Origin of the sequence: Halomonas sp. IOP_31 (genome assembly GCF_021151495.1) — a bacterium.
GTDB classification, from domain to species: domain Bacteria; phylum Pseudomonadota; class Gammaproteobacteria; order Pseudomonadales; family Halomonadaceae; genus Modicisalibacter; species Modicisalibacter zincidurans.
In genome coordinates, this window is record NZ_JAIRBP010000020.1 from 1 (window position 1) to 55,001 (window position 55,001).

The following is a 55,001-nucleotide window of genomic DNA, read 5'->3' on the forward strand; positions in this document are numbered from 1 at the left end:
CTGCGTCAGCCAGGCACGCAGCAGTGACAACAACCGACCATCGCTGAGCCGTTCCTCAACACGGCTCATGAGGCGGTCATGCGGGATGCTGTCGAAGTAACCCTGCAGGTCGGCGTCGACCACCCAGGTCATGCCGGCCTTGAGGCCATCATCGACGGCCCGCAAGGCGTCCTTGCAGCCTCTTCCTGGTCGGAAGCCATAGCTCATCGGCAGGAACTCGTGCTCGAGAATCGGTTCGATGACACGCTTGAGCGCCGCCTGAACGATGCGGTCCTTGACGGTAGGGATACCCAACGGGCGTGTCTTGCCGTCGCTTTAGCCGCCACCCCAGCGCGACGGGTGCGTTTCAGGCTTCGCTGTCTCCCAGCAAGCTCGCCACCTGACCCGGCCGAATCGAGTTCGTCATCCTACGGACCGCCAGTTCGCCTCCGGTTGCTCTCCACCCCGCCTCGCGGCGACGCAGTTACCTTCGACTACGGGGCCATGGCTTACCCCGACTCGGACTTCCACCGAGTTGTGTGCACGCCTTCACGGGCGCACTGGGAGGGAACTTGTTCCCGATTGGCGCCGCCAGGCGCCCGGCATGGCTCCCACGAAACCCGGCTCGGATGGCCAAGGGAGCCTGGCTGATGGCTATCGTGGGAGGGAACTTGTTCCCGATTGGCGCCGCCAGGCGCCCAGCATGGCTCCGGCAGTCTAGCGGGTGATCCGGCGCGCCCGAAACGACCGCCCCTTGATCCGCCCGTTGGCGAGCTGATCGAGCGCGGCCCGGGCGATATCGCGCTCGACGGCGACGAAGGCGCTGCGCTCGGTGACCTGGATCTTGCCGACCTGGTCACCGGCGATACCGCCCTCGCCGGTCAATGCGCCAAGGATATCCCCCGGGCGCACCTTGTCCTTCTTGCCGGCGCCGAGCTGCAGCGTCGCCATGCCCGGCGTGAACGGCTGCGGATTGCCGCGCAATGCCGGCAGCGGCTCGCAGGTCAGCGCCTCGCCGAGAAACTCGCCGAGCTTGTCGAGCCGGTAGAGTTCATTGTCGGCGACCAGGGTGCAGGCCACGCCGCGTCCGCCGGCCCGGCCGGTGCGGCCGATGCGGTGGATGTGGACCTCGAGCTCGCGGGCGATCTGATGATTGAACACCGCATCCAGCGCGTCGATGTCCAGCCCGCGTGCCGCCACGTCGGTGGCGACCAGGATCGACACGCTCTTGTTGGCGAACATCACCAGGATGCGATCGCGGTCGGGCTGCTCCAGGTCGCCGTTGAGCGCCAGCGCGGAAAAGCCCGTCGCGTTCAGGGCATCGGCGACCTGCTGGGTCTCGCGCTTGGTGTTGCAGAACACCACGCTGGATTCCGGACGATGGCTGAGCAACAGCCGCTGCAGCGCCGGCACGCGCGCTTCCTCGTCGGCGATCCGGTAGAAGTGCTGGCGGATAGTGGTATCGTCGTGGGTCGAGGCGACCTTGACATTCAGCGGCTCGCTCATCAGGCGCGCGGCGATCGGCCGGATGCCCTCGCCATAGGTGGCGCTGAACAGCAGCGTCTGGCGCGAGGCCGGCGCCTGGCCGACGATCGCCTCGATCGCCGCCTGAAAGCCCATGTCGAGCATGCGGTCGGCTTCGTCCAGCACCAGTGTGGTCAGCGCGTCGAGCGTCAGCGAGCCCTTGCGCAGGTGCTCCTCGATCCGCCCCGGCGTGCCCACCACCACATGCGCGCCGTGCTCCAGCGAATCGCGCTGCGGCTTGAACGGCGCCCCGCCGCACAGCGTCAGCACCTTGACGTTGCTGAGCCCGCGCGCCAACCGGCGCAGCTCGCCGGCGACCTGGTCGGCCAGCTCGCGAGTCGGGCACAAGACCAGGCCCTGCACGTGGAATGCCTTGATCTCGAGCCTTGACAGCAGCCCCAGACCGAACGCCGCGGTCTTGCCCGAGCCGGTCTGGCCCTGACCGATCACGTCGCGCCCGGCGAGAATCGCCGGCAGGCTCTCGGCCTGGATCGGCGTCATGGCGTGATAGCCCAGCGACTCCAGGGTGGCGAGCAGTTCGGGCGCCAGCGGCAGGGTGGCGAAAGCGGATTGAGGGGGCAGATCGGACACGGGCAAATCCTGTAACGTGGCGGCAGAACGGGCGGCGGGTGCGCGAGGCGTCGACGGATGGAGGCTTTGCAATGGCGACCGGCGCGAGAATAGCAGAATCGCCGCGCGGCTGTCCGGTTATCGGCCGGGGTGAACGAGGACGCCGCTCTACCACGAAAGAAAGCCTGCCACAGTGCGGCGATGTTGCGTAAAATCCAGGCGTCGATGACAACCTGACAGGACACAGACATGGGTAGGGCCTTCCAGAACCGCAAGGAATCCATGGCCAAGACGGCCGACGCCAAGACCAAGGTGTACAGCAAGTACGGCCGCGAAATTTACGTCTGCGCCAAGTCCGGCGGCACCGACCCGTCCGGCAACCTGGCGTTGCGCGGGCTGATCGATCGCGCCAAGAAGGACCAGGTCCCCTCGCACGTGATCGACAAGGCGCTCGACAAGGCCAAGGGCAGCGGCGGCGAGGATTTCTCGCCGGCGCGCTACGAAGGCTTCGGGCCCGGCAACTGCATGGTGATCGTCGAGTGCCTCACCGATAACCCCAACCGCACCTTCGGCGACGTGCGCGTGTGCTTCAACAAGACCAGGGGCAAGATCGGCACCCCCGGCAGCGTCAGCCACATGTTCGATCACAGCGCGATCCTCGCTTACCCCGGCGAGGACGAGGAGGCGGCGCTCGAGGCGCTGATGGAAGCCGATGTCGAGGTCACCGACATCGAGAACGAAAACGGCCGGATCACCGTGTTCGCCCCGCACACCGACTACGCCAAGGCCAAGCAGGCGCTGACCGACGCCTTCGGCGAACTCGACTTCGAGATCGACGAGATCCAGTTCCTGCCGCAGACCACCACCCCGGTCGAGGGCGAGGACGTCGCGCTGTTCGAGAAGATGCTCGACATGCTCAACGATCTGGACGACGTGCAGAACGTCTACCACAACGCCGAAGTGACCGAGCCGGCGTAAGCTCTCTCGGCCGGGTCCATTCTCTCCCGGCAACCCGCTCCTTTCAGTGCTGAAAGAGCCCGGCTCATGCGAGCCGGGCTCTTTGCTTACCACCGCCTGGCCATCGCTCGTGCCGGCTCTCTTGGCCAACTCCATGCGCGCTGACTAACCTGAGCATGAAGTCCGCCTAACGGATTTCGCCGAGCAAGAGGTGGCGTCGCCGGAACGGCCCCTATGTCATGACAGGAGGTTGAACGATGCCCGCCAAATCCGAAGCCCAGCAAATGGCCGCCGGAGCCGCACTGGCCGCCAAGCGTGGCAAGAAGAAAGCCAGTGAACTGGAAGGTGCCGCGAAGTCGATGTACGACTCCATGGATGAAGACGAGTTGGAGAAGATGGCTTCGGCCAAGCAGAAGGACAAGCCGAAACACAATTCGAAGTCCTGATCGCGCAAAGCCAGCGACGCCGCCGGGCGACCCTGGTGGCGTTTGTCACTGGACGAGCGGTTTTCGCAGGATCGGGCATGAACCCGACAGAATCGAGCCAACCGCCAGCCGCCCAGCGAACCATACTCAGAGGCGTTGTCCCCGTCTGGTCTCAGACGGATATTTCAGCCCTCCCGCACAGGAGCCACTGCATGCGTTACAGACAATTCGGCAATACCGGTTTGTTCGTCTCCGAGCTCTGCCTCGGCACCATGACCTTCGGCGGCGAAGGCGAACTGTGGAGCCAGATCGGCGACCTGCAACAGGCTGATGCCGACAAGCTGATCGGCCGCGCCTTCGACGCCGGCATCAACTTCATCGACACCGCCGACGTCTATTCGCAGGGCCAATCGGAGGTGATCACCGGCCAGGCCTTGAAGAATCTCAACATCGCTCGCGACGAGGTGGTCGTGGCCACCAAGGTGTTCGGCGAGACCGGGCCTGGCGTGAATGCCCGCGGCCTGACGCGCTATCACATCATGGAGGGCGTGAAAGCCAGCCTGAAACGGCTGCAGCTCGACCACATCGACCTTTATCAGGTCCACGGCTTCGACCCGGCCACGCCGATCGAGGAGACCGTTCGGGCGCTCAACACGCTGGTCGAGCATGGTCATGTGCGCTACATCGGCGTCTCCAACTGGGCAGCCTGGCAGATCATGAAGGCGTTGGGCATCGCCGAGCGCCATGGTCTGGCGCGCTTCGAATCGCTGCAGGCGTACTACACGCTGGCCGGACGCGACCTGGAGCGCGAAATCGTGCCGCTGCTGCAGAGCGAGAATCTCGGCCTGATGGTCTGGAGCCCGCTCGCCGGCGGCTTGCTGAGCGGCAAGTACGGTCGCGACAAGCAGGCCGAAGCCGGCAGCCGCCGGACCACCTTCGACTTCCCGCCGGTCGCTGTCGAGCGCGCCTACGACTGTATCGAGGTGATGCAACGCATCGCCGGAGCGAAGGGCGTCTCCGTCGCCCAGATCGCGCTCGCCTGGCTGCTTCATCAACGCGCGGTGACCAGCGTGATCGTCGGCGCCAAGCGCATCGACCAGCTCGACGACAACATCGCCGCCGCCGAGGTTGGGCTGAGCGATGAGGAACTCGCCGAACTGCACGGCGTCAGCGCATTGCCCCCCGAGTACCCCGGCTGGATGTTCGAACGCCAGGGCGAATACCGGCGCCAGCAGATCGCTCAGTCGCACCAGCGCTGAACGAGGCACACCACCGACGCCCGGCTTGGCCATGCGCCGGACGCGGGTCTTGACGCGGCGCCAAGCGTCCGCTCGGGCCGGGCCAGCCGCCGGGCGGATTGACTTCACGCGTGCGGCAACGGCCGGATGACACGGCATGGATTGCCCGCGGCCACGACATTGGCCGGCAGGTCGCGCGTGACCACGCTGCCCGCGCCCACGACGGTGTTTTCGCCGATGCTCACGCCCGGGCATACGATGGCCCCGCCGCCCAGCCAGACGCCGTCGGCGATGGCCACCGGCAAGGCATATTCCAGGCCGGCGCGCCGCTGTATCGGCTCCAGCGGGTGCGTCGCGGTATAGATATGTACACCCGGTGCGAGTTGAACCTCATCGCCGAGGGTGATCCGATTGCAGTCGAGCAGCACGCAGTCGTAGTTCACGAAGCAGCGTTTGCCGAGGATAATATTGAAGCCATAGTCGCAGCGCAGGGCGGGCCGTACCACCGAACCCACGCCGAACCCGCCGAACAAGGCCGAGAGCAGCGCCTGACGCTTTCCAGCCGCATCGGCGGGCGTGGCATTGAACGTGGCCAATAGCGCCTGGGCGTCCAGATGCGCCGCCTGCAAGTGCGGATCCTCGGCATTGTAGAGCTCACCCGCCAGCATCCTCGCCCGCTGGTCATTCCGCATCGTCATTGCCCCGCTCCGTTGGCCCTGGTCTGGAAAGGCACTTTAGCGCAATTGACGGTGGCTGGGTGAAAGACCCAACTTACCCCTGTATCCAAAATGCAACACTACAACTCGTTGAAATCTATAATTTCATATAATTTACGCTTATTTATGTCTCTTTTTGGAGACGCTTATCCGATGCTTTGTGCAACAACTCCCTTCACTTTGTCTAACGGCCTCGCCAATAAATATTTATCTTGCTGTATTTGATATAAAATTATGCAAGTTGGCATCAATCTCGCATTGCAAGGACATGGCTGAAGAGGCAGCTTGCAAAGCGCCTTTTCAGTAACAGGAGGTCCTTGATCTCGCTAAGGATTGGCGGGCCAGGGAAGGAACCCGGCAAGGACGCCTCCTTTTTACCGCTGGACGCCGAGCATCATGGCGACCAGCCAGCAAGACCCTTCAGTTCCCTGCGTACCTTGGGCCGCCCTGCGGCCCATTTTTTTGTGCCTGCGTTTTACGCGCGTCCTGATGGTCCGGGCTCGTACGCTTCTCGTCCGGGCGCTGGCACGCCGGAGTCTTGCTATTCTTTTACTCACCGAAGCGGTGCTGTACCGTGAGGTAAAATGAGAGTCCCGTTCCCACTGAATGAGAAAAACAAGCCATGGACGAGCATCAGCAGCCAGCGAGCAATTCCCAACAATCCTTGCGCCGCCAGTTCGTCCTGTTCGCCAGCAACTTCTTCAAACACCCGAAGATGCTGGGCTCGATCATCCCCAGCTCACCCTTTCTGGTGAGACGCATGCTGGGTCACGTCGACTGGGAACGCACTCGAGTGCTGGTCGAATACGGCCCTGGCATCGGCACCTTCACGAGGGAAATCCTGCGCCAGATGCACCCTGATGCAGTGCTGCTGGTGATCGAAACCAACAAGGATTTTGTCGAGTACATCAACAGCGCCTACGCGGACCCGCGGATGCAGGTCGTGCACGGTTCGGCAGCCGATATTCAGCGGGTGCTGGGTGAACGCGGTCTCGGTGCGGTCGACTACGTGATCGCCGGCATCCCTTTCAGTACGCTGCCCGCCGCCATGCGGGAAAGCATCCTCGATGCGACGCGCCAGGTGATCTCGCCGGATGGCACCTTCCTGCTCTACCAGTTCTCGCCCAATATCCTGCCCGCGCTACGCAAGACCTTCTCCAAGGTGACGCGAGAGTTCGAACCGATGAACTTCCTGCCCGCGCATTTCTATCGCTGCAGCCCGTAGCGTGCAGGGCCGTTGGTCAGCGGACGGAGCTGAACTGACCCGCCACAGCGTGTTACCCATGGCGTCGGCAACCAACGTCCGCCCGGCCGTCGATGGCCGCAATCCCTGGCATCCACCAACAAGCGCGCTAAACCAGGCCATGGCGGCATCCTCGTGTGCTATTCATCGGACCGAAACCTCGACCATGCGGCAAACTACCTGGCAAGCTCATATCAGCAACATGGCGAACCGACGTGAGCCCTGGCTACTGCGCTGAAACTCGGTATGATCAGGGTGCATCATTTTTTCATGCGGAGCGGACACCACGAGCAATCATTCTTACCAAGCCAGCACCGGAGGTTCTCATGAAGGTATACAGACCTGAATGGCAGTGCACGTTTAACGTAAACGACGGCGCGGAAGAATCGGCCAACTTAAAAGAGCGCCTCGCCTGGTTCATTCGAGCGCTTGCCGACAAGCTGGACGGTGGCGGTAGAACGCTCAAGATCGACTGCAGCATCTCTCCGCAGGTGAGCCGCCAGGATATCGACACCTGCCTGGGCAAGGGCTTCGAAGTCGCCCAAGGGTTGCTCACCCAGCTCGCCCATCAGGCCGCCTGCGAAGACGTCATGCGTCACGCCAAGGCGGACCTGTTCAAGGAAGACTATCAGCGCCAACGGTAATCCTAAGCATAGCGTAGCAAGTGCACCCCACCCGGCTTGGCCGGCTGGGGTGTTTCGTTTGGGCCGGACTCGAGACACCCGCGAGTGACTACTGATCGCACCCGCGACGCGTTACCAGCGCCGCGAATAGCCGAACCATCGTTTAGGATCGCATCGGTCTTTGCAATGGCGGTGCGAATTCAAGATCCTGCTCATGGAGTCGTTAATACCATTGACTGAGCAAGTGTCATGCGTGACGTTGCTCGGTAGCACCTCGGCCCAGTTGGATGCTAGAGAGCCCAGCCCGGCTTGCGCAACGTCGCCGCGAAGGCGGAGGAGAACAAGAGATGGATAGAGCCACTCTGGATAGAGTTCATATGTCGATCGAACTGCCCAACGACGCCGCCATGTCGCCCCCTCCGCTCGGCGACGCCGCGAACGGCGCTTGCGCCTCCGAAACGGCCCTGGCCGGCCGACTGGCGCGCGCCAAGGCCAACCTCGACCGCCTGGAGCGTGACGTCGCCTCGAAGGATCACAGCGCGCTGGCGGCGGCGCGGGTCGAATTTACCCTGGCTTCACGAGCGCTGGCCGATGAACTCATCTCACGAGGGCTGCACGCCTCTCTCCACGGCGCCTGAAGCGATTGCCGGCGCCGGCAAAGCTGGTTACTATCCCAACGCCAACCGGCCCCTCATCGCATCGATGGACGCAAGACTCGCTAGCCGAGCACAATGAGGCAAGACCATGGGAAGTCAATCCCGTCCGTTTCTCCGCTGCTGCCTGGCAGCCCTGATCCTGGCCGGCTCGGTCGGGAATACCCAGGCCAGCGACGCCGCCGGCAAGACCCAACGAGGCGTCGCATCCTACTACAGCGACAGCCTGCAGGGCGCCAGCACCGCCAGCGGCGAACCATTCGACCAGCAGGCGCTGACCGCGGCGCATCCCGACCTGCCCTTCGGCACCAGGGTACGGGTGTCGCGGGCCGATACCGGTCAGAGCGTCGAAGTGCTGATCAACGACCGTGGTCCCTTCGTCAAGGGCCGGATCATCGATCTTTCCAAACGCGCCGCCAAGAAGCTCGGCATGCTCAAGCGGGGCACCGCGCCGGTGCTGGTCACTCAGATCAACTGACGCCGAACAGCCCTACCGCGACCAGCACAGCACCTTACAGGCCTTAACCTGCAGCCGTTCCAGTGTTCGTGGCCGAGCGAAGCTTTCGTGACCGACGAAACACAGCGCCCGGCACCAGAGATGATGCCGGGCGTCGTGATCGTATCGAGCGTGCGTCGGTTCAGCCTTGCGCCTCGCGCTTGTCCTGCGTTCTCAGCTCGAAGTCGCTGGCATCGTGGCGCTCGTGGAGCTGGGTCTCAAGCTCGCCGAAGGTACGGTTGACCATGCGCCCGCGCTGCACCGCCGGGCGGGCGTCGATCTCCTTCGCCCACCGCATCACGTGCGCGTATTCCTGCACCTGCAGGAACTCCGCCGCGTCGTAGAGCCGCCCCAGCACCAGCTGGCCGTACCACGCCCAGTTGGCGATATCGGCGATGGTGTACTCGTCACCGGCCAGATAGCGAGTCTCGGCCAGGCGCCGGTCGAGCACGTCGAGCTGACGCTTGGTCTCCATCGCGTAGCGGTCGATGGGGTACTCGAGCTTCTCCGGGGCATAGGCATAGAAATGGCCAAAGCCACCGCCCAGGAACGGCGCGCTGCCCATCTGCCAGAACAGCCAGTTGAGGGCTTCGGTGCGCGCGGCATGCGCCTTGGGCAGCAAGGCATCGAACGTCTCGGCGAGATACAGCAGGATCGAGCCTGACTCGAACACCCGGGTGGGCTCCGGCGTGCTGTAGTCCATCAAGGCGGGGATCTTGGAGTTCGGGTTGACCGCGACGAAGCCGCTGCCGAACTGATCGCCCTCGCCGATATCGATCAACCAGGCATCGTATTCGGCGCCTTCGTGGCCGAGCGCCAACAGCTCCTCGAACATCACCCCCGCCTTGACGCCGTTGGGCGTGGCCAGCGAATAGAGCTGGAACGGGTGTTTGCCGACCGGCAACGCCTTGTCGTGGGTCGGCCCGGCGACCGGCCGGTTGACGCTGGCGAACTTGCCGCCGCTCTCCTTCTCCCAGGTCCAGACCTGCGGCGGGTTATATGCGTTTTCCTGACTCATGGAAACTCCTTGCTGATGGCATTTCGGCAGACCGGCCCAGGCGACTGCCCGACGCCGACGGCCGGCTTGATGACCACCAAGGTAGCCTAGTAATTATTAACATTCGACCACAATCCGACGAATTCAATCGCTATACACGCCCGCCGCGCCGGACTGCGCGAATTCCCAGCACTGATGGATATCCTCGGCCAGCGTGCGCCCCTCGGAGAGCGGCGGCAGATCGTCGAGAGCGAAGAACTCGGCGGCGTCGGTCTCGTTGTTGGCGACGAATTCGCCACCCCGGTGGTCGCACAGGTAGAACAGCTTGTAGATGTGATCCGGCGACACCGGCGTGTAGGAGTGCAGGCTACGATCCTTGAGCATCGCCAGGCGCGGGTTGGCGGCGCGATGGCCTGATTCCTCGACGATCTCGCGCAGCACGCAGGATGATGGCCCCTCGTTGACATCCGCCCAGCCGCCCGGTAGCGCCCAGCGGCCATCCTTGATCTCGCGCACCAGCAGTACCCGGCCGTTCTCGAACATCGCGCCGCGCACATCCACCTTGGGCGTGGCGTAACCGGCATCGGGAATGATGAAATTCTCGACCCGCTCGATGGAAACGTCGGCGAGCACCGCGAACATCTGGTTGGTCAACGTCTCGAGCTGTCGATAGCGCTCGAGCTCGTACTTGTTGGTGGTGTAGGTCTGGCCCGTCTGGGCGATCGAGCGCAGCTGTTTGGCGAAGGCGATCCAGTCGTGTGCCATGCGATTCCTTTCCTTTCCGATAAATGAGCCATGACGGCGGCTGCACAGCGGCCTGCATATCAGTATTCTGAACCCCTAATCATTCGATGACAGGGACACAGGCGATGACCGAACGCACGATCGATTGCTGGCTTACCGACATGGATGGCGTACTGATCCGCGAGGACCACGCTCTGCCCGGCGCGGCCGAACTCATCGAGCAGTGGCGTGCGGCGGGCACGCCGTTTCTGGTGCTCACCAACAACTCCATCTACACGCCGCGCGATCTCAGCGCCCGGCTGGCGCGGGTCGGCCTCGACGTGCCCCAAGATCGCCTGTGGACCTCGGCGCTGGCAACCGCCGCCTTTCTGCGCGACCAGGCCCCCGGCGGCTCGGCGTTCGTGATCGGCGAGGCCGGGCTGACCACGGCGATCCACGAGGCCGGCTTCGTGATGACCGACGTCGCCCCGGACTTCGTGGTGCTCGGCGAGACCCGCACCTACTCCTTCGAGGCGATCACCCGAGCGATCCGGCTGATCAATGACGGCGCGCGCTTCATCGCCACCAACCCCGACGTCACCGGACCCAGCCCCGAAGGGCCGCTGCCCGCCACCGGCTCGGTGGCGGCGCTGATCACCGCCGCCACCAAGCGCGAGCCCTACTACGTCGGCAAGCCCAATCCGATGATGTTCCGCTCGGCGATGAACAAGCTCGGCACGCACTCGGAACACACCGGGATGATCGGCGACCGCATGGACACCGACGTGATCGCCGGCATCGAGGCCGGCCTGCACACGGTACTGGTGCTGACCGGCATCTCCACCCAGGCGGACATCCAGAACTACCCCTTCCGCCCGCGGGAGATTCTCGACTCGGTGGCGGACCTGCTGGCCTAGTTCAGGAAAACGCCGCAACCCTCAGGCGAGATGGCGGCGAAACCAGTCGATCGTCCGCGCCCAGGCCAGCTCGGCCGCCTGCTCGTCGTAGCGCGGCGTCGAGTCGTTGTGAAAGCCAGCATGGACACCGCGGCCACGCTGCCCACGAACTGGCCGGCACGGTCGAGAAAGTCGCGCCGGGTAATCCGGCCGTGGACGTAGTAGTCGTAGAGTTCGAGCAGTTCGGGAGGGAAGTCCTTCGCGGCAAGACGGCTCATCGGCTCATCTCCGGTCACGCCCGGGCAATGCGCGCCAGGCCCTGAGACCAATTTGGCACACCCGGGTCAACCGCGCACTGCACCGTCTGGCGTCCTTTCAGTCACCGGCATGCGACGGCGATGTTTCCGCGCCCGCCGTATCGATGCGCTCGCCCTCGCTGCGGCCGATGATCGACGTGCCGACCAGGTCGCCGGTGACGTTGAGCGCCGTGCAGCCCATGCCGACCAGCGCGTCGATCGCGGTGAGCAGCGCCACCGCCTCGATCGGCAACCCCACCTGGGTAAATACCGTGGCGATCATCACGATGCCCGCGCCGGGCACCCCGGCGGTGCCCACCGAGATCAGTGTTCCCACCACCACGATTTGCAGCATGCTCGTCCAGTCCAGCGGCGCGCCCACCACGTTGGCGGCGAACACTGCCGAGATGGCGATGCGGATCGCCGCGCCATCCATGTTCAGCGTCGCGCCCAGTGGCAGGCTGAAACCGTAGAGGCTGCGCGGCAATCCCAGGCGCTGCGCGGCGTCGAGGGTCAGCGGCAGCGTGCCAGAACTGCTCTGGGTGGCGAAGGCGGTCGCCATGGGCGTGCGCGCCTCGCGGAAGAAAGCCAGCAGTGGCACGCCGAAAAGCCGCATCAGGCCGATATACACCAGCAGGTGCACGCCCAGAGCCACGTACAGCACCGCCACCATGTCACCGAGCGACAGCAGGGTGTCGACGCCCTGGTTGGCCACGGTACCGGCGACGATCGCGAACACGCCGACCGGCACGTAGTGCAGGATGCCGCCCATCACCTTCAGAGTCACTGCATTGAGCGCCTCGAACATGCCATAGAGCCGCTCGCCCAGCGCGCCCTGCGACTCGGACCGGCGCAGTCGCGCCAGGGCCAGGCCGAACACCAGAGCGGTGAAGAGGATGCCCAGCAGGTCCTGCCCGGCGAAGGCGGCAACGATGTTGTCCGGCACGATGCCCAGCACCACCTGCAGGATACCGGGGTTGTCGGGTACCGACATCGAGGCCTCGCTATCCAGCGTCATGCCCTCTCCCGGCGAGAACAGCGTGGCGACCAGCAGGCCCACGCCGATGGCCAGCGCCGATGTCGCCAGATAGAAAAGGAAGACCTTGCGGCCGAGCCGCCCCAGGCTGCCGGCCTTGCCCTGGTTGACGCCCACGATCAGGGTGAACAGCACGATGGGCAGGATGATGAACTTCAACAACCGCATCAGCAGATCGCCGAGCGGTGACAGCACCTCGGCGACGCCCGGCCCGCCGACCAGGCCGACCACCACGCCAAGCACCAGGGCGATGGTCACCCGCATGATCAGCGAGCTGTCGCGATAGCCCCGCCACAGGGGAGTCACAAGCGATGTCATGTCAGGCCTCCGCCAGCTAGGGGACGCGGCCGACCGACGATGGCCGGTCTGCCGAGCATGGCTTTCGAGGCTTCCGCCCCGGCGCATTGGTCACGGCAATATAGGTCGTTAACTATTAGATTTCAAAGACGTTCCCGGTCATCTTCGGCCAGGACGAGTTGTTGCGCCGGTGACTATTTGACAGCAGGCCGCCTTTCAACAAAAATGCGAATCAGTCTCATTGTTGATGGCTATGGTGCCCCATGAACGCAGAACGCTCCCAGCTGTATTACACCTGTGTCTTTCTGCATGTCTCCTTTCAGGCCATCCAGGCCTCGGTAGCGGCCTCGTCGAGGGCGGACGACACGCCATGCTGGCTGGATGCGCAGATGCTGCAAATGCTCTCCGGTGAACTGCGCCGCTGCCGCCAGGAGGCCACTCCCTTCACGGGGGTAAGCCAAGCGCTGGATACCGCCATCTATCACTGCGGTCTGCTGATGGCGCAATGCCCCGCTTCGGTCAATCACCGGCTCTGCCAGCATCATCTCGAGGCGATCATGTCGCCGCTCAAGCTCGCCACGGCCCGGCTGTCAGGCAAAACCAACCGGGGCACGACCGACCAGTCCTCCTCTGCCGGTCAAAAGCTGCGTAGCTGGCTGGGTTTGTAACCCCCGGATCAGGGCTGGCTGACAAAGCGCGGCTCACATGGCGCTGTCGCTGCCCGAGAAGACAAGCAACCTGGCGAACCTTCGTTCCCGGACGAGACGCTCACAGTCAGGTTATGGAGCTACTATGTCCTGAAGGCTCTACACCATCCGCTGTCCGCCCGAACGACGAACCAGGAGTCACTCCATGCCCGACCGCATCCTCGTGTTCTACGGATCCTATCGTTCCGACCGCACCGGCATCCGCCTGGCCGACTATGCCGTACGCACCCTGCAGGCGCGCGGCTGTGATGCCGAACTGGTCGACGCCCAGCAGGTCGAGCTGCCGATGCTGGATCGCATGTACAAGGAGTATCCGCAGGGCGAGGCGCCGGAAGCGATGGAAAGCCTGGCTGGCAAGATTCGCCAAGCAGACGGCTTCGTCTTCGTCACCGGCGAATACAACTGGGGCATGCAACCCGGGCTCAAGAACCTCACCGATCACTTCCTGGAGGAGTGGTTCTGGCGCCCGGCCGGCATTGTCAGCTACTCGGCCGGACGTCTCGGCGGCGCACGCGCCGGCCTGCTGTGGCACGGCACATTGGCCGAGATGGGCATGGTGGTCATTTCCAGCCAGGTCACCGTCGGCCCGATCACCCGGACGCTGGACGCCGACGGCAACCCCACCGGCGATGCCGGCCAGTCACTGGAGAAAGCCTTCGGCCGTTTCGCCGACGACCTGGGCTGGTGGGTGGAAGCGGCGAGGACCCAGAAAGCGCGCAAGGCACCGCCGTTTTAAAGCTGAGCCTCGATCGCCAGCTTATCGACAATCGACCATACCCGAGCGATCCTTGCGTTCTCGAAAATGTAGAAAACATTCTCGGTGAAGCGCACTTTCCTGCCGTTCACCGGCAGCCCGAGCCCCCCCCATGGGCGTGCAATGAAAGCCCAAACGGCTCGCGACATTCTGCGAGTCGGCGATCAGCAACTGAATCTCGAAATGCAGATCGGGGATGGCGTCGAAATCCCTCTCCAGCATCTCGCGATAACCCGAGAGCCCGAGCCGCCGGCCATTGTGGTGTACGTCGTCAGCGACGAACGCGCCCAGATTCGCCCACTCCTGCTCATTGAGGCAGGCGATGTAGTCCCGGTAGATGTTGGAAAGCATTTCTTCGGCCATGCCGATACCCCTTTCATGGAAGCGGAGATTTCATTCCACGTTATGGCACGCTTCTCCGTTCCGCCAGCCAATCTGTTAGTCTGGAAACGAATGCCAACCATCGCTGACGAACGCTTGCCCCGGGCATGGCGATCGCCGGCATCGACGTGCCCGATCGCAGAGACGCGACCGGCGTCCGAGACAAGGAGTCATGCTGCCTCCCATGATCGTCATTCACCGCGACACCCGGCCGGCGAGCTGCCTTCGTTCCCATGACGGCGCCCCCGCCAACCGCGGGTCTCGCCACGCATGAGCGACACCCGCCTCTTCCGCTCGCTGCGTATCTACAACTATCGGGTCTGGGCCGCCGGCGCGCTGGTCTCCAACGTCGGCACCTGGATGCAGCGTGTCGCTCAGGACTGGCTGGTACTCACCGTACTCACCGATCACAACGCCAGTGCCGTGGGCATCACCATGGCCCTGCAGTTCGGGCCGCAACTGCTGCTGCTGCCGCTGACCGGCTATGCGGCCGACCATGTCGATCGCCGCCGCCTGATCATGCTCACCCAGGCCCTGCTCGGCCTCCTGGCGCTGGGGCTCGGGCTGGTGACCGTCAGCGGCGTGGTCACGCTGTGGCAGGTCTACGCCTTCGCCCTGGGCCTGGGCTGCGTCAGCGCCTTCGATGCGCCGGCGCGACAGACCTTCGTCAACGACCTGGTCGGCGAGCAGTACCTCTCCAACGCGGTGGCGCTCAACTCGACCTCGTTCAACGCCGCCCGCATGGTCGGCCCCGCCGTGGCCGGGCTGCTGATCGCCGCCGTCGGCACCGGCTGGGTGTTCCTGATCAACGCGGTCTCCTTCGCCACCGTACTCGGGTCGCTGTGCCTGTTGCGCGTCCAGGAACTGCATGCCGCCGCGCGCCCGCCGCGCAAGGCCGGCGACCTGACCGAGGGCTTCCGCTACGTCTGGCGGCGCCGGGACCTGATGGCAATGCTGCTGATGCTATTCCTGATCGGCACTTTCGGCTTCAACTTCCCGATCTACATCTCGACCATGTCGGTCAGCGTCTTTCACGGCGACGCGGGCCAATACGGGCTTTTGACCTCCTGCCTGGCGGTCGGCTCGGTGATCGGCGCGCTGCTGGCCGCCCGCCGCGAGCGCCCGCGGGTGCGCCTGCTGTGCCTCACCACCCTGAGCTTCGGCATTTTTTGCGCAGCGGCGGCGTTCGCCCCCAACGAATACCTGTTCGCCGCGGCGCTGGCGGTCATCGGTCTTTCCGCACTGACCTTCATGACCGCTGCCACCGCGCTCATGCAACTCTCCACGGAACCCTCGATGCGCGGTCGGATCATGGCCCTGCGCATCGCCGTCACCATGGGCGGCACGCCCATCGGCGCCCCCATCGTCGGCTGGATAGCCGATCAGGCCGGCCCGCGTTGGGCCATGGCGGTGGGTGCCGCTGCCGGCATCGTGGCCGCGACGATCGGGGGATGGCTGGTGTTGCAGGCGCGTCGGGCGCGCGACCGTAGCGAATGACGTGATGGTGGTCTTAATACCCCTAAACGCCAGCGGCGTGGTCTGGCGGGCGCGGGTCACGTTCTCCTGGGCGGCAATCCCCTCTTTTCCAGCGTCAGGGTCTCATCGGCGCGCCCCCAGCCTCCATCGGCGACCTCCTCCACCAGCACCATGGTGTAGGGGCGCACCGCCTCGCCGAAATACTCGACGAACAGGTCGGTGGTGCGGTGGACGATCTCTTCCTTGCGGGCGTGATCCAGGATGCCCTCGGGAAACTTGTAGTTGGCAAATGGCATTGTTTCTATCCTCGAAAAGATCGGTTTCAGACCATGCCGCCGTTGACGCGCAGGATCTGGCCATTGACCCAGCCGCCCTGCGGCCCGGCCAGAAACGCCACGGCATCGGCGATTTCATCGGGCTGACCCAGACGCTCGAACGGCGCCAGGTTGGCGATCGACTGGACCTGCTCCTCGCTCTTGCCGGTGAAGAACAGCTCGGTGGCCACCGGCCCCGGCGCCACGCCATTGACCGCGATCTTCCGGCCACGCAGCTCGTTGGCCAGCACCTTCACCAGCCCCTCGACGCCGGCCTTGCTGGCGATATAGGCGCCGTACCCGGGGAACGATTTCCCCAGCACCGAGGAAGAGAGCGCGATGATGCGGCCGCCCTCCTCGAGCACTTCGGCGGCTTTCGCCATCACCAGCCAGCTGCCGCGCAGGTTAGTCAAAAGCGTCTTGTCGAGAAGCCCGACATTGTCGGTAGTGATCCTTGCCATCTGCAGGATGCCGGCATTGTTGACCACCACGTCGAGCCGCCCGAACGTCTCCAGCGCCTGCGCGAACAAGCGCTCCACCGCATCCGGGTCGGCGATGTCGGCCTGAACCGCCAGCGCCCGGCCGCCATTGGCCTCGATATCGGCCACGGCCTGCTCGGCGAGGGAAGCGCTGCCTGCATAGTTGACCACCACGGCAAAGCCGTCGGCGGCGAGCTTTTGTGCGATGGCGCGGCCGATACCGCGAGAGGCGCCGGTCACCAGGGCGACTTTCTGCGTAGCGTGGGTCATGATTCGATGTCTCCGTAGCACGGATTGAAAGCGGGAATGAACAGCACTTACCAACGTGCGCCATGAGAGTATTGGCGTTTCTCCAGTGCGTCCGACATCGGAAGGCGCGGCGTACCATGAGCGTTGTGTGCAGCTTTTGGCGGAACTCGAGGACGCCGAAGCGATCCTGCAACCGGTGGCGAGCAATCCCGCCGGTGTATTGCGCGTCGAACTCCACGGCATTCACGCCAGCCGGATCGTGCTGCCGCGCATCGATGACTTCCACGCTCGCTACCCTCGCCTGGAACTGGTCGTCACCAGCGGCGACCGGCTCGTCGACCTGATCGCCGAAGGGGTCGACTGCGCGGTGCGAGGCGGCACGCCGCACGCTTCGGCACCAGCCGCCAGGCCACCTCGACGAAGCGCGTCACTCCCGCCTCGCGGAAATTGAGCGACGACTGAAACGCGTCCTGGCACGGCCGCTCCGCGCTTGCCCTTTACCAGCCTCGCGGCAGATTGAGCGTGACCAGCGAAACACCCACGATCGTCACTGCCGCGCCGACGATCTGGCTGGGCGTGATGGGCGTACCCAGCAGCCAGTAGCCCAGGAGCATGGTCGCCACCGGCAGCAGATTGAGCGAGGTCGCGGTGCGGCTCGGCCCGACCAGCAGCAAGGCGCGGTTGTAGCAGACCAGTGCAATCAGCGAGGGGCCGATTCCCAGATACAGCACCGTTGCCAACGAGGCGCCATCGAGGTGCCACATGGTATCCAGCAACCAGTTTTCCAGCAGCGCCAGCGGGGCGAGACACGCCACCGCGATACCGGTCATCGGCACCAGCGAGGCATAGAAGGGAATCCGCCCCAGCCATTGGCGAACCGCCAGCATGTAGAGCACCCAGGAAGCCACGGCGCCGCCCACGAACGCATCGCCCACCTGAAGACGATACAGGATACCCAGCGGCTCGCCGTCCGTGATCACCCAGGCCGCGCCAAACGCCGACATGGCGATGCCCGCCCATTTCACGCCGCCCAGCCGCTCGCGGAAGAACAGCGCCATGACCAGCGCCGTCACGGCCGGGATCATGCTCTCCAGCACCGCCACGTTGGTGGGCTCGCTCGTCTGCAATGCGGAGTAGAGGGTGGCGTTGAACAGCGCCATCCCGGTGATCGCCATCGCCGTCAACGCCTTGGCCTGCCGACGCAGCGCCTCGCGCTGCTGCCATGCCGCACGACCGAAGAGCGCCGACACGGCGATGAAGGCCACCAGCATTCGCGCCAGGGCCAGCGTCAGCGGCGGCAGGCTCGCCGTGGCCAGCTTGCCCACCAGCAGGTTGCCGGCGAACAGCAGGACGACGACACATAGATAAAGGATGGCGCGAGCGGTCACGAGAGCTACCTCAACCAACGACGCTGGTTACGGTAGAGGCTCTTCACGGGCGGGGCAACCGGCCAGCCCTCTTAGCAAATCGTCTTCACCGATAATCGCCGATTGAATTCGGTAGGGTTCTGCGGCTAAAGTTCAACAGTCAACTTTTAAAATACCATAAAGGTAACTGAGAGCATGAACGACGCACGATCAGCCACACAGCTCTCCGCCAATGGCCCGCTTGGTCTCTCCGCACGATCCGGCGCCTGGAAGTTCGCCGCAGTGGTACTGGGCAGCTTGCTGCTGACGCTCTCTTCCTATGTGTCCGTGCCGATGATTCCGGTGCCGGTCACCCTGCAGACCTTCGCCGTGATGCTGATCGGCGCGCTCTATGGCTGGCGGCTCGGGGCATTGACGGTGATGACGTGGCTCGGCCAGGCGGCAGTGGGGCTGCCGGTACTCGCCGGTGGCAACGGCGGCTGGGTGGCCTTCGTCGGGCCGACCGCCGGTTACCTGGTTGCGTTCCCGCTGTGCGCCGCGCTGGCCGGATGGCTGGCGCAGCGCGGCTGGAACGGTCGTCGCCCGTGGCTAGCCTTCGTCAACATGCTGCTCGGCAACCTGGCCTGCCTGATCATCGGCGCGGCATGGCTGGCGGCGCTGATCGGACCGCAGCAGGCTATCGCGCTGGGCGTAACACCGTTTCTCGTCGGCGGCGTGCTCAAGTCGGCGCTGGGCGCAGTGACGCTCAAGCTGCTCGAGCGGGAGCAAGACCGCAACCGGCTACGCGGTGACGCGTGACGATCCGACTGCGCGCGCATCACCTGCTCTGCCTGCAGACCTACGTCGGCAAGGGCTATAGCGCCGCATTCGTCGCCAACTACGACGCCATCGCCGAACGGCTCTCCCGAGGCGAGTCCGTTCGGCTGGTGACCGGCCCGGACGCCATCTGCGCGCCGTTGCTGTCGCCCGGGGCCGCGGCCGGGGCCACTCATTGCCACCGGCAAAGCGTGGCCCGGCGCGACGCCACCGCGCTGGAAGATCTCGGCTCGTTGCTCGGCAGATCGCTGCGCCCCGGCGACACGCTGACGCTCGAGCCGGCACTGCTGCAAGGGCTGCGCGCCGCCTTCCGCGACGGCACCACGCGGCGTGCCTGCATCGATTGCCAGTGGAGCGAACTCTGCAGTCGGGTCGCCAACGACGATTATGCCGGCACGCGGGTCAACGTCGACGTTATCGCGTCGCGATGACCGAACCCGCCGCTGATGCTCACTTCACCACCGAGATGACCAATAGAGTTACCCCAGGCATGCACGCGATCGAACATGCGATCGGTGACGGGCGCGTGCATCGACTGGCACCAGATCACGGGTAGCCAGCCAGACCGACATGACCGGTTGCGAGCGTATCCAGGATCTTTACCTCTAAAAAACAGAACACCGTCAACCTTTCATTAGAACGCGCCCGCCTTCGATACTCGAAGCGACGGTAATGGTTCTGCCTACCTCCGGCCCGAGCCGTCGTTGCCGCAATTACAACAACAGGACACTCGCATGAAACTCTCTATGCTCCTCGACTGGCGCTTGCATGGCATCGTGGTTGTCGCAGCCCTGCTCTCCGAAGCCATCGGCATCATCAAGATCCCTCTCGGTCCCGGAACCTTACTGCTATTGCCGCTATTCTATGCCTTCATCATCGGGCTCTTGCTTAACCCTCATCTTTTTTCGGTCACATCCCGCCTGGTGCCGGTAAAACTGAGTGAAGCGGCCGCTCCCATCATTCTGTTATCGATCATGCCGTTCATTGCCCGCTTCGGATCCACGATCGGGCCGGCTATCGATCAAATCATCAACGCCGGGCCGGCCCTGATTCTTCAGGAATTAGGCAATCTGGGCACGATGCTGCTGGCCATGCCGTTTGCGGTGATCGTGCTGAAAATGGGACGCGAAGCCATCGGCGCCACCTATTCCATTGCGCGTGAACCCAATATCGCCATCATCTCCGACAAATACGGCCTGAAGGGGCCGGAAGGCATCGGCGTCATGGGTGTCTACGTCGTGGGAACCATGTTCGGCACGCTATGGTTCGCGCTAATGGCAGGTTATCTGACGACGCTGGATATCTTCGATCCGCGCGCCCTGGCGATGGCTTGTGGTGTGGGCAGTGGCAGCATGGTGGCGGCCTGCTCGGGAGCCATAGTCGGCGCCTTGCCGGAGCTGCGTGATGAGCTGTTGGCTTTCGCGGGCGCCAGCAACCTGCTGACCTATGCCACTGGCCTGTATATCTCGCTGTTCATTGCCTTGCCGTTGGCCGAACGCATCTACAAGTGGTGCGCAGGATCCCGAGTGGCACACTCCGTCGGTGCCAAGGCCACGATGGAGCCGAACTTCGCCACCACGGTCAGTGACGAGGAACGCCCCGAGCATCACCTTGGTCAGACCGCAATCGTCATGGCGGTGGTCTGTGTGGTCGCCTGGATCAGCAATATCATCAACGGCGGTTCATTGTTGGCGGCGCTGCCGGGCATGGTGATCCTCTACGCCATGACCATGCTGGGCCTGGCCATCACGCGTCTCGCCCCCTTCTATCTGCCGGGCGTTGCCTGGGTCTCGCTGGTCAGCATCGTCTTGACCCTGCCTTGGTTCCCGGGCAGCGCCTGGATCGTCGAGCAGCTCGAACCGGTGAATTTCCTCGCCATCGTGACCCCGGTGCTGGCCTACGCGGGCCTGGCGCTCTCGCCACGTGAATTCACCATGTTCCGACAGGTCGGCTGGAAGCTGGTCATCGTGTCGCTGCTGGTGTTCACCGGCACCTTCATCGGCTCGGCTGTGGTGGCCCAGGCGCTGCTGTAACCGATGTGACTGCAACAGGGAGAATGCCATGTCGATCATCAATTCGGAGACCCTGCGCGAATGGCGTCATGCGTTTCATCGCCAGCCGGAGACCGCCTTCGAAGAACATCGCACTAGCGCTCGCATTGCCGGGATACTTGATGCCGCGGGGATCGAGAAGGCCACCGGGCTGGGTGGCGGCACAGGCGTCGTAGCCTGGGTCGATGGCCGTCATGGCGGCGGCCGGGCCATCGGGCTCAGAGCCGATATCGATGCGCTGGACGTGAGCGAAGCCAACACCTTCGCCCATGCTTCCCAGAGACCGGGCAAGATGCACGCCTGTGGTCATGATGGGCATACCACCATGCTGCTGGGAGCCGCCTGTGCACTGGCCGAGGATCCTGACTTCGCGGGCCGCGTCTATTTCATCTTCCAGCCGGCGGAGGAAAACGAGGGTGGTGGTCGCGTCATGGTCGAGGAAGGGCTGTTCGAGCGCTTCCCGATGGAGGCCGTCTACGGGGTTCATAACTGGCCGGGCATGGCGGTCGGCGAGGCCGCCGTGCACGATGCGGCGGTGATGGCGGCATTCGATGTGTTTACCGTGAAACTCACCGGTAGCGGATGCCATGCCGCCATGCCCCATCTGGGCAAGGATGTGGTGCTAGCGGCATGCCAGCTGGTCAACCAACTGCAGGGCATCGTCAGCCGCGAGGTACCGGCTCATCAGACGGCCGTCATGAGCGTGACCCAGTTCCATGCCGGGGATGCCTACAATGTCATGCCTGAAACCGTCGAACTGTGCGGCACCGTGCGCTGTTTCGACGCCGAATTGCGTGATCACCTCGAAGCACGCTTTCGCCAGGCGATTGCGACCATGGCGACCTTCCATGGTCTGGATGCCAGCGTCGACTACCAGTCGCGCTACCCGGCCACTTTCAATACGCCAGCGGAGGCCAGCCGCTGCGCCGAGGTGCTAGAGGCAATGCCGGACATCCGGCGGGTACACCGAGACCTGCCCCCTTCCATGGCGTCGGAAGATTTCGCTTTCATGCTTCAGCAACGCCCCGGGGCCTACATCTGGTTGGGTAACGGCAAGGACAGCGCGTCCCTGCATAACCCCAAGTACGATTTTAACGATGCTCTGGCGCCGATCGGCGTGGCGTACTGGACGGCGCTGGCCAGAGCGCTACTCGGCTAACGCTGGCAGGCGGGATTTCCTTCACCAATCGACGAATCTTGGCATGCCTTCCGGGGCATGGCCCAGGGCCCCTTTTACCTGAAAACCAGCAAAGGCGGCTCATCACAGACAAGTACAAACCAGGAGTAGCCATGAACATAGTAATGATCGGCTTGGGGCACATGGGCGGCAATATGGCGCTGACCCTGCAGACAGCCGGCTTCACGGTCATTGGTACGGATGTAGCGGAGGTTGCACGACGCAACATGGCCGCACGTGGGCTTGCGGTCGTCGGTCCGGAAGCGCTGCCAGCGGCCGACGTCTACCTGCTGTCACTACCCTCCTCGGCCCAGGTCAGGGAAGTGATCGAGTCCTCTCCTGGCCTTCTGCGACAGGCGCCGAAGGGCAGCGTGATTGTCGATACCTCGACCAGTGACCCGGTGGTGAGCCGAGAGTTGGCGAAAATGGTTGTCGAGGCGGGTCTCGAGTGGCTCGATGCCCCGGTCAGCGGCGGACCCGCGGGCGCTGCCACGGGAGCCCTCGGCATGCTGCTGGGTGGAGAGGCGTCGACGATCGAGCGCGTCGAACCCATGCTCAAGGCGATGTCGGCTCGATATACCCATGTGGGAGAGGCCGGCAGCGGCCATGTGGTCAAGCTGGCCAACAATTATCTTTGCGCGGCGCACCTGCTGACCACTGCCGAAGCCGTCGCGTTGGCGATGCGGGCCGGCGTGGCCCCCGAGGCTTGTCTGGCCGGGTTGAACAGCGGTTCCGGCCGCAGCGCCGTGAGCGAAGTCAATTTCCCCAAGTGGGTTCTCCCGGCGGCCTTCGATTCCGGTTTCACCACCGGCCTGATGCGTAAGGACCTGCGCCTGGCGCGTGATGCGGCAGCGGGCATGGGGCTGTCTCTGGATCTCTTGAGCAGGGTCGTGGAGCAGTGGCACGCCAATGCTGACGCCTTGCCCGACAGTGCCGACTTCAATCACGTGACGGACGAGATCTTGCGCCTCGCGCAAGCGGACGGCGCGACTTCGACCCAGGAGGCCGGGCAATGAACTCCCTCAACAGCAAGGCCGTTGAACGCCTCGCAGAACTGCTGACGGCGCTGGGAATGCAGGCCGAGCTCCCGCTGAGCAACTGGGTGGACGGAGAGTTGCTGGCGGGCCAGGGCGAGAGCATCGAACTGCTCGATCCGGTAACGGGGCTGCCTTTGATTCGGTATCGCGACGCGGGCGGCAGCTTGGTGGAACGTGCCGTGGCCGCGGCGACTGCCGGCCAGCGCGAGTGGATGGCGTTAACGGCCAGCGAGCGCGGCAGGCGCATGACGGTAGCCGCCTGGGCCTTGCGCGGGCATGAGGAAACATTAGCGCAACTGGAAAGCATCGTGGCGGGCAAGCCCATTCGAGATTGTCGCGGCGAAGTGAACAAGGTCCGCGAGATGTTCGAGTACTATGCCGGCTGGTGCGACAAGCAGCATGGCGAAGTGATTCCGGTACCCACCTCGCACCTCAACTATGTGCGCCATGTGCCCTATGGCGTCGTCGGTCAGATCACGCCCTGGAATGCGCCGATGTTCACCTGTGCCTGGCAACTGGCGCCGGCGATCGCCGCAGGCAATGGGGTCGTGCTCAAGCCCTCGGAAATGACCCCCTTCTCCTCGATAGCGGTCGCCATGTTGCTGGAGCGCAGTGGGCTGCCCAGAGGGCTGATCAACATCGTCAATGGCGTGGGGCCAACCACGGGGGCAGCGCTCACCGGACATGCCGGCATCGCCAAACTGGTGTTTGTCGGCTCCCCCGAGAGTGGGCGACGCATCGCCCAGGCTGGGGCCGAGCGCCTGGTTCCGAGCGTGCTGGAATTGGGGGGCAAATCGGCCAATATCGTGTTCGCCGATGCCAGGCACGACGACGCCGTGGCCGGCGCTCAGGCGGCTATCTTCGCCGCGGCGGGGCAGAGCTGTGTTGCAGGGTCCCGCTTACTCGTTCAGCGGGAGGCGTTCGACGAGGTGTGTGAGCGGCTGGCCCGGGCGGCTGGCGAGATCGCGGTCGGATTGCCCAGCGACGAGGCAACCCTGATGGGACCGGTGCAGAATGCAAGGCAGCATCAGCACATCGTCTCGATGATCGAGTCGGCACGACAACGGGGGGCCCGGTTACTCTGTGGCGGGCACCGCCCCCAAGGGTTGCCGCAAGAGGCCAGCGGTTATTTTCTGGCACCTACCGTGCTCGTCGATGTCACGGAGGACATGGCCATCGCCCAGGAAGAAGTGTTCGGTCCCGTGGTCGTGGTCATGCCGTTCGACGCCGAGGAGGATGCCGTCCGCCTGGCCAATGCCACGCGCTTCGGGCTGGCCGGGGCGGTCTGGACCCAGGATCCGGCGCGAGCCCATCGTGTGGCGTCCCGATTGCGGGCAGGCACGGTGTGGATCAACAGCTACAAGGCGATCAATGTCATGTCGCCTTTCGGCGGCTTCGGCGACAGTGGGTTCGGGCGCTCCAGCGGCGTCGAGGGGCTCAAGGAATACACCGTGACCCAGAGCGTATGGGTGGAAACCGCGATATCTGCCAGCGTGGCCATGGGCTATGGCAACGGCGTAGGGTGATCCAGCGCTTTCTCAGCCAGGCCGGCCTGGCTCGCAGGTCTTGAAACCATTCGGCCTGCCGAACTTCGCCGTGCTCAGGCCCGCGAGCTGAAGGCCCGCATCCAGCGCTCCAAGTGGCGCAGCAACTGAAGGCCGGCTCTGGGCATGCGCCGGCCGACTCGAGTGATGATATGGGCATGGGCCTGCCGAAAGCGCTCGCAATCCACGTCGCGGGCAACGAGCAGGCCATCCTCCAACTCACGGGCTGCCGCAAAGGCGGGCAACAGCGTGAGGGTTAGCTCGGAGCGGGCGGCATGCTTGAGCACGGCAAGCGAGTTGGTCTGCATGCTGACACGCTGACGCAGGCCCGCCTCGCGAAATCCCTCATCGACCAGCTGGCGGACCCCATGACCGGTACGCCACAAGGCCATGGGATGGTCGCTGAGCGCTGACAGGGGTAGCGCTTCCTTTGCACTGGCCAAGAGGTGAGTCGGCGACATCAGCGCCATTAGCGGCTGACGGCTGGAGTGCCAGAAGCGCAATCGAGGATGGACCCGCTCGTGGTACATCAAGCCGATATGGGCCTCGTCCTCGACAACCGATTCGATGATCTCGCTGGTGCTCCCCGTATTCACATCTAGACGTACTCCGCGATAACGCTCGGTAAAGGTGCGCAGAGGCGTATCGATCAGGTCGCCGACGAAGCCTTCACCGACGGTCAAAGATAGTTGGCCAGTTTCCAGGCGCCGGTAGGCATCGAGTTCTTCACTGAAGACATCATCGAGAGCCGAGCGCTTGCGACAGTATGCCAGCAGCATTTCCCCGACCGCCGTCGGCACCACGCCATTGCGCGAACGCTCCAGCAGCGGAGCGCCGAGGGCCGCCTCGATCAGGATAAGCTGGCGACTGACCGCAGATGGGGCGATATCCAGGCGCGCCGCGGCCTGGCGCACAGATCCTGCTTCTATCGTCACCTGAAAGTAGACCAGCCGCTGATGGGGAATATCCATTTGCTTGTTCCATGCTCGCCCGAGAAGGGAGTGTATCTGGAGCGGTCCGGTTATGACGCGAAGTTTTCAATTGGATAACAGATTTATAGCATTTCCTGTAACTCGTTATTTTATCTGGTCATGAAAAAGAGGCTTCCATCGGGGTGATGTAATCGCCCGCGATCTTTTCATCGAATCGAAATTGTCTAGACAACCTACCTTCATATAGCGACGTCAGACTAGCGCCTAACAGATCAAGGAGGCGTTATGTCGCTGACCACCATCGCGGTAAATCAGCTCAGCAAGACGTTCGGCCATCATCCCGTCCTGCAGGATATCGGCTTCGAGATTCGCCAGGGCGAGCGGGTCGCACTCATCGGACCGTCGGGATCGGGCAAGTCCACCCTGATGCGCCATCTGGTCGGGCTCACCCGCGCCAACCGTCACCGCAGCTGCTGCGTTCATGTCCTGGGGCGCGACATCCAGCGCGCTGGAAAGCTCGTTAGCGCCAGCCGCGTCGAACGCTGCCGCACCGGTTATATCTTTCAGCAGTTCAACCTGGCCGGACGTCTCAGTGTCCTCACCAACGTGCTGGTGGGGCGGCTCGGCCGCATGCCGCGCTGGCGGGCCCTGCTAGGGCGTTTCTCCGCCGAGGAGCGAGCCATGGCCCTGCGCGCCCTGCAGCGTGTCGGCCTCGCGGAACTCGCCGATCAGCGCGCCAACACCCTCTCGGGCGGCCAGATGCAGCGCGTCGCCATCGCCCGCGCCTTGATGCAGGAAGCCGAGCTGATTCTCGCCGACGAGCCGATCGCCTCGCTCGATCCACGCAGCGCTCGCGAAGTCATGGACATACTCAAGCGCATCAACGAAGAAGATGGCCGCACCGTCGTGATCACCCTGCATCAGGTCGAGTACGCCCGCGAGTACTGCCAGCGAGCGATCGCGCTGAAGCAAGGGCGTCTCTACTACGACGGCCCGATTGCCCAACTCACCGATGTCCGCCTACGGGCGCTCTACGACAACGCCGGGCTCGACGAGCTCCACCGGCCATCAGCCACGCCCATACCGCCAGCAACGCTGCGCGCGGCTGCGGGTTAGGCCATGCCACGGCCTGCCCGGCCATCCACACTGAACCCACGCTTCACCACCCATGATTCAGGAGTTCGAACATGAAAATGCGTTCCCTTAGCCGTCTGGTCCTGCCCCTGGTTGTCGGCCTTGGTCTGATCGGCCAGCAGGCCCTGGCTGCCGACGACACGCTCAATTTCGGCATCATCTCCACCGAGTCGAGCCAGAACCAGGCGCCGCTGTGGAAACCGTTTTTGGCCGACATGTCCGAGTCACTGGGTGTCGAGGTCAAGCCGTTCTTCGCCACCGACTATGCCGCGGTGATCCAGGCCATGCGCTTCGACAAGATCGACCTGGCCTGGTACGGCAACAAGTCCGCGATGGAGGCGGTCGATCGCGCAAACGGCGAGATCTTCGCCCAGACCGTGCCCGATAACGGCCAGCCGGGCTACTGGAGCCTGATGATCGTGAACAAGGACAGTCCCTATGACAGCGTCGACGAGATTCTCGCCAACGCGTCCGAGCTGACCTTCGGCAACGGCGATCCCAACTCGACCTCGGGCTATCTGGTACCGGGCTACTACATCTTCGCCAAGAACGGCATCGACCCAGCCCAGGCCTTCAAGCGCACCATGAACTCAAGCCATGAGACAAACGCTCTGTCGGTGGCCAACAAGCAGGTCGACGTGGCCACCTTCAACACCGAAAGCATGGCGCGCCTCAAGATTACTAACCCGGAAAAAGCCGAGCAGCTCAAGGTGATCTGGAAATCGCCGCTGATTCCCTCCGACCCGCTGGTCTGGCGCAAGGACCTGCCCGCGGACCTCAAGGCACGCATGCGCGAGTTCTTCATGGGCTATGGCGAAACCCCGGCACAGAAGGAGAAGCTCGCCTCGCTGCAGTGGTCACGCTTCGAGCCGTCCGATAACGGCCAGTTGCTGCCGATCCGCCAGTTGGAACTGTTCAAGCAGCGTGCACAGGTCGCCGCGAATGATTCGCTGGACGCCGATGACAGGCAGGCCCGCCTCGCCGAGCTGGATGCCCAGCTGGCGTCACTCGACGAACGCTTACAGGCCCGCGAAGCCGCCCAGAACACCACGGCCATGGCGACCCAGTAACCCCAGCGAGCGAAGCGAAGGGCCACGCGCCCTTCGCCCGGAGCCCCCATGACTACTCAGACACCTTCGATGACCGCCGGCCCCCAGCGCAAGCGCAGCTGGCTCAATCTGGCCGGCTGGGGCGCTGCCCTGGCCGTGTTCGGCTGGGCCTGGCAGGGCACCGAGATGCAACCCGGGCTGCTGATCGAGAACGCCGGCAACATGGCCACGCTGGCCAGCGACTTCGTGCCGCCCAGCCTCGACAATCTCGGCTACTACATCGATCAGATGCTGGTCACCATCCAGATCGCCATCTGGGGCACGCTGCTGGCCATCGTGTTTGCCGTGCCGTGCAGCCTGCTGTCCTCCGACAATCTCGTGCCCTGGTGGGTCTACCAGCCGATGCGCCGGCTGATGGATGCCTGCCGCGCCATCAATGAGCTGGTCTTCGCCATGCTGTTCGTGGTCGCCGTCGGGCTCGGCCCGTTCGCTGGCACGCTGGCGCTGTTCATCCATACCACCGGCGTGCTCGCCAAGCTGTTCTCCGAGGCCATCGAAGCCACCGAGGCCGGCCCCATGGAAGGCATCCGGGTTACCGGCGCCGGGCGCATCGAGGAGATCGTCTTCGGCCTGATTCCGCAGGTCCTGCCGCTGTGGATCTCGGTCAGCCTCTACCGCTTCGAGTCGAACATCCGCTCGGCCACGGTGCTGGGCATGGTCGGCGCCGGCGGCATCGGCGTGTCGTTGTGGGAGACCATGCGCGGTTTCCAGTACCCCGAGACCGCCACGATCATGCTGGTGATCATAGTCGCCGTGACGGTACTGGACATGGCTTCGCAAACCGTGCGCAAACGTTTCATCTGACTTCCGGCTGCGCTTTTTCAGGAAAGAACATGTCTAGACAACTCACCCAGGCACCGCGCTACCGCACCCTCGCCGACACCCTGGCGCGCGAGGTCCGCGCCAGCTACCGGCCCGGCGACCTGCTGCCCGCCGAGGCGGCGCTGGCCAAGCGCTTCGACGTCAATCGCCATACCGTGCGTCGGGCCCTGGACGAACTGGTCGCCGCAGGCATGGTCACCCGCCATCAGGGGCGCGGCACCCAGGTCGTCGATCGCCGGCTCGACTACGCCGTCAATGCCGGCAGCAAGGTCACCCAGAACCTCGCCGAGCTGGGCCTCGCCACGCGAACCCTGTGCCTTGAGCAGGGTCTGCGCGTGCCTCCCGAGGCCATCGCCCAGCGCTTCGACCGCAACCCCGGCGAACCGCTGCTGTGCGTCGACACCCTGCGCCATGTCGACGATTCGCCCGTGCTGTTGCTGCGCCACTGGTTCGACGACCGGCGCCTGCCGGATTGGACGCACCGCTACCGTGGCGGACCGACCCGGGCGCTGCTCAAGCAGCACTACGACCTGCGCCTGTATCGCCGCCGTGTGCGCATCGAGGCCGGCAGCGCCAACCGCGACGACACACGCCTGCTGCACTGCCCGCTCAACGCGCCGCTGCTTCAACTCACCAGCGACAACGTCGATGCCGACGCCATGCTGGTGGAAATTTCGGTCGGTCGTGCGCGTGCCGACCGGCTCGCCTACCACATCGATTTCAACGACATCGACGAGGTCTCTCAATGACTCGATCCCAACGTCAGCGGGTTCTGGCGCTGACACCCTGCGAGCGTCTGGAGCCGCGCTGGAGCGCACTCGGCATCGACCGCCCGCATCGCCGCGTACGTGGTCCGGAAATCGGCATGGCCATGGTCCGCGGGCGCCTGGGCGCCACCGGCAATGCCTTCAACCTGGGGGAAATGACCCTGGCCCGCGCCAGCGTGACGCTGGAGGACGGCGCCGTGGGGCACGGCTGGGTAAGCGGTCGCGACCTGCAACATGCCGAGTTGATCGCGCTCATCGACGCCTGTTCGCAGCAGGAGGATCTCCGCGAGCGCATCGACAGCGAGCTGATCGCGCCGCTCATCGACGAGCTCGCCGCCCGCCACGCCGAGGCCTCGCGCACTGCCGCCGCCACCCGCGTGGATTTCTTCACCATGGCAAGAGGGGAATGAGCATGCTCTGGCCTGGCCTCACCGACCCCGTGCACGACAGCCAGCGGCTGTTCCGCCAGTGTCTCCAGGCGATGTCGGAACCCGGCACGCTGCACATTCTGGACGTTGCCGCCCCGCCCGAAGGGGTCCCGATCGGCGCCGCCCTGTGGGGCGTGCTGCTCACCCTGTGCGATCTAGACACCCGGGTGTGGATCGCCCGCGAGCTCGACACGTCGGCGCTGCGCGACGCGCTGACGTTCCACACCGGCTGTCACCCGACCGACGACCCGGCCAGCGCCGATTTCGCCCTGGTCACGCCCACCGCCCTGGTCGAAGGCATCGCCTTCGCCACCGGCAGCGACGAGTATCCCGATCGCAGCACGACCCTGCTGGTGGCGCTCGACCATCTCGCCGACCACGGCCCGTGGCAGCTCAGCGGACCCGGCATCCCTGAACGACGCTGGCTCGATGTCGGCAACGCCGAGCCGCTGATGCGACGTCTCGCCGCCAACCGTGCCCGCTTCCCGCGTGGCCTCGATGCCCTGCTGGCCTGCGACGCCCGGCTGACGGCGATTCCGCGCAGCAGCCGGATCGAGAAACACCTGGCGGAGGACCGCTCATGTATGTCGCAGTGAAAGGCGGCGAACAAGCGATCAATAACGCCCACCGCTTGCTCGCCGACCGCCGCCGTGGCGAGCGCGATCAGGCCGAACTGTCGGTGGCGCAGATCCAGAGCCAGCTGCGCCTGGCCGTCGACCGGGTGATGGCCGAGGCCTCGCTCTACGACCCCGAGCTCGCCGCCCTGGCGCTCAAGCAGGCCAGCGGCGACATGATCGAGGCCGTATTCCTGCTGCGCGCCTATCGCACCACCCTGCCGCGGCTGGCGGTCAGCGAGCCACTCGACACCAGCGCGATGCGCGTCGAGCGCCGCATCAGCGCCACCTACAAGGACATCCCCGGCGGCCAGATCCTGGGGCCAACCTACGATTACACCCACCGCCTGCTGGATTTCATGCAGCTGGCCGACGGCGAGACGCCGGAACCGGCACGCGCTGACGTGGCGCTGGAGCGTTGCCCGCAGATTCTCGACCTGCTCAATGCCGAGGGGCTGATCGAGCGCGAGCACGATGACGGTGCCCAACCCGCCGACATCACCCGCGACCCGCCCGACTACCCGGTCGATCGTGCCACCCGCCTGCAGATGCTGGCGCGCGGCGACGAGGGCTACCTGCTGGCGCTGGGCTACTCCACCCAGCGCGGCTACGGGCGCAACCATCCCTTCGCCGGCGAGATCCGCCTCGGTCAGGTGGAGATCGAGATCTCCGTCCAGGAGCTCGGCGAGTGCGTCTGCATCGGCGAAATCCCGCTCAGCGAGTGCCAGATGATCAATCAGTTCGGTGGCTCCCGCGAGGTGGCGCCCCAGTTCACGCGTGGCTACGGGCTGGCCTTCGGTCACAACGAACGCAAGACCATGGCCATGGCGCTGGTCGATCGCGCCCTGCGTGCCGAGGAACTCGGCGAACCCATCGGCAGCCCGGCCCAGCAGGCCGAGTTCGTGCTTGCCCACGCCGACAGCGTCGAGGCCTCGGGCTTCGTCTCGCACCTCAAGCTGCCGCACTACGTCGACTTTCAGTCCGAGCTCGACCTGCTGCGCCGGCTTCGCCGTGCCCATGCGGACGGCCAGCAAGCGGCATTCGACGCGGAGGAGGGCCAATGAACGGATACAACTTCGCCTACCTGGACGAACAGACCAAACGCATGATTCGCCGCGCGCTGCTCAAGGCGGTGGCGACTCCCGGCTATCAGGTGCCCTTCGGCGGCCGCGAGATGCCCATGCCCTACGGCTGGGGCACCGGCGGCATGCAGCTCACCGCCAGCATCCTGGGCGGCGACGATGTGCTCAAGGTGATCGATCAGGGCGCCGACGACACCACCAACGCGGTCAGTATCCGCGCCTTCTTCCAGCGGGTCGCCGGCGTCGAAACCACCACCGCGACGGCGCAGGCCGACGTCATCCAGACCCGTCATCGAATCCCCGAGGCGCCGCTCGGCCACGGCCAGATTCTGGTCTTCCAGGTACCGATCCCCGAGCCGCTGCGCTTCATCGAGCCCAGCGAACAGGAGACCCGGCTCATGCACGCCTTGGAGGAATACGGCGTGATGCACGTCAAGCTCTACGAGGACATCGCCCGCTACGGCCATATCGCCACCACCTATGCCTATCCGGTCAAGGTCGACGAGCGCTACGTGATGGATCCCTCGCCCATCCCCAAGTTCGACAACCCCAAGCTGCACATGAACGAAGCCCTGATGCTGTTCGGCGCAGGGCGTGAAAAGCGTCTCTACGCCATTCCGCCCTATACCCGGGTGGAAAGCCTCGATTTCGAGGATCACCCCTTCGAGATCCAGACCTGGGACGAATGCTGCGCACTGTGCGGTAGCGAGACCAGCTTCCTCGACGAGGTCATCACCGACGACGCCGGCAGCCGCATGTTCGTCTGCTCCGATACCGATTACTGCCTGACGCGCCGCGGGGAGGTGGCATGAAGCGTTACGTGCTTTCCAGGCCCGGCCTGGAGCGTCCCGCCCTGCTCGACGTGCAGGGCATCAGCTGCCTTTACGGCTCCGACAAGGGCTGCCAGGACATCGATTTCCGCCTGCATGCCGGCGAGGTACTGGGCATCGTCGGCGAGTCCGGCTCCGGCAAGTCGACGCTGCTGCGGGTGCTGGCCGGCCTGGAAGCCCCCGACAGCGGCCATGTGACTTACCACGCCGCGACCGACGACACGCTGGATCTCTATGCCATCAGCGAGGCGCGTCGTCGCGCGCTGCTGCGCCTGGAGTGGGGGCTGATCCACCAGAATCCGCGCGATGGCCTGCGCATGGATGTATCCGCCGGCGCCAATATCGGCGAGCGCCTGATGGCGCTGGGCCAACGCCATTACGGCCAGCTGCGTGCCACCGGCCAGGACTGGATGAGCCAGGTCGAACTCGACCCCGGGCGTATCGACGACGCGCCGCGAGCCTTCTCCGGCGGCATGCAGCAGCGCCTGCAGATCGCTCGCACGCTGGTCACCCAGCCGCGGCTGGTGTTCATGGACGAGCCCACCGGCGGGCTCGACGTCTCCGTGCAGGCGCGCCTGCTCGACATGATCCGTACCCTGGTGCGCCAGCTCGGCCTGTCGGTGGTGCTCGTCACCCACGATCTCGCCGTGGCGCGCCTGCTCTCGCATCGCTTGCTGGTGATGCGCCGCAGCCGGGTGGTGGAAGCCGGCCTGACCGATCAGATTCTCGACGACCCGCAGCACGCCTACACGCAGTTGCTGGTGTCGTCGGTGCTGACCCCTTAAAGGAGCCAGACCATGAATGCCTTACTCACCGTCGAAAATCTGCACAAGGGCTTCGTGCTGCATGGCCAGGGCGGCACCGCGCTGGAAGTCATGCACGACCTGTCGCTCGAACTGCGCGCCGGCGAATGCCTGGTGCTGGCCGGGCGCAGCGGCATCGGCAAGAGCACGCTGCTCAAGATGCTCTACGGCAACTACCTGGCCCGGCGCGGCCGTATCCGCCTGCACTTCAGCGACGGCCCGCTGGAACTGACCGAACTCCCCGCCCACGCCTGGCACCCGCTGCGCCGTGACGTGATCGGCTATGTCAGTCAGTTCCTGCGCGTGGTGCCCCGAGTCTCGGCCTGCGAGGTGGTGATGGAGCCGCTGCTGGCTCGTGGCACCGATGTGCGGGACGCACGCATCAAGGCCGAGACGCTGCTGGCCCGCCTCAACCTGCCGGAGCGATTGTGGCAGCTACCGCCCGGCACCTTCTCCGGTGGCGAGCAGCAGCGCGTCAATATCGCCCGCGGCTTCATCGGCGAGCATCCCCTGCTGTTGCTCGACGAACCCACGGCCTCCCTCGATGCCGCCAACCGCGCCGAAGTGGTCGCGCTGATCAAGGAGGCCAAGGCGCGCGGCACCGCCATGCTCGGCATCTTTCACGACGAGGACGTGCGCAGCCAGGTGGCGGATCGCCTGCTGCCACTCGACGACCACCTGACGGCCAAGACCAGGCACCCGGGACAGCACTCATGAGCGAACAGATCCTTACCCATGCGCGACTGGTACTCGACGACGAAGTCATCCCGGGCAGCCTGGTGATTCGCGACGGCAAGATCGCCGACATCGATACCGCGCCCAGCCGGCGTCCGGCGGCGATCGACTGCGATGGCGACTATCTGCTGCCGGGACTGGTCGAGCTGCATACCGACAACATGGAAAAGTACTTCCAGCCCCGCCCCAAGGTCGCCTGGCCGAGCCGTCAGGCGGCACTCGCCCACGACGCGCAGATGGCGGCCAGCGGCATTACGACGGTGTTCGATGCCGTGTCGATCGGCGACGTCAACAAGGACAGCATGCGCCACCTGGCGCTGCATGAGATGTGCGCCACCATCGGCGACATCGTCGTCGATGGGCTGGCCCGAGTCGATCATCGCCTGCACCTGCGCTGCGAGGTCAGCCAGCCCGAGACATTGCAGCGCTTCCAGGAACTGGCCGACCTGCCGCTGCTCGGCCTGGTGTCGCTGATGGATCACGCCCCGGGCCAGCGGCAGTTCGCCTCGTACGACGCCTATCGCATCTACTACCAGGGCAAATACGGCCTCAACGACGCCGAACTCGAAGCGTTCGTCACGGAGCAGCTCGCCAATAGCGCCCGTTACAGTGCCGAGTACCGTCAGGCCATCGCGGGCGAATGCCACAAACGCGGGCTGGCGCTGGCCAGTCACGACGACGCGACGCTGGAGCACGTCGCCGAGAGCCATGAGTACGGCACCCGTGTCGCCGAATTCCCGACCACCCACGCAGCCGCCGAGGCCTCGCATCGCGCCGGCATGGCGGTGATGATGGGCGCACCCAACGTGGTCCGCGGCGGTTCGCACTCCGGCAACATCGCGGCGGCGGCGTTGGTCGAGCATGGCGTGCTCGACATCCTGTCCTCCGACTATTATCCGGCGGCGCTGCTCGATGCGGTGTTCAGGGTCGCCCGGATGAAGGATGGCTACACGTTGCCGCAGGCGGTGGCCACGGCTTCTCGCCGGCCGGCCGAGGCCGTGGGTCTCAACGACCGGGGCCGTCTCGCCGCGGGGCTGCGTGCCGACCTGTTGCGCGTGCGCCTGATCGACGACCATCCGATGCTGCAACGAGCATGGTCCTGCGGGCAGCAGGTGCATTGATGATTCGCACGGATCCAGGTTCTGAAGTGAGCACGGAATCAGGTGCCGAAACACGCACGGGACCGGGTGCGAAAAAAGCCCGACTCGTTTACCTGATGGGCGCCAGCGGGGTCGGCAAGGACACCTTGCTCGGCGAAGTGCGCCGGCACCGCCCCGAATGGTTGGTGGCCCACCGCTATATCACGCGGCCCAGCGGCGCGAGCGAGAACTGCGTGGGCCTATCGCAGGACGAGTTTGACTGGCGACGGCGCCTGGGTCTGTTCTGCCTCGATTGGCACGCGCATGGTTTCGACTATGGCCTGGGCATCGAGATCCCGGCCTGGCTGGAGCGCGATCAGTTGGTGATCGTCAACGGCAGTCGCCGCGCCCTGGCCACGGCGCGCGAGCATTTCGGCGAGCGATTGCTGCCGGTGCTGGTGACCGCACGGCCCTCGGTGCTGCGGGAGCGCCTGATCCGGCGCGGCCGGGAGACGCGGGACGAGATAGAGGCTCGCCTGCGCCGTCACCAGCAACTGGAAGCCACCCTCGACGGGATCGCTCGCATCGATAACAGCCGTGAGCTGCGGCATACCGTTGCAGCGTTGCAGGCCTTGCTCGTGACGGAGTGCCCGGCATGAGGCTGCGCTTCATGGGCACCGGGGACAGCGCACAGGTACCGCGATTCGGTTGTGACTGCCCGGCCTGTCAGCGGGCCCGGGTATTGAGCGGCCACCGGCGCGGCCCGTGCTGCGCCGAAATCCGTGTCGACGGGGCCCGCATCCTGCTGGACGCCGGACGCATGGATCTCGCCGAGAGTTGCGAGCGTGAGCGTCCCGCGGCCGTTCTGCTGACCCACTACCACGCCGATCACGTCCAGGGGCTGTTCCATCTGCGCTGGGGCACGGGCGAGCCGCTTCCGGTCTATGGTCCCAAAGATGCCCAGGGTTGTGCCGATCTGCACAAGAATCCTGGCGTTCTCGATTTCCAGCCCGGCCTCAAGCCTTTCAGGACGCTGTCACTGGGCGGCCTGGAGATCATCCCCGTGCCCCTCAATCACAGCAAACCCACCTTGGGCTACTGCCTAGCCGGGCTTAATACCAGGCTGGCCTACCTGACCGACACGCTCGGCCTGCCCGGCGATACCGAGCGCTTTCTGCATCAGTGGCAGCCGGATGCGGTGATACTCGATGCCACCCACCCTGCCGGTCATCATGCGCCGCGCAATCACAACAGCCTCGACATGGCCCTGGCCATTATCGACCGCATAGCTCCCGCCCAGGCCTGGCTGACCCACCTCAGCCACGAATTCGACGCCCATGCCATGCATGAGCCACTGCGCTTACCGCCGAACGTGGCATTGGCGATGGACGGCCTGGAAATAGAGTTTTGACTCTCCGGCTCTGAACACGAGGAAACGACGTGACGACTCAGCCCGCTTCAAATGCGCTTTCGCCAGCCCCGACGGTCGCCTCGACATACGGTTGAGGCGACCGCCATGCTGGGCTGCGCTGGCACCGCCAGTTGGCGCGATCGACCAACGTGGGCTCTTGTCTTGCCGTGCCCGAGCTTTCAGGTCAGCGAGGAACTGATCGAAGGTATCGGGAGCATCATAATCGGTCAGCTTGCGCAGGTAGTAGCCCTCCCCGCAACCGGCGTCCAGACAATGGGCCGTGGTGTCGGCCACCGGCGAAGACGAGCGCTCCAGGTCAACGTTGCGTGGTCATACGAATACCGGACGCGTCATATCAGACGATCGAGCGGCGGGAGACCATGAGTTCATCCATCGGCGCTGCCCGCATCTGTAGCGGGCCGGGGGCCTGGCCCGTCGACGCGCGCGACGTCGCGTTCGCTGATGACCGACACCTCTCTCGGCCACCACTCGGGGTGATTATCGCGGATGAAGGCCATCAGTTTTTCCCGGAGGTTCATTTCCGCGATCCAGCCGGCGAAGGGGTCCGAGGTCATCAGGTAACAGACGACCCGCTGGGCCCTCTCGGTTTGCTCCGTCACGTAACAGCACAACTTGTGGTGCTCGATGACGTTGTCCTCCTCCTGCGCGTATTCCAGAAACTTTTCCCGAATGCACTGGATGTCGGCGCTCAGGTGAAGGGTCATCTCCAGGCTGCGGTACTCCTTGGTGTTCTTGACCGACAGGTTCTCGAAAGGCTTGGAAACGAAGTAGGTGACCGGCACGATCACCCGTCGTTCATTCCAGGATCGCAATCGGATGAAGGTGTAGAAGATGCCCTCCACATAGCACCACTGGCCTTCGAACATCACCAGATCGCCGATGCGTATGGGCTTCGCCAACGACAACTGAAACGAAGAGAGGATATTGCCCAGCACGGCTTGGCCGGCGATACCCACCAGTACCGTCAGGACACTGGCCGAGGCCAGCAGCGACAGCCCCAGCGACTCGAAGAGCTGGATCTGACTGAGCACGTAAACCGAAACGGCGGTCACCGTGATCAGGATGATGAGCCGGCGCATCGCGTAGAGTGTCGTCAGTAATTTACGCTCGTCCCTGGGTTTGGTGTCGTCGATCTGCCCCATGAGACGCCGCATCATTCTCAGCATGAGGGTATCGACGAGACGAAGCGCTACCGTGCCGGCCCCCCATGCCAGAATGGTGATCAACAGCACCCGAAAGAACGTCGCTACCACGGCCGAAAAGGACACCACATAGTCGAGCAGCATCTGGCTGACCAGCGACATGACGATGAGCGCCGTGGGCACCTTGATTCGGCCGGCGAAGATGCTGGGTGCGCCGGAAGGCAGCCAGAGCGCCATCAGCCTGACCAGGTAGGAAGTGCTCCACCCCACCAGGCCAACCACCAGCAGGAAGACCGGAATGGCCATCCATTCCCAGATCTTGAGCACTCCGAACGAGGCCTGGAAACGCTCCGGGATATATTTCTCCAACAAGGAAGGCCCGTAGTTCTCGTACAGCAGAGGAATCGACGAAACGCTATCCGGCATGATCAACCAGACCGGTTCCTCGTTGCCCACCCGATATCGGCCCAGGCGAATGTCATAGATTTCGCCATTGGCCGTGAGCGATGCCAGCTTGAGATTGCGGCGTGGCTCTCCCGCCTGGGGATTCTGACCCGACGAGTCCTCGATGGCGGCATCCTGGCGGCCGGGAAGATCGGACACATCGAGCCACTCGCCACGCTTGAGTACTTCGGCCAGCTTCCTGGCAAGCTCGTCTCCTCGCTCCCGCTGCTCTGCCGGGGCTAATTCGGAGAGGTTGAGGATATGCGCCGCCGCCTCGAATCTACGATTTTTCGTCAGCTCCAGGAAGCTGCGGATCGACTCTCGCGGCGTCATTCGGTTGACCGCCTCGGGAGAGTGGCCCAGCCCTTCGTTCAGCGAATCGACGGAGAACCAGCGCGTCTCTTCGCTTTCGGCGCCCGGGGTTTGCGCCACGCACAGGCTGGAGAAAGTGAGCGTTACCGTGGTCACCAGCCACAATATCCATGAGCCATTCTTCTTCATACGTCCCTTACCGATTCCGTGGGTCATCCATGCCTCCACTGGGTACCGGATCGACCCGACCCGGCCGGAGCCGCAGCTGGCGCCAAGCGACCCGGAGCAGTGGCCGGTCAAGTACAGCGCAGCGGGTTTTACTCGTCCAGTTCTGGTGGTCAGCGGCTGGGTGGCTGCTAGGTGAGGCGATTCAGCGCCTCCAGCAACCAGCCCTGGGCGATATGCTCCTGCTCCAGCCGAAGAGCCGGCGCCAGCCGGTTCTCGCGGAGCGTCTCAAACACGTCACTTTCTGCTTCGGTCAGATTGGCGAGCGCCCCATTGAAGCGCTTGGCGTCGTCTTCCCGTCCCCAGACCGGCCGGTGAGCCTCGAACGTGGCGCGGTCCATCAGCAGCGAGCGCGCATGCGGAAAGGCGTGGCGGAACCGATTGAGAATGGCGAAGCCATGGGTGTCGATATCGCCCCAGTAATAGAGTCGTTTAGCGGCCAGCCAGGGAAGGTGACGCAGCGCCTCCACACGATAGCCCAGGCCGAAGATCACCAGCGCGTTGGGGAAAGGCGGAAACGCCAGACCGTTGATCTCGTTCTCGGTGATGAAGACGGTATCAGCCCCCGGGTCGAATCGGGCGAGTTGCTCCACCGGCACCGTCAGGTCGGTGAGCCCCTGAATCGCCAGGCGCTCATCCAGCAACCGGAAACGAATCGGCACCGGCTTGTCGCGCAGCCCATAGCGGCGGTTGAAGCCGCGCACCCCGGTGGCGCCGGCATCGATCGCCCCGGCCGGCAGCACGGGGTCGAGCAACTCACCGAGCAGGCCGCGATGGGTTTCGATGAACTTGGTGTGGATGCCGGGAATATCCAGCTCGCGCAGGTAAACAGCGGGCCTCGGGTGCGCCTGGAACCAGGCCAGCACGGCGAGTAGATCGTCCCACACCGGCTCGTGTTCCAGGGCCCGCAGCGGGCGTCGACACAACCCGCTTCGCAAGGCGGGAAACATCGCCAGGCTACGCTCGGCGAGTCGGGAAAAGCGCGCGGCGTCATCACGCCGGCCGAGCCAGCGCAGGGCATCGTCTTCGGTGTCCACGGTGATCGCATCGGGCAGGTCGTTGGCGCCCTGCACCCGATGGCGGCGCTGGCGCCAGTGCACCGTATAGCCGAAGCCCTTCTTATCCTTGGAACTCTCGCGCAGGACGCGCACCCAGTCGGCCACCTCGGCGAAACGTTCGGTGATATCCCCGGCAGCGGGTTTGCGCAGCCTCAAGGTCAGGGGGAATAGCGGCTCGCCGTTCAGACGCGCGCGCAGAATATCGCCCCGCAGCCAGACTTTCTCCATCTGCTGGCGCAGATCGGCCGGCGAGGTCCAGCTCATGGCTGCACGCGAATCCGCTCGCGGGCGGTCTTTTCCGTGCGGTATTCCTCGATGCCGAGATTGCGCACCAGGGACTCGCGGCCCTCGCGGTTGTGCACGAAACCGACGCTGTGCACATAGGGCTCGATGATATGAATCTTCTGCAGCGGGGTGACAATCAGCAACTGCAGGTTAAGCCGCTTGAACAGTTCCAGCCCGTAACGGGCGGACTCGTCGGAACCGCGGCCGAAGGCCTCGTCGATGACCACGAAGCGGAATGAGCGGGAGCGCTGCTCGCCCCATTCCAGGCCGAACTGATAAGCGAGACTGGCGGCCAGCACGGTATAGGCCAGCTTCTCTTTCTGGCCGCCGGATTTGCCGCCGGAGTCGGAATAATGCTCGTATTCCCGGTCGTCCTCGCGCCAGCGTTCCGAGGCGGAGAACACGAACCAGTTGCGCACGTCGGTAACTTTATGGGTCCAGCGCTTGTCCAGTTCGCCGGTGCCGTCACGGCCCCGGAAGCGTTCGATGATGTGTTTCACCTGCAGAAATTTCTGCTCGGTGTACTGCTCTTCCTCGTTGCCGCTGAGCGCACCCTCGGTACAGGCGCGCAGCTCCTGCTGGAAGTCACGTACTTCGTTGTCGCTGGTGGGCTCCGCCAGCAGCGTGATGTAGCGGCCCGGATTATAGTCGATGCCCTTCAGGGAACGGTTGATGATGCCGATGCGCTCGCGGATCGCCTGGCGCTCCTTGTGCAGTTGCCCCTGGAACGCCGCCACCTCGCGGATGGTGTTCTCGTTGAGCAGTTCCTTGAAACGGCGCTCGAAGCGCGGCAGGTCGTCGCGCTGCAATTCCTCCAGCATGGCGCGGTAATCGCCGCCGGCGGCCAGGCTGGCGTCGACCTCGCGGCTTTCCAGCGGCCATTCATGCTGGTGGCGCTGCATGGCACTGACGATTCGCTCGCTCAGTGTTTTCAGCTGCCTGTCGTGCTGATCGATGCGTTTTTGCAGCCAGTCGCGCAGCTCGCTTTGCTGATTGTCGCAGGACTCCACCGTCAGGGTGCGCCCGGCCAGCGCCGCGTCGTGGTAGCCCGACAACGTCTCGAAGCAGGCGCGCCCCGCCTCGTCGGCTTCGGCCAACTGCGCGGCGCTCTCCTCGCGCTGGGCGCTGGCGGTCTCGGTCTTGTTCTGGTTCGCGCCTTCGTCTTTACCCAGGGCTGACAGGGCGTCTTCGGTTTCGCCCAGGCTTTCTTCCAGTTCCTCGAGCTGGCTTTCCAGTTCCCGCAGCAGGTCGTTGGCGGCTTCCAGCGCCTGGCGCTCGTTCTCCAATTGTTCCAGTTGCCGAGCCAACGGCTTCCAGTCCAGCTCTTCGAAATCGGCGAACATGGTCAACTGATCCAGCTTGCGCAGGGCGTCGTCCAGGGTCTTGCGCTCGGTCTCCCAGACTTGCACACGCCCGGCCAGTTCCCGGCCACGCCGGGCCAGGGATTCCGCCTCCGCTTCCAGGGCGCGAATCTTGGCCTGGTTGTCCCAGCCCAGCACGTAGCGGCTGGCGTCATCGAGGCGATGACGGTCGTCCTTTTCATGGCGGCCACCGGGCGCCTTGATCTGCCCGGCACGGGTCACCGCGCGCTGCTCACGGCGGAAGCGGGTCAGATCCTCGCAGCAGACGTAATCGAAACGCCGCACCAATTCCCGCTCCAGCCACGGATAAAAGGCGCTGTCCGGCTGGATGCGCAGCTTGTCGGTCAGCGAATCCGGCGCCGCCGCCGGCACTTCGCCGCGCGGTTCGCGAACCCGGAAGTACACCAGCCGGCCGCGCAGATGGGTGCGTTCGACCCAGTCGGAGACCCGCTCGTACAAGGCGTCAGGAACCAGCAGCGAAAGGCCGAAATTGTGCAGCAGGCGCTCGATGGCGCCTGCCCAGTCGCGCTCCTCGGCGGGCACCTGCAACAGCTCACCGGCAAACGGCACCTCGTCGTCGTCGAGTTGCAGCGCTTCGCACAGTGCCTCGCGGATCGCCAGCACCCGGCCGGGAATGTTGGAGCGGCGCCGCCGCAGGGAGTCGAGCTCCGTTTCCAGCTCGCCGTGCTGACGATTCAGCCCGTGCAGGTCGGCGCCGGCCTCGTTGATGTGGTTCTGCAGCTGCGCGCGCTGCTCCTGCAATTCATCTTGCCGCTGCTCCCGCTGACGACGGTTGTCGATGAAAAGGTCCAGGGTGTCGGCGTCGGGCAGCGACAACGCCTGGGCCAGTTCGCGGTATTGCTCCGCCTTGTCCTGGCGCTGTCGCTTTTGCCGCTGGCAGGATTGCATTTCCGCCTTCAGCCGTTGCAGCCGATCGCCGCCGTTGTCGGCGATGGATTGGCGCAGATCGTCGCGGCGCGCCTGTTGGTCCCGGCGGCGGGTTTCCAGGGCGTTGCGCCGCTGCGCCAGCCGCTGCGCCTCGGCGGCCAGGTTGTCCAGGCGCTTGTCCAGCAGCTCCATTTTCAAGCTGGCGAACCAGGGCCGCAGCGCCTCGCGGCTTTGTCGCAGCTCCGCCACCTGCCGCTCGCGCTCGTCGTGGCGGTCCAGATCGATGACCAGCGGCGCGAGCATGTCGATGCGCCGGCGCGCCTTGAGCACCGCCTCGTGGGCGCGGTTGAGATCGTCGAAGTGACGGATCAGCGCTTCGATGCGTTCGCCCACCGGGAACGGCTCGAGCATGTGATCGCGCACGAAGCGAGTGATGTTGTCCACCGACTTCATGGAGACGGTCTGATTGAACAGCTCCATGGCCTGTTCGTTGTCGATGCCGAAACGGCGGCGAAAGGCAGCACCATAACCGGGGAAGGCATCGAACACCTCGACGCCGGTTTGTTTTTTCAGGCGCTTTTTCAGATCGGCGATGTCGTTGCCGAAATCGGCGAAGTCCCCGGCCAGGGTCAGCGCCCGGTCGGCCACCACGTAGAAGCGCTCCGGCTGGCCGGCGCTGTCCTTGATCCAGAACACCTGGGCCAGCGTCACGTCCTGGTCGTAACCGGCATTATGAAAGTGCCCGAGAATCACCGAGTAGCTGTTGTGATCGCGCAGCGCCACCGCCTTGGCGGAAAGCCCGCTCTCGCCCCGCTCGGATTTGTAATAGCCCAGCACGTAGGAACGCAGCGAGCGCTCCTTGCTCTCGGCGCCGGCGGCCTTGTTGTAGGTGATGCGCTGCGCCGGCACCAGCAGGGTGGTGACCGCGTCCACCAACGTGGACTTGCCGGAGCCGATGTCGCCGGTCAGCAGGCTGTTGTTGCCCTGCGGGTCGAGCGCCCAGACCTGGCGGTCGAAAGTGCCCCAGTTGAGCACCTCCAGGCGCTGCAACCGAAAGCCGGCCTGTTCGTTGGAGGCGGCGAAATCCAGCCCCAGACTCTCACCCAGCCCCCGACTCTCACCCAGCCCCAGACGCTCACTGTTCACCGGCTTGCTCCCGATAGTCCTGTAGACGCTGTTCGAACTCGCCCAGCCACTGCGCGTCCACGAAGGATTGCAGAATGCGGCGCACTTCATAACGGTCGCTCTGGCCGCGCAGCCGGCGCAGGAACCCCAGTTCGATCACCTTGTTGATGTCGCCCTGCACGCGGTCCACCAGTTTCGCTTCATTGGCGGTGTCCGGCAGGAACAGCCGCACCAGTTCCACGATCTGCTCCTGGGTCAGAATCAGACGCGCCTCGCCGCCGCTGGCATCGTGCTCGGCGAGCTTCTTGCGCAACAGCGCCAGCAACAGACTGACCGGATAGGAAAGCTGCCGGCGCGGTACCAGCCGCGGCGGGCCCTGCTCGTCCTCGCCGCGCTCCACCTGACGCAAATAGGCATAGCCTTCCGCTTCGTCCAGCACCAGCTCCAGCCCCAGCACCGCCACATAATCGCGCACCCGGCTTTGCAGCGTCAGCAGGGCCTGCCACAGCACCTCCTGCTGATCGCGGTAGAGCACGCCCTTGAGCAGATGGATCAACAAAGGCGACAGGTCAGATGAAGTATCGATATCGGTTTCACTCATGCAATCACCGGCTGAACAGCACATCGGGAACGGTGGCGCGGCGCATCATGCCATGATCGTCGCGCCAGCTCACCTGGCACTCGCCGGCCTCGTCGATCAGCGCCTTCGGATCGTCGGCGGCCAGCGCCAGCCAGGCCACCAGCTCCGCCAGGCCGCGCTCCAGGGGGCTGTGTTCCAGCAGCGCCACCAGGGTGATCTGATCACGGGTCTGCAGTACCCGCTGCAACCGCGAGCGCAACGCCGCACGGTCCACGTAAAACTGCTCGAACAGGGCCCCGGCGTCCAGATCGGCATCGCCGGTGGCCAGCGCGCTCTGCGCGATGCGCGGTTTAAGCGGTGGCCGGTACAATGGCCGCTCCAGGGGCAGCACCACCGCCGGCGCCAGTTCGTCCAGCGTCATGCCCGGCGCCTGGGCCGGCGCCTCGCGCACCGCCAGGGCGTGCTGTTCGACGTCATGCAGCAACTGCATGATACGGCGGTTCTCCAGCCAGGCCTGATCGTCCAGGTAACGGCGCAACTGCTCGGACAACCGCGCCACGGTACGCAGCGTCGCCTCGCCGGCCTCCAGCCAATCGTAGTGCACCCGCTGCAGGCGCGGATCCGGCTCCAGCTCGCGCACCGGGTCCAGCGTCAGCACCTTCTCCAGCAACGCGGACAACTCCTCCTGCCGGCTCGGCGACATCAGAAAGTCCCAGAACGCGCGAAAGGTGCGACCCTGGTCCGTGTCGGTGATGGCGTCGTGCTCGCCGAACACCTCCGCCAGCATATCGCCCTTGCCGCCGTCCCAGGCCGCCACCTTTTCGCGCACCTGGCGATCCAGATCGCGGAAGTTCTGCTCCACCTGACGGAAGTCCGCCAGCAGCGCCCGGGCGGTGTCCGACATCTGCAAGAAACGCTCGCGCAGCCGGGTATCGTCCATCATCCGCAAGCGGCCCGCATCGATCTCCTCGATCTCGCGCTCGATGGCCTGCTTGCGCCGGGTCAGTTCCTCGATGCGCGCCCGGGGATCGGTCTCGGTGCCCTCGGTGATCTCGCGCAACAGCTCGAACACCGTCAGCAACCGCGATTCCGCGCCGATAAAGCGCTGGCCCTGCAACGACACCAGCCACTGCACGGCCTTTTCCGTGGCCGGTGCCAGATCATAATGGGGCTCGTCGCTGTCGCGCGGGTAATACTTGCGCAACCAGCCCCGCTCATCCGCCGCCCAGTCGTTCAGATACTGACGTGCCGGCTTGGGAAAGGCGCCCTCGCCCAACCGCTCGCGCAAATGAAACAGAAAATCCTCCAGCCGGGACGCCAGCTCCGCCTCCGCAAAGGTACGCTGATTCGGCTCGATGAAATAACGATACAGGAACGCGGCCACCAGCGGCCCATGGTCGGCAGCCAGCAGCCGCCAGCCGGGATGCTGGCGGCGCAGCGTGGTGAGGGAATCGTAGTCCATGCTCGATCTATAGATGCCAGACGCTAATATTGCATCTGAGTGTCGCGAAACCGCCCGGCCCGCATCAAGCGTTAATTTTGCCCGGGCGCGAGTGAGCGGATCGTAGCGCTCGACGTGCTGTAACACCCCCGGCAATACATGCGTCGTCCGGCCAAGTCGTGCATGCTGGTGGGCAAGAAGCTAACGACATCACGGCAACAGGCGAGGGGTATCCATGAGCCAGGAGTCGGAACCGACACGCAAGGCACTCTACGAGCAAGCGCAACAGCAGGAGATCGCGGGACGCTCAAAGATGAGCAAGACCGAACTGGCGGCGGCGCTCGAGCGGCAGCCGTTCGCGGAGTCCGCCGCTCCGGTGGTGGCGACACGTTTCGATACCTTCAAACGCTTGGCCGAAGCGGTGGCGGCCGGCGAGTTCGTGCTGCGCCCGCGCGCACTGACCGGCTACGTGCGTCGTCGGCACGTGCGCCAGACCCTGCGCGAGGATCATCGGATGCGCATCGCCGACGGCTCCGAGGAAGCCAGCGCCAAGTTCGATCAGCTCTCCGACTCGCTATTCTCGTTCTTTCGCGGCACGGCGCTACTGTTCTACCGCGACATGGCCGGCGACGACGCCTGGATGCCGACCGTGCTCGCGCTCGGCGACGTTCATCCCGGCAACTTCGGCGTCATGCCCAACATGGACAACGTGCCGATCTTCTCGGTCAACGATTTCGACGAGGCCTACTACGCGCCCTTCACCTGGGATATCAAGCGTGGCGCGGTCGGCTTCATGATCGCCTCCGCAACCGAGGGCAATCTCAAGTGCAAGCAGCGCCTCAAGGTCGTGCGGCATTTCGTGAAAGGCTATATCGAGGAGATGCAGCGGCTGGCCCGGGAAGGCACCGAGCAGGATGAGGAGATGCGTCACGACAACGCCCCGAAGCTCATCCGCAAGCTGTTCGAGGACGCCGATGAAGACCGCGCCGAGTGGCTCGCCGACGACTACCTCGACGAGACGCGAAGCCACTTCCGCCCCACCAGGAAGCTGGTGCCGGTCTCGTCGCGCCGTGACGAATTCCAGGCGATCACCGACCGGTTGATCGAAGAAAACGAGATCGACGTGCCGGCACGCGCCAGGAGCCTGCGCAGGAAAGGCGCGAACGAGAATGGCATGCGCGTGAAGGACGTGGCGATACGTCTCGGTCAGGGCACCGCCTCGCTGGGGCTCAACCGCTATTACGTGCTGATCGAAGGTCCACAGCGCGACGGCACGGACGATCTGATCATCGAGTACAAGCAGGCCCGGCACTCTGCCCTCTCAGGTCTGGCACCGCCCTCCGCCTACGCAATGGACACCCTCGCCGAACGCATCAGCCATGCCCAGGCGGTGCACCTGATAGGCGGCGATGTCTTCTACGGCCACGTCACGTTCGAGGGCCACAGCTACCTGTCACGCGAGCGCGCGCCGTTCCGCGACGCTATCGATCTGGACGATCTATCCAAAAGCGAATGGAAGGAGTACGCCCGCATCTGCGGACAGGTGCTCGCCCGCGTGCACGCCCGCTCCGACGACTCCGGCAGGGTCGACTACGACATCGAACCGGCGATCATGAACGCCATCGGCCCGCCGACGCTGTTCACCGAGGACATGGTGGAATTCGCCGTCGAAGCCGCCGACCGCCTGCGCCGGGACCACGAGATGTTCCGCGAGGACCACGCCCGAGGCGCGTTCGAGCACCTGGATTGGGTGCATCAGTGATTCACACGGACGCGGTATCGGCGGCGAGCCGCGACGGGGGCGCGCTCAACCATCGCCAATAGTGCGTCACCAGCCCGCCGACGATCAGATTATTGACTATTACCCCGGTACTGAAGGACAGATACGACTCGAACTGATTGACGATCACCCAGTAGACGAAGAAACTGCAGGCGAACAGCGCCATGTCGTTGGGCATCGCCCCGCCCCGCCAAGCCAGCCAGGTTGCGCGACCAACCCAGATCACCAGCGCGCCCATCACTGCCAGGCCAAGCAGCCCGTAGGCAACCCAGGTCTCGATAAAGAAATTATGCAGGTGGCCATAGTTCTTCTTGACGAATTCCGGCAGCCAGGGCGTTTCGTCGATGACCAGGCTCCGACCCTGGCCGCCCCAGCCGACCAGCGGCCGTTCGCCGATCCACTCCGCGGCGGCCACCCAAGTATTGATGCGTATGCCGATGCTGCTGTAAGGCACATTCTCCAGGTTGCCTTCCAGCACCTCGCCGACCACCTGGTTTTCAGCCGTCAACCGCTCACTCAACGTGTCCTGAAATGCCGCAAGCAGCGCCGTCAGGGCGACCAGCCCTACGCCTGCTGCAATCAGCAGCGTGCGACGCAAGCGCGCAAGCCCGACGTGACGCGCCTGCCAGACGAGCCACATGGCCCCCATCAAGGGCAAGGCCAGCGCCAGCGCCAGCCACACGGCCCGCGTCTGGCCGATGACGACACCCACGCCACACAGCAACAGCACCGCCAACCAACTCACCAAGCGCCATGTCGCAACACGCGGCCAGCCGATCCAGCGCGGCGCAAACGCAACCACACCGACCAGGACCACACCGAACAGCATGGAAGCATGCTGATTATTGCGAATGCCAAAGCCCACTCGCTGACCTTGCAGCCCCCGCCACCACTCCTGCCAACCGCCACCATAGATGTACGTGGCGATCAGATAGCCCACCACGGCCAGCCCCCACACAAGCAGCGTGTTGTGCGTACTCCCGCCCAGCCACCAGGCGACGGCGATAAAGATGAACAGCTTGGCCAGCCGATCGACTTCGGGAATGGCCGAGATCCATTGCGGATGGTTGAAATAGCCCAGCGTCCATGACAACACCTGCACCGCAATGGCCGCCAGCAACAGCCAGAGCGCGGCACTGTTGCGCAATCCACGACCGCAGGCCAACAGCGCGATCAGCCCGGCTACCGCCATCAGGGTTTCAATGGGGTCGCCCACCTCGGGCCAGAGGATCTTGAAGAACGCCATCAGGCATAGCGCCAGGCCGCCAGACCGGGCAAGCCAACGGGGCGAATGCCAAGGGGCCGGGCGCCAGGATGGAACAAGTCTCTTGATCATGCGGAACTCTTGTCAGTCAAAGAAGGTGCGTGCGGCCATGCCCCACAGGGTTCAGAGTCTAACAGCTGCTGAGGGTCCAACCAGCTTGACAGTGAGGGACGGCACGCTCCACGTAGCTTGGCGCTGCATAGACCCCCCAGCTGCAGGTCGCCGATGCGCCGTGCCATCAGCGATTGATCGGTAAGCTCGCCACCGCGGGCATGGAAGGTGATGCCCGAGTTTTGGGGGAACGCCCCGCACCCGACGCTGACCGCCGTCGGCGTCACCTGGCTCTATGGCTTCGATTTTGAAATCAAGGTAATAGCGAATCTTCCGGAATCGGCCACCGAGTGAGCTCGGCCATTACCGGGTCACGTTCGAGCGTTTCCCGGTTCACCCGATCGACCAGTTCGAGCAGCGTCTCGTACTTCGACGTGCCGGACGTGCCGGCCACGCTGGTTAACTCAGGCGCCCCCTGACAAGTCGGCCATCGGGCGCCAGGATAGGCTATCGAGTCCAGCTGCAGCCGGCTACCGGGCTTCGAATGTCACGCTCGGGGTTGCTCATCCCTCTTCCATTCCTTGGCGACATATCACCACCCGGTTCCTGCCGTCGCGCTTGCCGACGTAAAGCGACTCATCCGCCCGCGAGATCAGGGCCTGCAGGTCGACGTCCTCATCGTGTGCAATAGCGATACCGATGGTGACGCTCAGGCGCATCTCGCTCATTTCTTCCATAAGCGGCAGCTCGGCGACCTTCGTCTTCAAGCGCTCCGCCACGATGAGAGCGTCGTCAGGGCCGGTGTCGGGCAGGGCAACCACGAACTCTTCGCCACCAAAACGGCCTATCACATCCGTGGGGCGCAGAGCGTGCGTACAAACTTCCGAGACCCTGGCCAGCACCCAGTCTCCGTGACTGTGGCCCCAGGTATCGTTGATGCTCTTGAAATGATCCACGTCGATCATGAAAAGGCTGAACGGTACCTTTTCCGATCGCGAATTCTGCAGCAGCGCCTTGGCTCGCTTCATGAAATGGCTCCGACTATTCAGCCCCGTCAGGGCATCCCGCTCGGCGACCATGCGCAACTGCTCTTCCAGCGATTTTCGATGCGCTATTTCCTTGAGCAGTTGGCGGTTTTTATCGCGCGCTTCGTGAAGCAGCGCAAATTGCTTGCGCTGCAGGCTCTCCAGACGCAGCAAGGCACAGAAGCCCACTACATTGGTCATGACCAGCAACAGCGCCAAGCGCAGCGTATCCACCGGCGCAAGCTCGGCAAACAGTACCGCAGAGATCAGAAAGCCGATGCTCAGATAGAGGCTGGCGAACGTTACCACCGTCAGCAGGTTGGGGATCAGGAGATAGAACGCCATGGTAGCGACCACCACCGCCGTTATCTGCGTGGAGAGGCTCTCGGGGCGCAGGGGAACAATCAGGATGATGCCCGTCGCAAGTATCCAGAGCGGCATGGCGTGTAGCCATATTCTTGAATAGCTGCCCCTGCGTGCGATAATCAATGCCAGGAAAAGGCAGAGACCAACCACCACGCTGCGCATGGCAATCAACAGGTAATATTCTCTGGAAAGGCCCAGCAGATAGTAGTCGGTAATGGCGAACATGCCAAAGATCAAGGTCGCCACGATCAACGAAAGCGAGGACTCGAGTCGCACCCTCGTCTTGATGGACCTGCGATACATTGACTCCCTGCCATCGTCACGAAACTGCCCCGTCAGCCAATGTACGTCATATTGCTTTTTTAGGGCTCTTCGTCGTTTCATGTGGATTTGGCCTGATCCAGCAGGCTCCCCACCGGGCTGCCAATCAGATAGATCATGGTGATGAAGTAACCCTCGTTGCGGTACCCGCGAGCCCGTGATCGGGCGCCTTGAAACAAGCTGTTCATCCCTTCCAGTCGTGCATTGGTCAGCGCCGATAGCCAGCGCCGAATGACCCGGTCGGCATGCCGTTCCAGGATGTTCAACGCCTTCCTGACCGGCGCCAACAGGGCCTTGTCCGCGATCGCCTCCCGGGCGAAATTAAGGAAGCGGGTGATCCGCCAGCGGGCCCCGCGAGGGGTGGGCGCCTGCTGAATCCAGCGCAGCTTCTCCTTGATGATCCAGAGCAGGGTGAAGTCGCTCCCGGGACGCGCCCAGGGCACCTCGACACGTTTGATGCCATGGTCGGGACACTTGGCGCGGGGCACCCGAGCATGCAGGTAACAGTGATGCTGAAAGAAGTTCAGATGGCGCCAGGTCCTGGTGGTGAAGTCATGCGCAGGACAGGCCTTGCCGCACTCGGGGCAGGGGTAAAGATTACCTCGCTCGGCTTCGACATGGAGGTCCAGACGGTGAGGTGACACGGCAGTATCCAGGTGCTGATCCTTGAGAGTCCAAGGTGCTTCAAGGCCCAGGCCAAGGGTCAGAATCTGCGTGCCGTTCATGTTCTACCTCCTGTCCATATGGAGGTCATATCCTGGCCCCGTTCAAGGGACGAATTCCACACCCAACGACGAAGAGCCGTATTTTCTATCGGCCGCTAGCCCAGGGGCTTACCTCTACTTAGCCTCGCTCGGTAACGTTTTGCAATGAGACTTACCGGCAAGTTTGGGGAAGCCGGCAATTCTGGGCGACGCTCATCAGCCCGCTCGGTCGCGCAAACCGTAGCGGCGGCTACTCGGCTATCCCTCGCTTTCGCCAGCCACCCAGCGGGCGAAGGCGTCGGCTTGGGGGGGGCCGTCTCCTGCACGGCGTAGACCACCAGGCGCAGATGCCGACCTTCGTCGACGATCAGGCGGGTGTGCTCACAGCCGACCTTGCCCAGGCCATCGAGATCGAGCGCACGCTCTGGCAAGGGGCATCCACCTCGTGGCGGCGCCACCACTGGCAAAATTCGGGCGAGTGCGCTGAAAGTTCCTTCATCAGGATGCCGATGGCGGGATCGCCATCCGCCCGCGCGTAGTCGCGCCGGAAACTGGAGAGAAAGCGTGGCACCAGGGTCGGCCAGTCGGCGATCACCGGGCGCAGCTCGGGGTCGGTGAACAGCATCCAGAGCAGATTGCGATACTCGGCGGGCCGGCGGGCTTGGCCCTCGCCGCCTTGTTAGCCGAGTAACTGCGCGCGTGTGGCCGCAAAGCCATCCCGTATCGTGCTATGCGCGGCGCCGAGGCCCTCGACACAGTAGCTGTTCAAAAACTGTCGGCCGGCAAAAAGCCTGCGGTCGGTCTCGGTCAGCTTGGCTTGCTCGCAGACCCCGTCCCATGCACCGGCGATCGTGAGGAGTTGGTTCTCGATGATGGCCTGGGCCTGTTGGTCATTGAGCAGGAAATCCGGGGCGGCCGCGAGGCAGCTGTGCAGCGTACTCATACGGTTTTCGCCCTTGATCAGCATCGCCTGCGTCGCCTCGTTGCCCGTTCGCCCCTGCGGGCAGATGTCATAGGCCGGGGTCAACGAGAGCATCCTGCCGTCCCAGAACGCGGCATGGTTGCGGGCATGATCGTCCGTGTTGCCGCACAGGATATTGAAGACGATCCGAGCGTAGAGCTCTCGCAGCGTTTGCTTGGGGTCGGTGAAGCGGTGACGGATGACTTCGGCAAGATCCTCGTAAGACGCATAGCGCGCCATCATTTCGTCAAGGCCGAGCATCGTCAGCGCCGACACCATCGCTTTGCGCTGCCAGCCAGCCCCTGATTTGATGCGATCGAAGCGGTCGATGAGCAGCACATCCTTGCCGGCCGCCGCAGTCAACGAGACCGGGGCGACATCGAGCTCACATGCAGCCGCCAGCTTCATGGCGATGAATTCCGCCTTCACGACGCTGTAAATATCCGTGCTCGACGAGAACTTGGCGATCATTTTGCGATCGCCATGGTCGATCAGGGCCTTCGGGCGGGCGCCGCCAATCGAGGTGCCGTGGTTCAACGCCTGGTCGAGGGCGGGCGTCAGCGGGGCGCCCTTCTCGATCCGTTCAGCCGCTTCCAGCAACTCTTCATAAGACGCCTCGGCCTTGAGGCGAGGCACGTATTCCGTGGCGGAATGCTGGAAGTCGAGGGCGCCGATCCGGTCCGACCCCGATTCGAGCCAATAGGTGAGTTCGGAGATGTCGTCAGCTGCGGCGCCAGCGGCCTTGCCCCCCATCAGACGATTGATGATCACCCGGCGCCCCCAGGCATCGGGCGAGGCGTCACGCAGGCAACTGGCCATCGACAGGCCAGCGGTCGGTTCGATCAGGCCGCGGCGCAACGGCAGTTCGGGGTCATAGATCGGGATCGCGCCATCGCGCGCCAGGTAGCTGGCACCATAGTTGAAGCTGTAGCCATCGCCATGCTGCGTGACGCGACCGGCCACCACGGGTTGCGTCTCTCCCGGCAACCAGATCCAGACATAGGCCTCTCGTGGCTGCGTCAGCCTAGAAGTCATCATCGACCTCCTGCCTGCCCGGGCGAACCCGCTTCGGCAGCAGCGTCAGTTTTTCCTCGAGATGGGCGTTATGCATCGCACCCGCCCGGTCGTCGACATCGAACAGCCGCACGCCAACGAGTGTGGCGACCTCGAAGACGATGCCGATCTCGGTGCCGGCTTCGCCATTTTCGATGTTACGGAGGGTCTTACGCGAGATGCCTGCGCGCTCGGACAGTTCCGCAGCGGTGAGTTCCCGCTCCAAGCGGCCAGCCTTGATCAGCTTGCCGAGGATCGAGAGTGCCTGCCTGGTGACGCGGGAGTAGCTGCGCGGCCGCTTCATTGCCATCTCGTCAAATTGGGCATTTTAATACTCATTATATAGCTTGTGAGCATTCAAGTGCTCACTATGAAGCGGCCTGCATGAGATAGCAAGAATATGGGCATTTTATTACCCACAAGGTCGTTATATGAAACTTTAAATGCTCATTCTCCAAGCAGTTGGTGATCATTACCTGAATCAATCGTGCTGTAGAGCGCCCTCGGCGCCTCGCTCGGCGGGCTCGCCTAGCGCTACAGATGCCTGTCGACGCGCTCTCCATAGCCGCCGGGCTCGTGGCGCTATCGGACATGGGCGTGCAGGCATGGCTGCTGAGGACGCAGGCTCGTGCGCGCGGTGTGGTCTGCCCCGGTTCGTGAACTCGCATCATGCGTCGGACCGTAATGAATAATGTATCAATACGTTGCGCCAGGTGCTCCTGCGTTAATCGACGCATGCGACGCGCTATTGATAGAACATGACCGAGATTACTCAAGGCAAGCGCCACGAGGGGCGGCATCGCAACCTGGCTGCCAGAGCGTTTGGAACCTGAGGACACCATATCCAAGCTATCCAAATATGAACGGTAGTTGCTCCATAGGAGACAAATTTGAACACTACAATGAGCCCGCCTCATTCATCAGGGTGCCGAAAGAGGGTGCTGAACCGAGAGGCTGCCAGTATCGGCCCGCTTCGATGTCATCAGGCTATTGAGTAGCCGGTTGACTTATTCCCCATTCGGCTTATGGGCGGTCGCTTCATAACTATTGAGAAAAGATATCTGACGCCGGCCCAGCCGTACCCGCCGACCTCCATTGTGGCCACCTTGCCTGATATGTGGATCGTGATGACGCCGAATATCAAATCAAGGCCGTCAGCCGAGGCAGTCCCTTCAGCAAGGTGGGCCACCATTTGTCGGCCGCATCGCCGAGATGCACCGTGATCCGCCGGGCGTGCAGCGATAGCGTGGCGGCGACCTTGAGCACCTGCTCGCGCATCCGGCTCAGGCTCCATCCCTGATGCGTGCGGCTCTCCAGCAAGCGCCGCAGCCCATGCAGGACCTGGTAGGCATAGAGGTTCAGCAGCAGATTTACCTCGTTGCGGGCCATCACGTCCTGGACGGTGGAGGCACCCCGATCCGTCGATGAGAGGTGTACGTCGAGCGCCGACTTCACCTCGCCCATGTGGGCCTCGGCGCTGCCGCGTTTGCGGTAGAGCGCCAGGACCTTCTCCGGCGGCCAGTCGAACGTGCCGAGGTTGGTGACCAGGAAGAAGGCATGCAGCAACAGGTCATCGGGGCGTTCCTGCACCACCAGCACCACACGCCGCGGCGTCGGCCAGGAACCGGCTTGGTACTCCAGGTCGTGGCACCATTCCCGAGGCTGCTCGGGCGGCCGGCCTCGTGGCCGCTTCAGGTGCGGCGCCGCCAACTTCTGCAGGCCCGAGTGGCTGCGCAGCCGGCCCAGGTACTCGATGTCGCGCTCTTCGAGGGCCTGCAGCGTGTCGTTGTCGGTGAAACCGGCGTCGATGCGCACTCGAACCTGGGC

Annotated in this window: 54 protein-coding genes and 5 pseudogenes (1 of these 59 running past the window's edge); 33 read left to right on the forward strand and 26 right to left on the reverse strand. The window is 64.2% G+C overall.

What is annotated here, in order from left to right:
- Positions 1-300: pseudogene (locus K7I12_RS11180) on the reverse strand (reverse transcriptase domain-containing protein); the annotation flags it as partial.
- Positions 301-696: 396 nt separating this feature from the next.
- Positions 697-2,094, reverse strand: a complete 1,398-nt coding sequence (dbpA, locus tag K7I12_RS11185) for an ATP-dependent RNA helicase DbpA (protein ID WP_031384049.1) — start codon at positions 2,092-2,094, stop codon at positions 697-699.
- A 228-nt stretch (positions 2,095-2,322) separates the two neighbouring features.
- Here dbpA and K7I12_RS11190 point away from each other — a divergent pair, with 228 nt between their 5' ends.
- The 3 genes from K7I12_RS11190 (at position 2,323) to K7I12_RS11200 (ending at position 4,714) form a co-directional block, all read left to right on the forward strand.
- Positions 2,323-3,051: a YebC/PmpR family DNA-binding transcriptional regulator gene (locus K7I12_RS11190; RefSeq protein ID WP_031384050.1), complete on the forward strand. Its 729-nt coding sequence runs from the start codon at positions 2,323-2,325 to the stop codon at positions 3,049-3,051.
- Between the two features lie 236 nt (positions 3,052-3,287).
- Positions 3,288-3,476, forward strand: coding sequence for a DUF3008 family protein (locus tag K7I12_RS11195; protein WP_031384051.1), 189 nt, complete (start codon positions 3,288-3,290; stop codon positions 3,474-3,476).
- Between the two features lie 191 nt (positions 3,477-3,667).
- The gene (locus tag K7I12_RS11200) at positions 3,668-4,714 is read left to right on the forward strand and encodes an aldo/keto reductase (RefSeq protein WP_231664151.1); all 1,047 of its coding nucleotides are present in this window, start codon (positions 3,668-3,670) and stop codon (positions 4,712-4,714) included.
- A 104-nt stretch (positions 4,715-4,818) separates the two neighbouring features.
- On the opposite strand, the gene K7I12_RS11205 is transcribed toward K7I12_RS11200, so the two are convergent.
- Positions 4,819-5,391 (reverse strand): sugar O-acetyltransferase, encoded by a 573-nt coding sequence (locus tag K7I12_RS11205; protein WP_231664152.1) that lies wholly within the window; start codon positions 5,389-5,391, stop codon positions 4,819-4,821.
- Between the two features lie 640 nt (positions 5,392-6,031).
- Here K7I12_RS11205 and K7I12_RS11210 point away from each other — a divergent pair.
- The 4 genes from K7I12_RS11210 to K7I12_RS11225 all read left to right on the forward strand — a co-directional run bounded on the left by K7I12_RS11210 (position 6,032) and on the right by K7I12_RS11225 (position 8,406).
- Positions 6,032-6,634: a class I SAM-dependent methyltransferase gene (locus K7I12_RS11210; RefSeq protein WP_031384054.1), complete on the forward strand. Its 603-nt coding sequence runs from the start codon at positions 6,032-6,034 to the stop codon at positions 6,632-6,634.
- Between the two features lie 344 nt (positions 6,635-6,978).
- Positions 6,979-7,296, forward strand: coding sequence for a hypothetical protein (locus K7I12_RS11215; RefSeq protein WP_031384055.1), 318 nt, complete (start codon positions 6,979-6,981; stop codon positions 7,294-7,296).
- 326 nt (positions 7,297-7,622) lie between these two features.
- A complete protein-coding gene (locus tag K7I12_RS11220) occupies positions 7,623-7,913 on the forward strand; it encodes a hypothetical protein (protein ID WP_150113105.1) in 291 nt (96 codons plus the stop codon).
- A gap of 106 nt (positions 7,914-8,019) precedes the next feature.
- Positions 8,020-8,406 (forward strand): septal ring lytic transglycosylase RlpA family protein, encoded by a 387-nt coding sequence (locus K7I12_RS11225; RefSeq protein WP_031384057.1) that lies wholly within the window; start codon positions 8,020-8,022, stop codon positions 8,404-8,406.
- A gap of 160 nt (positions 8,407-8,566) precedes the next feature.
- Here the strand turns inward: K7I12_RS11225 and yghU are convergent, their stop codons facing one another.
- Both yghU and K7I12_RS11235 read right to left on the reverse strand, forming a co-directional pair.
- Positions 8,567-9,442, reverse strand: coding sequence for a glutathione-dependent disulfide-bond oxidoreductase (gene yghU, locus K7I12_RS11230; RefSeq protein ID WP_031384058.1), 876 nt, complete (start codon positions 9,440-9,442; stop codon positions 8,567-8,569).
- A 123-nt stretch (positions 9,443-9,565) separates the two neighbouring features.
- Positions 9,566-10,186, reverse strand: a complete 621-nt coding sequence (locus K7I12_RS11235; RefSeq protein WP_231664153.1) for an NUDIX hydrolase — start codon at positions 10,184-10,186, stop codon at positions 9,566-9,568.
- 104 nt (positions 10,187-10,290) lie between these two features.
- Between K7I12_RS11235 and K7I12_RS11240 the strand changes: the two genes are divergently transcribed.
- Positions 10,291-11,061 carry an HAD-IIA family hydrolase gene (locus tag K7I12_RS11240; RefSeq protein ID WP_231664154.1) on the forward strand — a complete coding sequence of 257 codons (771 nt, stop codon included), beginning with the start codon at positions 10,291-10,293 and terminating at the stop codon, positions 11,059-11,061.
- Positions 11,062-11,082: 21 nt separating this feature from the next.
- Here the strand turns inward: K7I12_RS11240 and K7I12_RS11245 are convergent.
- From K7I12_RS11245 to K7I12_RS11250, 3 genes and pseudogenes are all read right to left on the reverse strand, one after another.
- A pseudogene (locus K7I12_RS11245) lies at positions 11,083-11,142 on the reverse strand (hypothetical protein); the annotation flags it as partial.
- Between the two features lie 83 nt (positions 11,143-11,225).
- Positions 11,226-11,318 (reverse strand): annotated as a pseudogene (locus K7I12_RS17695) (YghX family hydrolase); the annotation flags it as partial.
- Between the two features lie 97 nt (positions 11,319-11,415).
- Entirely contained in the window at positions 11,416-12,690 is a 1,275-nt protein-coding gene (locus K7I12_RS11250) for a dicarboxylate/amino acid:cation symporter (protein WP_231664155.1), read from the reverse strand.
- A gap of 242 nt (positions 12,691-12,932) precedes the next feature.
- On the opposite strand from K7I12_RS11250, the gene K7I12_RS11255 reads away from it, so the two are divergent.
- Together K7I12_RS11255 and K7I12_RS11260 are read left to right on the forward strand one after the other, a co-directional pair.
- Positions 12,933-13,337 (forward strand): hypothetical protein, encoded by a 405-nt coding sequence (locus K7I12_RS11255; protein WP_231664157.1) that lies wholly within the window; start codon positions 12,933-12,935, stop codon positions 13,335-13,337.
- A gap of 184 nt (positions 13,338-13,521) precedes the next feature.
- A complete protein-coding gene (locus K7I12_RS11260) occupies positions 13,522-14,112 on the forward strand; it encodes an NADPH-dependent FMN reductase (RefSeq protein WP_231664158.1) in 591 nt (196 codons plus the stop codon).
- Here the strand turns inward: K7I12_RS11260 and K7I12_RS11265 are convergent.
- Positions 14,109-14,279: an ester cyclase gene (locus K7I12_RS11265; protein WP_231664160.1), complete on the reverse strand. Its 171-nt coding sequence runs from the start codon at positions 14,277-14,279 to the stop codon at positions 14,109-14,111. The two genes, K7I12_RS11260 and K7I12_RS11265, sit on opposite strands and share 4 nt — an antisense overlap.
- Positions 14,269-14,493 (reverse strand): annotated as a pseudogene (locus K7I12_RS11270) (ester cyclase); the annotation flags it as partial. The pseudogene K7I12_RS11270 and the gene K7I12_RS11265, both read right to left, overlap by 11 nt.
- A gap of 288 nt (positions 14,494-14,781) precedes the next feature.
- Between K7I12_RS11270 and K7I12_RS11275 the strand changes: the two are divergent.
- Positions 14,782-16,008, forward strand: coding sequence for an MFS transporter (locus K7I12_RS11275; protein WP_231664161.1), 1,227 nt, complete (start codon positions 14,782-14,784; stop codon positions 16,006-16,008).
- 56 nt (positions 16,009-16,064) lie between these two features.
- Here K7I12_RS11275 and K7I12_RS11280 read toward each other — a convergent pair whose 3' ends face one another.
- Both K7I12_RS11280 and K7I12_RS11285 read right to left on the reverse strand, forming a co-directional pair.
- A complete protein-coding gene (locus tag K7I12_RS11280) occupies positions 16,065-16,283 on the reverse strand; it encodes a tautomerase family protein (protein ID WP_231664162.1) in 219 nt (72 codons plus the stop codon).
- 26 nt (positions 16,284-16,309) lie between these two features.
- Complete coding sequence (locus K7I12_RS11285) at positions 16,310-17,050, reverse strand: SDR family oxidoreductase (protein WP_031384065.1); 741 nt, start codon at positions 17,048-17,050, stop codon at positions 16,310-16,312.
- Between the two features lie 127 nt (positions 17,051-17,177).
- Between K7I12_RS11285 and K7I12_RS11290 the strand changes: the two genes are divergently transcribed.
- On the forward strand, positions 17,178-17,480 hold the full coding sequence (locus K7I12_RS11290) for a LysR substrate-binding domain-containing protein (RefSeq protein WP_231664163.1): 303 nt from the start codon (positions 17,178-17,180) through the stop codon (positions 17,478-17,480).
- Between the two features lie 46 nt (positions 17,481-17,526).
- Here the strand turns inward: K7I12_RS11290 and K7I12_RS11295 are convergent, their stop codons facing one another.
- Positions 17,527-18,417, reverse strand: a complete 891-nt coding sequence (locus K7I12_RS11295; protein ID WP_231664164.1) for a DMT family transporter — start codon at positions 18,415-18,417, stop codon at positions 17,527-17,529.
- 174 nt (positions 18,418-18,591) lie between these two features.
- On the opposite strand from K7I12_RS11295, the gene K7I12_RS11300 reads away from it, so the two are divergent.
- The 6 genes from K7I12_RS11300 (at position 18,592) to K7I12_RS11325 (ending at position 25,003) form a co-directional block, all read left to right on the forward strand.
- On the forward strand, positions 18,592-19,194 hold the full coding sequence (locus tag K7I12_RS11300; RefSeq protein ID WP_231664165.1) for a biotin transporter BioY: 603 nt from the start codon (positions 18,592-18,594) through the stop codon (positions 19,192-19,194).
- On the forward strand, positions 19,191-19,643 hold the full coding sequence (locus K7I12_RS11305) for a DUF1284 domain-containing protein (RefSeq protein ID WP_231664166.1): 453 nt from the start codon (positions 19,191-19,193) through the stop codon (positions 19,641-19,643). The genes K7I12_RS11300 and K7I12_RS11305 overlap by 4 nt, the downstream gene beginning before the upstream one ends.
- A 303-nt stretch (positions 19,644-19,946) precedes the next feature.
- Positions 19,947-21,245 carry a DUF3100 domain-containing protein gene (locus tag K7I12_RS11310; protein WP_231664168.1) on the forward strand — a complete coding sequence of 433 codons (1,299 nt, stop codon included), beginning with the start codon at positions 19,947-19,949 and terminating at the stop codon, positions 21,243-21,245.
- Positions 21,246-21,273: 28 nt separating this feature from the next.
- Positions 21,274-22,422, forward strand: a complete 1,149-nt coding sequence (locus K7I12_RS11315; RefSeq protein ID WP_231664169.1) for a M20 aminoacylase family protein — start codon at positions 21,274-21,276, stop codon at positions 22,420-22,422.
- Positions 22,423-22,553: 131 nt separating this feature from the next.
- Complete coding sequence (locus K7I12_RS11320; RefSeq protein ID WP_231664170.1) at positions 22,554-23,456, forward strand: NAD(P)-dependent oxidoreductase; 903 nt, start codon at positions 22,554-22,556, stop codon at positions 23,454-23,456.
- Positions 23,453-25,003: an aldehyde dehydrogenase family protein gene (locus tag K7I12_RS11325; protein ID WP_231664171.1), complete on the forward strand. Its 1,551-nt coding sequence runs from the start codon at positions 23,453-23,455 to the stop codon at positions 25,001-25,003. The genes K7I12_RS11320 and K7I12_RS11325 overlap by 4 nt, the downstream gene beginning before the upstream one ends.
- Before the next feature lie 74 nt (positions 25,004-25,077).
- On the opposite strand, the gene K7I12_RS11330 is transcribed toward K7I12_RS11325, so the two are convergent.
- Positions 25,078-25,992: a LysR family transcriptional regulator gene (locus tag K7I12_RS11330; RefSeq protein ID WP_231664172.1), complete on the reverse strand. Its 915-nt coding sequence runs from the start codon at positions 25,990-25,992 to the stop codon at positions 25,078-25,080.
- A 246-nt stretch (positions 25,993-26,238) separates the two neighbouring features.
- On the opposite strand from K7I12_RS11330, the gene phnC reads away from it, so the two are divergent.
- The 13 genes from phnC to phnP all read left to right on the forward strand — a co-directional run bounded on the left by phnC (position 26,239) and on the right by phnP (position 36,767).
- A complete protein-coding gene (gene phnC, locus K7I12_RS11335; RefSeq protein WP_231664173.1) occupies positions 26,239-27,069 on the forward strand; it encodes a phosphonate ABC transporter ATP-binding protein in 831 nt (276 codons plus the stop codon).
- Positions 27,070-27,140: 71 nt separating this feature from the next.
- Positions 27,141-28,157 (forward strand): phosphonate ABC transporter substrate-binding protein, encoded by a 1,017-nt coding sequence (gene phnD / locus K7I12_RS11340; protein ID WP_031384079.1) that lies wholly within the window; start codon positions 27,141-27,143, stop codon positions 28,155-28,157.
- 48 nt (positions 28,158-28,205) lie between these two features.
- Positions 28,206-29,000, forward strand: a complete 795-nt coding sequence (gene phnE, locus K7I12_RS11345; protein ID WP_031384080.1) for a phosphonate ABC transporter, permease protein PhnE — start codon at positions 28,206-28,208, stop codon at positions 28,998-29,000.
- Positions 29,001-29,029: 29 nt separating this feature from the next.
- Positions 29,030-29,767, forward strand: coding sequence for a phosphonate metabolism transcriptional regulator PhnF (gene phnF / locus K7I12_RS11350; protein ID WP_035575284.1), 738 nt, complete (start codon positions 29,030-29,032; stop codon positions 29,765-29,767).
- Positions 29,764-30,195: a phosphonate C-P lyase system protein PhnG gene (phnG, locus tag K7I12_RS11355; protein ID WP_031384082.1), complete on the forward strand. Its 432-nt coding sequence runs from the start codon at positions 29,764-29,766 to the stop codon at positions 30,193-30,195. The genes phnF and phnG overlap by 4 nt, the downstream gene beginning before the upstream one ends.
- Entirely contained in the window at positions 30,192-30,809 is a 618-nt protein-coding gene (phnH, locus tag K7I12_RS11360; protein ID WP_051907462.1) for a phosphonate C-P lyase system protein PhnH, read from the forward strand. The genes phnG and phnH overlap by 4 nt, the downstream gene beginning before the upstream one ends.
- Positions 30,794-31,891 carry a carbon-phosphorus lyase complex subunit PhnI gene (locus K7I12_RS11365; RefSeq protein ID WP_231664174.1) on the forward strand — a complete coding sequence of 366 codons (1,098 nt, stop codon included), beginning with the start codon at positions 30,794-30,796 and terminating at the stop codon, positions 31,889-31,891. Before phnH ends, K7I12_RS11365 begins: the two co-directional genes overlap by 16 nt.
- Positions 31,888-32,721, forward strand: coding sequence for an alpha-D-ribose 1-methylphosphonate 5-phosphate C-P-lyase PhnJ (locus K7I12_RS11370; RefSeq protein ID WP_231664175.1), 834 nt, complete (start codon positions 31,888-31,890; stop codon positions 32,719-32,721). The genes K7I12_RS11365 and K7I12_RS11370 overlap by 4 nt, the downstream gene beginning before the upstream one ends.
- Complete coding sequence (gene phnK, locus K7I12_RS11375; RefSeq protein ID WP_231664176.1) at positions 32,718-33,524, forward strand: phosphonate C-P lyase system protein PhnK; 807 nt, start codon at positions 32,718-32,720, stop codon at positions 33,522-33,524. The genes K7I12_RS11370 and phnK overlap by 4 nt, the downstream gene beginning before the upstream one ends.
- Before the next feature lie 12 nt (positions 33,525-33,536).
- Entirely contained in the window at positions 33,537-34,259 is a 723-nt protein-coding gene (gene phnL, locus K7I12_RS11380; protein ID WP_231664177.1) for a phosphonate C-P lyase system protein PhnL, read from the forward strand.
- Positions 34,256-35,398 (forward strand): alpha-D-ribose 1-methylphosphonate 5-triphosphate diphosphatase, encoded by a 1,143-nt coding sequence (locus K7I12_RS11385; protein WP_231664178.1) that lies wholly within the window; start codon positions 34,256-34,258, stop codon positions 35,396-35,398. The genes phnL and K7I12_RS11385 overlap by 4 nt, the downstream gene beginning before the upstream one ends.
- A 26-nt stretch (positions 35,399-35,424) precedes the next feature.
- Positions 35,425-36,015 (forward strand): ribose 1,5-bisphosphokinase, encoded by a 591-nt coding sequence (gene phnN, locus K7I12_RS11390; protein WP_231664180.1) that lies wholly within the window; start codon positions 35,425-35,427, stop codon positions 36,013-36,015.
- Positions 36,012-36,767 carry a phosphonate metabolism protein PhnP gene (gene phnP / locus K7I12_RS11395; protein ID WP_231664181.1) on the forward strand — a complete coding sequence of 252 codons (756 nt, stop codon included), beginning with the start codon at positions 36,012-36,014 and terminating at the stop codon, positions 36,765-36,767. Before phnN ends, phnP begins: the two co-directional genes overlap by 4 nt.
- A gap of 386 nt (positions 36,768-37,153) precedes the next feature.
- On the opposite strand, the gene K7I12_RS11400 is transcribed toward phnP, so the two are convergent.
- The 5 genes from K7I12_RS11400 to K7I12_RS11420 form a co-directional block, all read right to left on the reverse strand.
- Complete coding sequence (locus K7I12_RS11400) at positions 37,154-38,875, reverse strand: mechanosensitive ion channel family protein (RefSeq protein WP_231664192.1); 1,722 nt, start codon at positions 38,873-38,875, stop codon at positions 37,154-37,156.
- A 167-nt stretch (positions 38,876-39,042) separates the two neighbouring features.
- On the reverse strand, positions 39,043-40,233 hold the full coding sequence (locus K7I12_RS11405; protein ID WP_031384093.1) for a DUF3322 domain-containing protein: 1,191 nt from the start codon (positions 40,231-40,233) through the stop codon (positions 39,043-39,045).
- Positions 40,230-43,649 carry an ATP-binding protein gene (locus K7I12_RS11410; protein WP_231664182.1) on the reverse strand — a complete coding sequence of 1,140 codons (3,420 nt, stop codon included), beginning with the start codon at positions 43,647-43,649 and terminating at the stop codon, positions 40,230-40,232. Before K7I12_RS11410 ends, K7I12_RS11405 begins: the two co-directional genes overlap by 4 nt.
- A complete protein-coding gene (locus tag K7I12_RS11415; RefSeq protein ID WP_231664183.1) occupies positions 43,639-44,229 on the reverse strand; it encodes a DUF4194 domain-containing protein in 591 nt (196 codons plus the stop codon). The genes K7I12_RS11410 and K7I12_RS11415 overlap by 11 nt, the downstream gene beginning before the upstream one ends.
- Positions 44,230-44,233: 4 nt before the next feature.
- Complete coding sequence (locus K7I12_RS11420) at positions 44,234-45,670, reverse strand: DUF3375 domain-containing protein (RefSeq protein WP_031384096.1); 1,437 nt, start codon at positions 45,668-45,670, stop codon at positions 44,234-44,236.
- Positions 45,671-45,884: 214 nt separating this feature from the next.
- Between K7I12_RS11420 and K7I12_RS11425 the strand changes: the two genes are divergently transcribed.
- Positions 45,885-47,411, forward strand: a complete 1,527-nt coding sequence (locus K7I12_RS11425; RefSeq protein ID WP_231664184.1) for a DUF2252 domain-containing protein — start codon at positions 45,885-45,887, stop codon at positions 47,409-47,411.
- A 1-nt stretch (position 47,412) separates the two neighbouring features.
- Here K7I12_RS11425 and K7I12_RS11430 read toward each other — a convergent pair whose 3' ends face one another.
- Positions 47,413-48,765, reverse strand: a complete 1,353-nt coding sequence (locus K7I12_RS11430) for an O-antigen ligase family protein (RefSeq protein WP_231664185.1) — start codon at positions 48,763-48,765, stop codon at positions 47,413-47,415.
- A gap of 210 nt (positions 48,766-48,975) precedes the next feature.
- Between K7I12_RS11430 and K7I12_RS11435 the strand changes: the two genes are divergently transcribed.
- Complete coding sequence (locus tag K7I12_RS11435) at positions 48,976-49,098, forward strand: hypothetical protein (protein WP_268871178.1); 123 nt, start codon at positions 48,976-48,978, stop codon at positions 49,096-49,098.
- 209 nt (positions 49,099-49,307) lie between these two features.
- On the opposite strand, the gene K7I12_RS11440 is transcribed toward K7I12_RS11435, so the two are convergent.
- From K7I12_RS11440 to K7I12_RS11470, 6 genes and pseudogenes are all read right to left on the reverse strand, one after another.
- The gene (locus tag K7I12_RS11440; RefSeq protein ID WP_031384099.1) at positions 49,308-50,519 is read right to left on the reverse strand and encodes a GGDEF domain-containing protein; all 1,212 of its coding nucleotides are present in this window, start codon (positions 50,517-50,519) and stop codon (positions 49,308-49,310) included.
- Complete coding sequence (locus K7I12_RS17525) at positions 50,516-51,181, reverse strand: transposase (RefSeq protein WP_442908050.1); 666 nt, start codon at positions 51,179-51,181, stop codon at positions 50,516-50,518. The genes K7I12_RS11440 and K7I12_RS17525 overlap by 4 nt, the downstream gene beginning before the upstream one ends.
- 346 nt (positions 51,182-51,527) lie before the next feature.
- Positions 51,528-51,785, reverse strand: a complete 258-nt coding sequence (locus K7I12_RS11455) for an MmyB family transcriptional regulator (protein ID WP_231664186.1) — start codon at positions 51,783-51,785, stop codon at positions 51,528-51,530.
- A 54-nt stretch (positions 51,786-51,839) separates the two neighbouring features.
- Positions 51,840-53,156: a type II toxin-antitoxin system HipA family toxin gene (locus tag K7I12_RS11460; protein WP_031384101.1), complete on the reverse strand. Its 1,317-nt coding sequence runs from the start codon at positions 53,154-53,156 to the stop codon at positions 51,840-51,842.
- A complete protein-coding gene (locus K7I12_RS11465) occupies positions 53,146-53,478 on the reverse strand; it encodes a helix-turn-helix transcriptional regulator (protein ID WP_031384102.1) in 333 nt (110 codons plus the stop codon). The genes K7I12_RS11460 and K7I12_RS11465 overlap by 11 nt, the downstream gene beginning before the upstream one ends.
- An 836-nt stretch (positions 53,479-54,314) precedes the next feature.
- Positions 54,315-55,001 (reverse strand): annotated as a pseudogene (locus tag K7I12_RS11470) (IS1380 family transposase); its annotated part runs 291 nt beyond the window's last position; the annotation flags it as partial.

What these genes read in the sequence shown, in the direction of transcription:
- K7I12_RS11190 (WP_031384050.1), top strand. Translation starts at nt 2,323, where the DNA reads ATGGGTAGGGCCTTCCAGAACCGCAAGGAATCCATGGCCAAGACGGCC.
- K7I12_RS11195 (WP_031384051.1), top strand. Translation starts at nt 3,288, where the DNA reads ATGCCCGCCAAATCCGAAGCCCAGCAAATGGCCGCCGGAGCCGCACTG.
- K7I12_RS11200 (WP_231664151.1), top strand. Translation starts at nt 3,668, where the DNA reads ATGCGTTACAGACAATTCGGCAATACCGGTTTGTTCGTCTCCGAGCTC.
- K7I12_RS11205 (WP_231664152.1), bottom strand. Translation starts at nt 5,391, where the DNA reads ATGACGATGCGGAATGACCAGCGGGCGAGGATGCTGGCGGGTGAGCTC.
- K7I12_RS11210 (WP_031384054.1), top strand. Translation starts at nt 6,032, where the DNA reads ATGGACGAGCATCAGCAGCCAGCGAGCAATTCCCAACAATCCTTGCGC.
- K7I12_RS11215 (WP_031384055.1), top strand. Translation starts at nt 6,979, where the DNA reads ATGAAGGTATACAGACCTGAATGGCAGTGCACGTTTAACGTAAACGAC.
- K7I12_RS11220 (WP_150113105.1), top strand. Translation starts at nt 7,623, where the DNA reads ATGGATAGAGCCACTCTGGATAGAGTTCATATGTCGATCGAACTGCCC.
- K7I12_RS11225 (WP_031384057.1), top strand. Translation starts at nt 8,020, where the DNA reads ATGGGAAGTCAATCCCGTCCGTTTCTCCGCTGCTGCCTGGCAGCCCTG.
- yghU (WP_031384058.1), bottom strand. Translation starts at nt 9,442, where the DNA reads ATGAGTCAGGAAAACGCATATAACCCGCCGCAGGTCTGGACCTGGGAG.
- K7I12_RS11235 (WP_231664153.1), bottom strand. Translation starts at nt 10,186, where the DNA reads ATGGCACACGACTGGATCGCCTTCGCCAAACAGCTGCGCTCGATCGCC.
- K7I12_RS11240 (WP_231664154.1), top strand. Translation starts at nt 10,291, where the DNA reads ATGACCGAACGCACGATCGATTGCTGGCTTACCGACATGGATGGCGTA.
- K7I12_RS11250 (WP_231664155.1), bottom strand. Translation starts at nt 12,690, where the DNA reads ATGACATCGCTTGTGACTCCCCTGTGGCGGGGCTATCGCGACAGCTCG.
- K7I12_RS11255 (WP_231664157.1), top strand. Translation starts at nt 12,933, where the DNA reads ATGAACGCAGAACGCTCCCAGCTGTATTACACCTGTGTCTTTCTGCAT.
- K7I12_RS11260 (WP_231664158.1), top strand. Translation starts at nt 13,522, where the DNA reads ATGCCCGACCGCATCCTCGTGTTCTACGGATCCTATCGTTCCGACCGC.
- K7I12_RS11265 (WP_231664160.1), bottom strand. Translation starts at nt 14,279, where the DNA reads ATGTCGCGAGCCGTTTGGGCTTTCATTGCACGCCCATGGGGGGGGCTC.
- K7I12_RS11275 (WP_231664161.1), top strand. Translation starts at nt 14,782, where the DNA reads ATGAGCGACACCCGCCTCTTCCGCTCGCTGCGTATCTACAACTATCGG.
- K7I12_RS11280 (WP_231664162.1), bottom strand. Translation starts at nt 16,283, where the DNA reads ATGCCATTTGCCAACTACAAGTTTCCCGAGGGCATCCTGGATCACGCC.
- K7I12_RS11285 (WP_031384065.1), bottom strand. Translation starts at nt 17,050, where the DNA reads ATGACCCACGCTACGCAGAAAGTCGCCCTGGTGACCGGCGCCTCTCGC.
- K7I12_RS11300 (WP_231664165.1), top strand. Translation starts at nt 18,592, where the DNA reads ATGAACGACGCACGATCAGCCACACAGCTCTCCGCCAATGGCCCGCTT.
- K7I12_RS11310 (WP_231664168.1), top strand. Translation starts at nt 19,947, where the DNA reads ATGAAACTCTCTATGCTCCTCGACTGGCGCTTGCATGGCATCGTGGTT.
- K7I12_RS11315 (WP_231664169.1), top strand. Translation starts at nt 21,274, where the DNA reads ATGTCGATCATCAATTCGGAGACCCTGCGCGAATGGCGTCATGCGTTT.
- K7I12_RS11320 (WP_231664170.1), top strand. Translation starts at nt 22,554, where the DNA reads ATGAACATAGTAATGATCGGCTTGGGGCACATGGGCGGCAATATGGCG.
- K7I12_RS11325 (WP_231664171.1), top strand. Translation starts at nt 23,453, where the DNA reads ATGAACTCCCTCAACAGCAAGGCCGTTGAACGCCTCGCAGAACTGCTG.
- K7I12_RS11330 (WP_231664172.1), bottom strand. Translation starts at nt 25,992, where the DNA reads ATGGATATTCCCCATCAGCGGCTGGTCTACTTTCAGGTGACGATAGAA.
- phnC (WP_231664173.1), top strand. Translation starts at nt 26,239, where the DNA reads ATGTCGCTGACCACCATCGCGGTAAATCAGCTCAGCAAGACGTTCGGC.
- phnD (WP_031384079.1), top strand. Translation starts at nt 27,141, where the DNA reads ATGAAAATGCGTTCCCTTAGCCGTCTGGTCCTGCCCCTGGTTGTCGGC.
- phnE (WP_031384080.1), top strand. Translation starts at nt 28,206, where the DNA reads ATGACTACTCAGACACCTTCGATGACCGCCGGCCCCCAGCGCAAGCGC.
- phnF (WP_035575284.1), top strand. Translation starts at nt 29,030, where the DNA reads ATGTCTAGACAACTCACCCAGGCACCGCGCTACCGCACCCTCGCCGAC.
- phnG (WP_031384082.1), top strand. Translation starts at nt 29,764, where the DNA reads ATGACTCGATCCCAACGTCAGCGGGTTCTGGCGCTGACACCCTGCGAG.
- phnH (WP_051907462.1), top strand. Translation starts at nt 30,192, where the DNA reads ATGAGCATGCTCTGGCCTGGCCTCACCGACCCCGTGCACGACAGCCAG.
- K7I12_RS11365 (WP_231664174.1), top strand. Translation starts at nt 30,794, where the DNA reads ATGTATGTCGCAGTGAAAGGCGGCGAACAAGCGATCAATAACGCCCAC.
- K7I12_RS11370 (WP_231664175.1), top strand. Translation starts at nt 31,888, where the DNA reads ATGAACGGATACAACTTCGCCTACCTGGACGAACAGACCAAACGCATG.
- phnK (WP_231664176.1), top strand. Translation starts at nt 32,718, where the DNA reads ATGAAGCGTTACGTGCTTTCCAGGCCCGGCCTGGAGCGTCCCGCCCTG.
- phnL (WP_231664177.1), top strand. Translation starts at nt 33,537, where the DNA reads ATGAATGCCTTACTCACCGTCGAAAATCTGCACAAGGGCTTCGTGCTG.
- K7I12_RS11385 (WP_231664178.1), top strand. Translation starts at nt 34,256, where the DNA reads ATGAGCGAACAGATCCTTACCCATGCGCGACTGGTACTCGACGACGAA.
- phnP (WP_231664181.1), top strand. Translation starts at nt 36,012, where the DNA reads ATGAGGCTGCGCTTCATGGGCACCGGGGACAGCGCACAGGTACCGCGA.
- K7I12_RS11400 (WP_231664192.1), bottom strand. Translation starts at nt 38,875, where the DNA reads ATGAAGAAGAATGGCTCATGGATATTGTGGCTGGTGACCACGGTAACG.
- K7I12_RS11405 (WP_031384093.1), bottom strand. Translation starts at nt 40,233, where the DNA reads ATGAGCTGGACCTCGCCGGCCGATCTGCGCCAGCAGATGGAGAAAGTC.
- K7I12_RS11415 (WP_231664183.1), bottom strand. Translation starts at nt 44,229, where the DNA reads ATGAGTGAAACCGATATCGATACTTCATCTGACCTGTCGCCTTTGTTG.
- K7I12_RS11420 (WP_031384096.1), bottom strand. Translation starts at nt 45,670, where the DNA reads ATGGACTACGATTCCCTCACCACGCTGCGCCGCCAGCATCCCGGCTGG.
- K7I12_RS11425 (WP_231664184.1), top strand. Translation starts at nt 45,885, where the DNA reads ATGAGCCAGGAGTCGGAACCGACACGCAAGGCACTCTACGAGCAAGCG.
- K7I12_RS11430 (WP_231664185.1), bottom strand. Translation starts at nt 48,765, where the DNA reads ATGATCAAGAGACTTGTTCCATCCTGGCGCCCGGCCCCTTGGCATTCG.
- K7I12_RS11435 (WP_268871178.1), top strand. Translation starts at nt 48,976, where the DNA reads ATGCCCGAGTTTTGGGGGAACGCCCCGCACCCGACGCTGACCGCCGTC.
- K7I12_RS11440 (WP_031384099.1), bottom strand. Translation starts at nt 50,519, where the DNA reads ATGAAACGACGAAGAGCCCTAAAAAAGCAATATGACGTACATTGGCTG.
- K7I12_RS17525 (WP_442908050.1), bottom strand. Translation starts at nt 51,181, where the DNA reads ATGAACGGCACGCAGATTCTGACCCTTGGCCTGGGCCTTGAAGCACCT.
- K7I12_RS11455 (WP_231664186.1), bottom strand. Translation starts at nt 51,785, where the DNA reads ATGCTGTTCACCGACCCCGAGCTGCGCCCGGTGATCGCCGACTGGCCG.
- K7I12_RS11460 (WP_031384101.1), bottom strand. Translation starts at nt 53,156, where the DNA reads ATGACTTCTAGGCTGACGCAGCCACGAGAGGCCTATGTCTGGATCTGG.
- K7I12_RS11465 (WP_031384102.1), bottom strand. Translation starts at nt 53,478, where the DNA reads ATGAAGCGGCCGCGCAGCTACTCCCGCGTCACCAGGCAGGCACTCTCG.